48 protein-coding genes (2 of these 48 cut by a window edge) are annotated in these 57,671 nt (G+C 56.2%); 13 read left to right on the top strand and 35 right to left on the bottom strand.

The window, feature by feature from the left end:
• From pnp to CVU69_00445, 9 genes are all read right to left on the bottom strand, one after another.
• On the bottom strand, nt 1-1,060 hold the 5' portion of the coding sequence (gene pnp / locus CVU69_00485; protein PKN13686.1) for a polyribonucleotide nucleotidyltransferase. 1,049 nt of this gene lie to the left of the window's left edge; 1,060 of the gene's 2,109 nt are visible here — the first part of the coding sequence; its start codon is at nt 1,058-1,060; the stop codon falls past the left edge of the window.
• A 219-nt stretch (nt 1,061-1,279) separates the two neighbouring features.
• A complete protein-coding gene (locus CVU69_00480) occupies nt 1,280-1,546 on the bottom strand; it encodes a 30S ribosomal protein S15 (GenBank protein ID PKN13685.1) in 267 nt (88 codons plus the stop codon).
• Nucleotides 1,547-1,649: 103 nt separating this feature from the next.
• The gene (gene truB, locus CVU69_00475) at nt 1,650-2,564 is read right to left on the bottom strand and encodes a tRNA pseudouridine(55) synthase TruB (protein ID PKN13684.1); all 915 of its coding nucleotides are present in this window, start codon (nt 2,562-2,564) and stop codon (nt 1,650-1,652) included.
• Nucleotides 2,555-3,514, bottom strand: a complete 960-nt coding sequence (locus CVU69_00470; protein ID PKN13683.1) for a DHH family phosphoesterase — start codon at nt 3,512-3,514, stop codon at nt 2,555-2,557. Before CVU69_00470 ends, truB begins: the two co-directional genes overlap by 10 nt.
• Nucleotides 3,486-3,863: a ribosome-binding factor A gene (locus CVU69_00465; protein PKN13682.1), complete on the bottom strand. Its 378-nt coding sequence runs from the start codon at nt 3,861-3,863 to the stop codon at nt 3,486-3,488. Before CVU69_00465 ends, CVU69_00470 begins: the two co-directional genes overlap by 29 nt.
• Before the next feature lie 71 nt (nt 3,864-3,934).
• Complete coding sequence (locus tag CVU69_00460; protein PKN13681.1) at nt 3,935-6,940, bottom strand: translation initiation factor IF-2; 3,006 nt, start codon at nt 6,938-6,940, stop codon at nt 3,935-3,937.
• Nucleotides 6,940-7,539: a DUF448 domain-containing protein gene (locus CVU69_00455; protein PKN13680.1), complete on the bottom strand. Its 600-nt coding sequence runs from the start codon at nt 7,537-7,539 to the stop codon at nt 6,940-6,942. The genes CVU69_00460 and CVU69_00455 overlap by 1 nt, the downstream gene beginning before the upstream one ends.
• Nucleotides 7,536-8,732 (bottom strand): transcription termination/antitermination protein NusA, encoded by a 1,197-nt coding sequence (locus CVU69_00450; GenBank protein PKN13679.1) that lies wholly within the window; start codon nt 8,730-8,732, stop codon nt 7,536-7,538. The genes CVU69_00455 and CVU69_00450 overlap by 4 nt, the downstream gene beginning before the upstream one ends.
• A gap of 84 nt (nt 8,733-8,816) precedes the next feature.
• Nucleotides 8,817-9,305, bottom strand: coding sequence for a ribosome maturation factor (locus tag CVU69_00445; protein ID PKN13851.1), 489 nt, complete (start codon nt 9,303-9,305; stop codon nt 8,817-8,819).
• A 248-nt stretch (nt 9,306-9,553) separates the two neighbouring features.
• On the opposite strand from CVU69_00445, the gene CVU69_00440 reads away from it, so the two are divergent.
• Entirely contained in the window at nt 9,554-10,948 is a 1,395-nt protein-coding gene (locus CVU69_00440) for a peptidase (protein PKN13678.1), read from the top strand.
• Between the two features lie 118 nt (nt 10,949-11,066).
• Nucleotides 11,067-11,672 carry a TIGR04211 family SH3 domain-containing protein gene (locus tag CVU69_00435; protein PKN13677.1) on the top strand — a complete coding sequence of 202 codons (606 nt, stop codon included), beginning with the start codon at nt 11,067-11,069 and terminating at the stop codon, nt 11,670-11,672.
• Between the two features lie 25 nt (nt 11,673-11,697).
• On the opposite strand, the gene CVU69_00430 is transcribed toward CVU69_00435, so the two are convergent.
• The 5 genes from CVU69_00430 to CVU69_00410 form a co-directional block, all read right to left on the bottom strand.
• Complete coding sequence (locus tag CVU69_00430; GenBank protein ID PKN13676.1) at nt 11,698-12,279, bottom strand: AMMECR1 domain-containing protein; 582 nt, start codon at nt 12,277-12,279, stop codon at nt 11,698-11,700.
• The gene (gene amrB / locus CVU69_00425; protein PKN13675.1) at nt 12,257-13,045 is read right to left on the bottom strand and encodes an AmmeMemoRadiSam system protein B; all 789 of its coding nucleotides are present in this window, start codon (nt 13,043-13,045) and stop codon (nt 12,257-12,259) included. The genes CVU69_00430 and amrB overlap by 23 nt, the downstream gene beginning before the upstream one ends.
• 118 nt (nt 13,046-13,163) lie before the next feature.
• The gene (locus CVU69_00420) at nt 13,164-16,112 is read right to left on the bottom strand and encodes a peptidase M16 (protein ID PKN13674.1); all 2,949 of its coding nucleotides are present in this window, start codon (nt 16,110-16,112) and stop codon (nt 13,164-13,166) included.
• 121 nt (nt 16,113-16,233) lie between these two features.
• Nucleotides 16,234-17,121 carry a phosphoribosylaminoimidazolesuccinocarboxamide synthase gene (locus tag CVU69_00415; protein ID PKN13673.1) on the bottom strand — a complete coding sequence of 296 codons (888 nt, stop codon included), beginning with the start codon at nt 17,119-17,121 and terminating at the stop codon, nt 16,234-16,236.
• A gap of 6 nt (nt 17,122-17,127) precedes the next feature.
• On the bottom strand, nt 17,128-19,068 hold the full coding sequence (locus tag CVU69_00410) for a hypothetical protein (GenBank protein ID PKN13672.1): 1,941 nt from the start codon (nt 19,066-19,068) through the stop codon (nt 17,128-17,130).
• Nucleotides 19,069-19,263: 195 nt separating this feature from the next.
• On the opposite strand from CVU69_00410, the gene CVU69_00405 reads away from it, so the two are divergent.
• The 11 genes from CVU69_00405 to CVU69_00355 all read left to right on the top strand — a co-directional run bounded on the left by CVU69_00405 (nt 19,264) and on the right by CVU69_00355 (nt 30,388).
• A complete protein-coding gene (locus CVU69_00405) occupies nt 19,264-20,307 on the top strand; it encodes a rod shape-determining protein (GenBank protein PKN13671.1) in 1,044 nt (347 codons plus the stop codon).
• Nucleotides 20,308-20,382: 75 nt separating this feature from the next.
• Nucleotides 20,383-21,222, top strand: coding sequence for a rod shape-determining protein MreC (locus CVU69_00400; protein PKN13670.1), 840 nt, complete (start codon nt 20,383-20,385; stop codon nt 21,220-21,222).
• Entirely contained in the window at nt 21,219-21,755 is a 537-nt protein-coding gene (mreD, locus tag CVU69_00395; GenBank protein PKN13669.1) for a rod shape-determining protein MreD, read from the top strand. Before CVU69_00400 ends, mreD begins: the two co-directional genes overlap by 4 nt.
• Complete coding sequence (gene mrdA, locus CVU69_00390) at nt 21,745-23,712, top strand: penicillin-binding protein 2 (protein PKN13668.1); 1,968 nt, start codon at nt 21,745-21,747, stop codon at nt 23,710-23,712. Before mreD ends, mrdA begins: the two co-directional genes overlap by 11 nt.
• 3 nt (nt 23,713-23,715) lie before the next feature.
• Complete coding sequence (locus tag CVU69_00385) at nt 23,716-24,810, top strand: rod shape-determining protein RodA (GenBank protein ID PKN13667.1); 1,095 nt, start codon at nt 23,716-23,718, stop codon at nt 24,808-24,810.
• Nucleotides 24,811-24,865: 55 nt separating this feature from the next.
• Nucleotides 24,866-26,479 (top strand): hypothetical protein, encoded by a 1,614-nt coding sequence (locus CVU69_00380; GenBank protein PKN13666.1) that lies wholly within the window; start codon nt 24,866-24,868, stop codon nt 26,477-26,479.
• Nucleotides 26,480-26,765: 286 nt separating this feature from the next.
• Complete coding sequence (locus tag CVU69_00375) at nt 26,766-27,242, top strand: nitrous oxide reductase accessory protein NosL (GenBank protein PKN13665.1); 477 nt, start codon at nt 26,766-26,768, stop codon at nt 27,240-27,242.
• 51 nt (nt 27,243-27,293) lie between these two features.
• On the top strand, nt 27,294-27,542 hold the full coding sequence (locus tag CVU69_00370; protein PKN13850.1) for a hypothetical protein: 249 nt from the start codon (nt 27,294-27,296) through the stop codon (nt 27,540-27,542).
• Nucleotides 27,539-28,675, top strand: a complete 1,137-nt coding sequence (locus CVU69_00365; GenBank protein ID PKN13664.1) for an ABC transporter permease — start codon at nt 27,539-27,541, stop codon at nt 28,673-28,675. The genes CVU69_00370 and CVU69_00365 overlap by 4 nt, the downstream gene beginning before the upstream one ends.
• Nucleotide 28,676: 1 nt before the next feature.
• Entirely contained in the window at nt 28,677-29,393 is a 717-nt protein-coding gene (locus CVU69_00360; GenBank protein PKN13663.1) for an ABC transporter ATP-binding protein, read from the top strand.
• Nucleotides 29,390-30,388, top strand: a complete 999-nt coding sequence (locus CVU69_00355) for a hypothetical protein (GenBank protein ID PKN13662.1) — start codon at nt 29,390-29,392, stop codon at nt 30,386-30,388. Before CVU69_00360 ends, CVU69_00355 begins: the two co-directional genes overlap by 4 nt.
• Nucleotides 30,389-30,519: 131 nt before the next feature.
• Here the strand turns inward: CVU69_00355 and CVU69_00350 are convergent, their stop codons facing one another.
• The 21 genes from CVU69_00350 to feoB (CVU69_00250) all read right to left on the bottom strand — a co-directional run.
• Nucleotides 30,520-31,644 (bottom strand): hypothetical protein, encoded by a 1,125-nt coding sequence (locus CVU69_00350; protein ID PKN13661.1) that lies wholly within the window; start codon nt 31,642-31,644, stop codon nt 30,520-30,522.
• 23 nt (nt 31,645-31,667) lie between these two features.
• On the bottom strand, nt 31,668-33,959 hold the full coding sequence (locus CVU69_00345) for a hypothetical protein (GenBank protein ID PKN13660.1): 2,292 nt from the start codon (nt 33,957-33,959) through the stop codon (nt 31,668-31,670).
• A 202-nt stretch (nt 33,960-34,161) separates the two neighbouring features.
• Nucleotides 34,162-35,235 (bottom strand): hypothetical protein, encoded by a 1,074-nt coding sequence (locus tag CVU69_00340; protein ID PKN13659.1) that lies wholly within the window; start codon nt 35,233-35,235, stop codon nt 34,162-34,164.
• A 63-nt stretch (nt 35,236-35,298) separates the two neighbouring features.
• A complete protein-coding gene (locus CVU69_00335) occupies nt 35,299-37,281 on the bottom strand; it encodes a cytochrome C peroxidase (protein PKN13658.1) in 1,983 nt (660 codons plus the stop codon).
• 27 nt (nt 37,282-37,308) lie between these two features.
• Nucleotides 37,309-38,565, bottom strand: coding sequence for a hypothetical protein (locus CVU69_00330; GenBank protein PKN13657.1), 1,257 nt, complete (start codon nt 38,563-38,565; stop codon nt 37,309-37,311).
• A gap of 45 nt (nt 38,566-38,610) precedes the next feature.
• Nucleotides 38,611-40,185, bottom strand: coding sequence for a hypothetical protein (locus CVU69_00325; protein PKN13656.1), 1,575 nt, complete (start codon nt 40,183-40,185; stop codon nt 38,611-38,613).
• 65 nt (nt 40,186-40,250) lie between these two features.
• The gene (locus CVU69_00320; protein ID PKN13655.1) at nt 40,251-42,302 is read right to left on the bottom strand and encodes a hypothetical protein; all 2,052 of its coding nucleotides are present in this window, start codon (nt 42,300-42,302) and stop codon (nt 40,251-40,253) included.
• 310 nt (nt 42,303-42,612) lie between these two features.
• The gene (locus CVU69_00315; protein ID PKN13654.1) at nt 42,613-43,281 is read right to left on the bottom strand and encodes a DNA-binding response regulator; all 669 of its coding nucleotides are present in this window, start codon (nt 43,279-43,281) and stop codon (nt 42,613-42,615) included.
• The gene (locus CVU69_00310) at nt 43,278-44,255 is read right to left on the bottom strand and encodes a hypothetical protein (protein PKN13653.1); all 978 of its coding nucleotides are present in this window, start codon (nt 44,253-44,255) and stop codon (nt 43,278-43,280) included. Before CVU69_00310 ends, CVU69_00315 begins: the two co-directional genes overlap by 4 nt.
• A 109-nt stretch (nt 44,256-44,364) precedes the next feature.
• A complete protein-coding gene (corA, locus tag CVU69_00305) occupies nt 44,365-45,435 on the bottom strand; it encodes a magnesium and cobalt transport protein CorA (GenBank protein PKN13652.1) in 1,071 nt (356 codons plus the stop codon).
• A 50-nt stretch (nt 45,436-45,485) separates the two neighbouring features.
• Nucleotides 45,486-47,996 (bottom strand): ATP-dependent helicase HrpB, encoded by a 2,511-nt coding sequence (hrpB, locus tag CVU69_00300; protein ID PKN13651.1) that lies wholly within the window; start codon nt 47,994-47,996, stop codon nt 45,486-45,488.
• A gap of 250 nt (nt 47,997-48,246) precedes the next feature.
• Nucleotides 48,247-49,185, bottom strand: a complete 939-nt coding sequence (locus CVU69_00295; GenBank protein PKN13650.1) for a hypothetical protein — start codon at nt 49,183-49,185, stop codon at nt 48,247-48,249.
• 34 nt (nt 49,186-49,219) lie between these two features.
• Nucleotides 49,220-49,867 carry a transcriptional regulator gene (locus CVU69_00290; protein ID PKN13649.1) on the bottom strand — a complete coding sequence of 216 codons (648 nt, stop codon included), beginning with the start codon at nt 49,865-49,867 and terminating at the stop codon, nt 49,220-49,222.
• A 114-nt stretch (nt 49,868-49,981) separates the two neighbouring features.
• Nucleotides 49,982-50,155, bottom strand: a complete 174-nt coding sequence (locus CVU69_00285; protein PKN13648.1) for a hypothetical protein — start codon at nt 50,153-50,155, stop codon at nt 49,982-49,984.
• A complete protein-coding gene (gene feoB / locus CVU69_00280) occupies nt 50,152-52,113 on the bottom strand; it encodes a ferrous iron transport protein B (protein ID PKN13647.1) in 1,962 nt (653 codons plus the stop codon). The genes CVU69_00285 and feoB (CVU69_00280) overlap by 4 nt, the downstream gene beginning before the upstream one ends.
• A gap of 280 nt (nt 52,114-52,393) precedes the next feature.
• Nucleotides 52,394-53,593 (bottom strand): porin, encoded by a 1,200-nt coding sequence (locus CVU69_00275; GenBank protein ID PKN13646.1) that lies wholly within the window; start codon nt 53,591-53,593, stop codon nt 52,394-52,396.
• A 110-nt stretch (nt 53,594-53,703) separates the two neighbouring features.
• Nucleotides 53,704-54,807, bottom strand: a complete 1,104-nt coding sequence (locus tag CVU69_00270; GenBank protein ID PKN13645.1) for a hypothetical protein — start codon at nt 54,805-54,807, stop codon at nt 53,704-53,706.
• A gap of 35 nt (nt 54,808-54,842) precedes the next feature.
• A complete protein-coding gene (locus CVU69_00265) occupies nt 54,843-55,517 on the bottom strand; it encodes a DUF3793 domain-containing protein (GenBank protein PKN13644.1) in 675 nt (224 codons plus the stop codon).
• A gap of 95 nt (nt 55,518-55,612) precedes the next feature.
• The gene (locus CVU69_00260; protein PKN13643.1) at nt 55,613-56,062 is read right to left on the bottom strand and encodes a cytochrome C; all 450 of its coding nucleotides are present in this window, start codon (nt 56,060-56,062) and stop codon (nt 55,613-55,615) included.
• A 37-nt stretch (nt 56,063-56,099) separates the two neighbouring features.
• On the bottom strand, nt 56,100-56,240 hold the full coding sequence (locus tag CVU69_00255; GenBank protein PKN13642.1) for a FeoB-associated Cys-rich membrane protein: 141 nt from the start codon (nt 56,238-56,240) through the stop codon (nt 56,100-56,102).
• 1 nt (nt 56,241) lies between these two features.
• Nucleotides 56,242-57,671, bottom strand: partial view of a ferrous iron transport protein B gene (gene feoB / locus CVU69_00250; protein PKN13641.1) — the 3' portion only. Its footprint extends 754 nt past the window's final position; only the last 1,430 of its 2,184 coding nucleotides appear in the window; its start codon lies off the right edge, out of view; the stop codon is at nt 56,242-56,244.

Raw genomic sequence — 57,671 nt, 5'->3', positions numbered from 1 at the left:
CTACCAGAGCCTGGGTCTCGCCGCGGGTAAAGAGAGCGCTGCCGTGGGTGCGGGGGAGATTTCCAACTTCGCTGACGATCGGACGAATCGTCGTCATATCGCGACCGTCGATGCGGACCTTCTCCTTGGTGACCATCTGCCGTAAGGTGCGCTTCGAAATCGAATTGAGGATGGCGGAGACTTCATTACCGCGTCCGGCGTGCTCGACTTCCATCAGCTCTTTAATCTCGGTTTTAATCTGATCGATAGCGGCATAGCGCTCCTGTTTCGAGCGGATTTTGCTCGCGGCCTTGAGACGCTCAGCAGCCAACGGGGTGATCTTGGTTTCGAGTTCAGTATCCGCCTTGGCGACTTCGAAAGCACGTTTGCTGACGCCGACCAGTGCTTGCAATTTGGACTGCAGTTCAATCAGCGGCTGCAGAGCATTGTGACCGTAGAAGATCGCTTCGAGCATATCATCTTCGGAGATGAGATCGGCTTCGCCTTCGACCATCATCACCGCTTCTTTTGAGCCCGAAACGATAATATCGAGATCGCTGGCGGCCATCTGCTCGCGCGTCGGATTGGCGATTAACTCGCCGGCGACCCGGCCGACGCGTACAGCGGCAATCGGGCCAGCAAAGGGGATGTCGGAAATGACGACCGAAGCCGAGGCGGCAACCATCGCCAGGGTATCGGGGTCATTGATCAGATCCGCGGAGATGACCGTCGGCATAATCTGGGTCTCGAACATATAGCCCTTGGGAAAGAGCGGACGCATCGGACGGTCAATCAGGCGGCAGATCAGCGTTTCGCGCTCTGAAGAGCCCCGCTCACGACGGAAGAAAGATCCGGGAATCTTGCCGGCGGCGTAGAATTTTTCCTGATAGTTTACGGTCAGCGGGAAGAAATCTTGCCCTTCACGCATCTTGCTGGCAGAAACGACGGTGCAAAGGACTTTGGTATCGCCATAAGTGACGATAACCGCGCCGTGCGCCTGGCGCGCCATTTTGCCGGTTTCGATCGTCAACGGCTGGCCGTTAAACTGCATTTCAACTTGATGATAGGTTGCTTCAAACATGGTCATACTCCTTGTCTACTGAAAAACTCTCAATCATTCCATAATGATTGAGTTTTTCAACGGTTTAGCACGGTGAAAATAGACTAGGGAGGTTGGCCTGAGACAGTCTTCAATGCGCTAGACCAGCACATTAAAAACTCTCTCGGGACAGCCTCCCGAGTCGCCGACGGTGGAAAGAGATAAGCGCACTCCTCACCGCAAGGAGTGCGCTTATCTGTATTATCTGCGGATTTTAAGGGCCTTGATCACTGTCCGATAGCGCTCGACATCTTTGCTCTTCAAGTAGTCGAGAAGACGCCGACGTTGTCCAACGATCTTAAGCAATCCGCGCCGCGAATGATGATCCTTGGCATGGGAGCGAAAATGCTCGGTCAGATAAAGGATGCGCTCTGAAAGCAGAGCAATCTGGACTTCGGGCGAACCGGTGTCCCCTTCGTGAGTCTTAAACTGTTCGATGATTTCCTGTTTGCGTTCCGTGGCCAGCACTGTGCCACCTCCTTACTAGTATTATTGCCTGTACCGGACTTCAAATGGCCGGTGGTCATGAAGCCTTGATCTTTTATCACAGAAGAAAAAGGCTGTAAAGTTATTATGCGTTGAACGGGAAGACCCGTAGCAGAACAAAATCGCCGCGCGCCTCGTTTTGACGTTCAGGTTCAAAGCGGGCAACTGCGACCAACTGCCGGTCACGACAGAGAGTAACGAGGCTACCGGCCGTCGGAAACGGCTGCATAGTGATGATTTCACTTTGTTGCGGCGGCACCCCGTTCTTCAAACGAACCAGCGCCTCTGTTGACAAATCGAGGACCGGCAGAGCTGCAAGGGCGGCCGAAACCGGCAAAAACTGCACAGTCTCCGGTTCACACCGCAGGCGATCAAGGGGGATCGCCTCTCCTTCGGAGAAGGCGCCGCTCTTCAGGCGGCGCAACGCGGTCAAATGAGCGCCGCAGCCGAGACGGGCACCAAGATCATGAGCGAGAGTGCGAACATAAGTCCCCTTGGAACAGGTGACTTCAAACGTTATAAAGGGAAGCTCGACCAAACAGAGCGCAAAACGATAAATTTCAATCGAGCGCAGAGCCCTTTCGACCTCAATCCCTTTACGCGCCAACTCATACAGAGGTACACCGTCACGCTTGAGCGCCGAATACATCGGCGGCATCTGCTGGATAGGCCCGAGCAGAGTAGCGATTGCGGCCTCTATCTGTGCCCGGTCGATACCATCGATCGCAGTGCAGCGGAGAATGGTCCCATCCGCATCCTGAGTATCGGTTGTCTCGCCCAGCTTCAAGGTGCCACGATAGACCTTCTCGCCATCCATGACGAACTCAACCAAACGCGTCGCTTCACCGATGGCAACCGGCAGAACTCCAGTCGCCATCGGATCGAGAGTGCCGCAATGGCCAACGCGCCGCACCTTGAAGGCACGACGTATCGTCCGCACCACATCAAAGGACGTGACCCCCTGGGGCTTATCGACAACCAGAAAACCGTTCAATGGCAGCTATCGAGGAGCTGATCAACACGCTTAAAAACGATACTGCGCACAGATTCAAGATCCCCCGCGAGTTGAGCTCCGGCGGCATTATGATGGCCACCACCACCAAATTCACGGGAGATTGCGCCAACATCAATGCGGCCCTTGGAGCGGAAACCGACCTTGAATTGCTCCGGACCAATCTGTCGGAAGAAGAGTCCAACCTCGACACCATGGATAGAGCGCGGGTAATTGACAAAACCATCGGTGTGCTCGGCGCGGGCGCCGGTGGCACCGTACATATCGGTTGTCACACTCACTGAACCATAACGGCCGCAAGTGGAGATGGTCAAGGTTTGCAGGGCGAGAGCAAGAAGACGCAGACGCAGTTCCGGTTGGCTTTCATAAAGTCCGGCCGCGGCATCCCAGGGATTGACGCCCAGCGCAATCATTTCACCGGCAACACGAAAAGCCTCTGCATCGGCATTGGAGTAGCGAAACGAACCGGTGTCGGCCAAGATGGCCGCATAAACACAGAAAGCAACCTCGCGGGGCAGAGGGATATTTCCGGCCAGCAGCAGACGATAGATCAGGACGCCGGTGGCGCTGGCCTGTTCATCAACATAATGGAGCGGGGTAAAATGCTCGGAAAATGGGTGATGATCGATGTTGACGAGAAGATCACAGCGTTGTGCCAAATGCGTTCCAGCCCGACGCAACTCCCCGGCATCCAGGATGAAACCGACATCGAAACGTTCGTCGGGTTCCAGGGTGCAGCGAATCGTTGTCGACTCTGGAAGGAAAGCCAGGGCATCAGGAACGCCATCGCAATTATAAGCGACAACCTCCTTGCCAAGAGAACGCAGGGCCAGAGTCAAAGCCAGCGTCGAGGCAATGGCATCACCGTCCGGTCCTTCGTGCGAAGCCACGAGAAAGCGGCGGTTCTCATTAATTGTCTTGAGAATCGCCCGAACCATCCTCTTCTTTCTCCTGAATCCCTTTAAGCAACGATTCAATATGATGCCCGTAATCGATCGATGTATCGTAATGAAAGACAACCTCAGGGACAACCCGCAACCGTAACTGCTTGCCGATTTCACGCCGGATATACGGGATGGCACTTTTGAGCCCGGCCGCAGAGTCCTTCCGGGCCTTGTCATCACCAATCACTGTAAAGAAGACCTTGGCCAAGGAAAGATCCGAGGTGACGTCAACAGCGGTGATGGTGACGAAACCGACCCGGGGATCTTTCAACCCCTTGATGATCAGGGAGGAGATCTCTTTTTGAATCGCTTCAGCGACCTTTTGTGCCCGTTGTATTCCCAAACTTAGCTACCTTTGCTCATAATGACATAGGAGGAAACTACGATTAAACTTTTCGAACGAACACCCCAAGATTACAGGGTCGTCTTGATCGCTTCCATCTCAAAGGCTTCGACAATATCTCCGACCTTGAGATCGTTATAGTTTTCAAGACCGATACCGCATTCATAATTGCTGGCGACTTCCCGCACGTCATCCTTGAAGCGCTTGAGGGAAGAGAGCTTTCCAGTCCAGACAACAATGTTATCACGGACCAGTCGGACCTGGGCATTGCGGACAATCTTGCCATCGGTAACAAAGGAACCGGCAATCGTCCCGATCTTGGTGATCGAGAAGATGTCACGCACGATCGCTTTACCCAAAGGCTTCTCGCGATAGGTCGGTTCGAGGAGTCCTTCCATGGCATTACGGATGTCGGCCACCGCATCGTAAATGATGGTGTAGAGACGGATGTCGACCCCTTCACTCTCGGCCAATGCCGCAGCCTTGGCTTCCGGTCGAATATTGAAGCCGAGTACAATCGCATCCGAAGCGGAGGCAAGAGTAATATCACTTTCGATAATGCCGCCGACCGCAGTATGAATGACAACCAGACGGCAGGCTTCAGTAGAAAGTTTCAGTAAAGAATCCCGTACTGCTTCAACCGAGCCCTGCACGTCACCCTTGATAATAACCTTGAGTTCTTTCGCTTCGCCCTCCTGAATCCGGGCATAGAGTTGTTCAAGCGAAATCTTGCTGTGTTTGGCGAGTTCGACTTCGCGCAGTTTCTGCTCACGATGCTGGGCAACATCACGAGCCATACGCTCATCTTCAACTGCATAGAAGGTATCGCCAGCACCCGGCACGCCGGTCAAACCGGTGACTTCGACCGGAACCGAAGGACCGGCCGCCTCAAGGCGGTTACCGCGATCATCGGTCATGGTGCGCACGCGACCGTAATACAGGCCGGAAACGACGGGATCGCCGATCTTCAACGTTCCTTCCTGCACAAGAACCGTGGCGACTGGACCGCGACCACGATCAATGCGGGCTTCGACGATTGTCCCTTTTGCCCGCTTGTTCGGATTCGCTTTAAGGTCAAGGACTTCAGCCTGAAGCAGGAGCATTTCGAGCAACTGTTCAAGATTTGTCCGCTGCTTGGCGGAAACTTCACAGAAAATTGTCTCGCCGCCCCAGTCCTCGCTGACCAGCCCGAACTCTGTCAATTCCTGCTTGACACGATCGATGTTAATGTTGGGTTTATCAATTTTATTAATGGCAACAACGATAGGGACACCGGCTGCCTTGGCATGGTTGATCGCCTCTCGGGTTTGCGGCATGACTCCATCGTCGGCAGCGACAACAAGGATAACGATATCCGTGACCTTGGCACCACGGGAACGCATCGCCGTAAAGGCTTCGTGACCAGGGGTATCAAGGAAGGTAATCTTGCGGCCATTCAATTCGACGTCATAGGCGCCGATATGCTGAGTGATGCCGCCAGCCTCCCCATCCGTAACATTGGCCGTACGAATAGCATCAAGAAGACTGGTCTTACCATGATCGACGTGACCCATGATCGTTACGACCGGCGGACGGGGCTGCAGGTTTTCAGCTTCCTCCACATCGGTCTGCTTAATCACGGCGGCATCGAGGATGGTATCTTCATCAAAAGCGACGTTTTCAACTTCATACTGGAAGTCGGCGGCCAGAATTGCAGCCGTATCAAAGTCGAGGGGATGATTAATCGTCACCATCGTCCCCTGACGCATCAACTCCTTGATCAAGTCGTTTGCCTTGACGCCCATGCGCTTGGCAAGCTCGCCAACGGTAATCGCATCACTGATACGGATAATCCGCTTAATAGCCTTGGAAACCGTCAACTCGGTCTTCTTGGCAACCGGCTTCTGACTCCGTTTCTGCCGCCGTTGCCGATCGCCGTGATCCGGTTCAAAGACATCACGCCGGCCAACGCGACCTTTAGCACCTGCACCATCAGCAGTCGGCCCGGCGGTATAGTCAGTCTTGCCTTTGGATTTCTTTTTATTGCGCTGTTCCTTCCCCGGGAAGAGCTCCGCAGGGGGGGGAGTCATGCCCGGACGGGAGGGGCCACCGCCAGGACGACCGGCAGCTCCACCAGGTCCACCGGGACGGGGCGGGCCACCTGGACGGCTACCCGGCCCTCCAGTGCCAGTCGGGGCACCGGGACGTGTAAAACCACCCGGACGACCGGCACCGCTCGGGCCGCCAGGACCGGCCGGACGCGACGGCGCTCCGTCAGGGCGGGGAGGACGAGCAGTTCCTCCCTCGGGACGGGGCGAGGGGGGACGTCGATCGGCAGGGCGCGCGCCGGCCTGATCAGCCGGTCGTACAGGCCGTGGGCCATTATTGATAAATTCTTCGCGGCGACGGGGTGCAACCGGAGGAGGAAGTTCGACGCGGCCGAGGATCCGGGCCCGACCGGGAACATGTTTCTCCGCCTGCGTCATATCGTGCAATACCGGCGCATGCTTGCCTGACTTTTCGTCACCAACGGCTTCCGGTGAGATGACTTCAGTCTTGGATACAGAAGAAGCCGCCGCAACAACCGGGGCAGATTCCTTATTGGTATCTTTGGGCGTAGCAGCTTCTGCAGGGGGAACATCCCGGACCGCCGACTCGACCTTAGGCGGCGACGCAACTTGTGCACCAGCGACAACCGGAGCCACCTTTGTCTCCGCAGTCGCCCTGACTGCTTCCACTACAGGAGGAACCGCTTCAGTAACCGGAGCCTTGACTGCTGTTACTTCAGGGGGGGGAGGTGCCACGACTGGAGTTGCAACAGGAGGAATAACCGCTGCTTCCGGAAGGTCAACGGGACTAGCAGCCTCAACTTCAGGCGCCGTATCCTTGCGGCGGCGACGAATAATCCCGCCACTGATCCGCTCTTCATCAACCTTCTTGTCGCTCTGAGCAGCTGCCTCAAACTTCTTGAGATCGCCCTCTTCAAGGACACTTTGGTGGCTCTTGGCGTCGATTCCGGCCTTATGCAAACGCTCAATCATCTCTTTGTTTTCAAGTCCGAGCTTCTTGGCCAGTTCGAAAACTTTTGTCTTTCCCATCAATACTCCCCTGCAATTCGCTGGTAACGTTCCAGTTCAACTCTGATCGCTGCTGCGAGCGACCCTGGCACCAAAGCAAGGACGCTCCGTTGCCCCGTCCCGAGAAGACGGCCGAGAAACTCTTTTTCAAACATTCGGTAATAACGGACGGATCGGTTTGTGGCACGACCAACAACTTTTTCGCCAATGCCATCTGAAACATCGCTGGCAATCACAACAAAGGCCAGAGGGGCACCCGCAGAAAGACGATCAAGGATCAAACTACTCCCGGAGAGGAGTTGATGCGCTTTACGCGCCATGCCAATCAACCCGCTGATCCGTTCTTGAATCTGTCGGGACAGCTCACGGGAGATATAATCATCCGTGACCGGCAGTAGCTCCCGTTTAAACGTTCGGGCAAACTGGCGACGACGGAATGCTTCGGCAATACAGCCAGGATCGACACAGGTATATGCACCGCGCCCCGGCAGTCGCCCTTTGTAATCGACCAGCAACTCGCCCTGCGGCGCCAGAACATAGCGCAATAGATCCTTGCGGGCAAAGGCCTTACGGCACCCAAGACAGGTGCGCTGTGGACCGCGTTCTTCGTCAGAGGTCAATCCTTGGCCTCTTCGTCATCAACGCCAGAGTCAAGCGGCGCTTCGTCGCCAGAGACTTCGTCTGCAACAAGGTCATCGCCCGCAATATTCCCGCCGACAAGCTCTTTATCTTCGGCAAGATCACCTTCTTCGTCGTCGCCGTCGAGCTCAGCCTGCGCTTCAGCCGCACGAGTCTCGCTCTTGATATCGATCTTCCAGCCGGTCAACTTGGCAGCAAGGCGGACATTCTGCCCTTTCTTGCCGATCGCCAAAGAAAGCTGGTCGTCAGGGACGATAATTTCCAGGGACTGCTCATCATTGTCTACATAGACCCGATTGACTTCCGCTGGAGCAAGAGCAAAACAGGAAAAGCGGGCAATATCCGGCGTCCAGGGGATGATATCAATCTTTTCCCCACGGAGTTCCGAGACCACATTCTGCACCCGTGCACCACGCATACCGACACAGGCGCCGACCGGATCAACATCGGGATCGTGAGAAACGACAGCGATCTTCGCCCGGCTTCCCGGCTCACGAGCCACAGCCTTGATCTCGACAATCCCTTCGGCAATCTCTGGAACTTCGGATTTAAAGAGAGCGGCAACAACGCCGGGATGGGTGCGGGAAATAATGATTTGAGGACCCTTGGTCGCCATGCGGACATCGGAGATATACGCGCGGACACGGTCGCCCTGGCGATAATTCTCCCGGGGGACCTGTTCCTTTTGCGGCAAGAGCGCTTCAGCCCGGCCGAGATCAATCACCAGATCACCGCGCTCATAACGGCGAACGATGCCATTGACCATCTCGCCAATCCGATCGCGGAATTCGTTATAGATACCATCGCGCTCGGCTTCACGAACCTTCTGAATGATCACCTGCTTCGCCGTCTGGGCGGCGATTCGACTAAAGTTTCCGGCATCAAGTTTCATGCCGAGCGAGTCGCCGACCTCAACCTCGGGATCAATTTCATGCGCCTCGGCAAGATCAATCTCTTTATAAGAATCGAGAACCTCATCGACAACGGTGACAAATTCGAAGAGCTCCACTTCGCCAAGTTCATCATTATAATGAGCTTCAAGCTCGCGGGTATTGCGATATTTTTTATTAGCAGCTGAAAGGACTGCGGATTCAAGGGCCTCGACAAGGATAACCCGATCAATTCCTTTTTCTTTAACCACTTGATCTATTATATGATTGAGATTTGCCAACATCGGTCTAACTCCTGGTTACAGTCTGGGCGAACAATCTTACAAACATTCACCTTTATGAAGTCCCCGCCAATGAGGCGGTAAACGCTAAAATTCTATTTCAAGGTTGGCCTTGGCAATCGCCACAAACGGAAAACTGACAATCCCACCTTTTTTATCGTTCTGTTCAAGACTGACAACATCGTCCTGAAAGCTGCGCAAGGTACCGACAAAGGTCTTACGTTCATGCCCGCGACCGTCGGGATCAAGCTTTTCATAGGTCTTGATCTTCACCAACCGGCCGATGAAACGCTCATAATCTGCTGCCTTCTTCAGAGGGCGATCAAGCCCCGGCGAAGAGACCTCAAGATGATAGGCTGCCGAAACCGGATCTTCAACCTCCAGGATCGACGACACTTCCCGACTGACCCCGGCGCAATCATCAAGTGTGACTCCGCCTTCTTTATCAATAAAAAGGCGCAGAAACCAGTCCTGACCCTCACGCTTGAACTCAAGGTCGACCAGCTCCATAGACAACTCGTCGAGCACCGGCTTGACAAGGTTTTGAACGCGATTATGTACACTTTCGCTATCCATACTACCCCAAAAAATAAAAAAAGTGAGCATGACTTGCCCACTTTGTGCCAGTGAACTAAACTTTACCCTAAACCTACTACCATAGGGCAGAGTTGCACGCAAGTATTTTTTTCAGATCATCCCCTTGACAGGGAGCGTTTTGCGATTAGTTTATGGCTCTAATATCACACTGAAAAGGAGGTTTTTTAATGGCATGCGGGAGGATAAAAACAAGTAATCTGTCGCTACGCAAAAGCCCTTGGCAAAGGATGATTTCGTACATCTTCGCACTGCTCATCCCTCTGTGCCTCACCCTAGTTACCGGCTGTAAAGAAAGGCCGGTAATTGAGGTAGTAGAATTTCCACAATCCTTTGCAGACCTGGTCGACAGAGTTCAACCGGCAGTGGTCAACATCAGCACAACTACGACGGTCAGGGTTCCGGGGCACCCCTTTCAGCACTTCTTTGAGCAGAACCGGAATGATCCCTTTGGAGACTTTTTTGAGAACTTCTTCGGCGCAGTGCCAGATCGCGAACTAAAACAGCGCAGTCTCGGCACCGGTTTTATCATCGACAAGAACGGTTTGATCATTACCAATAGCCACGTTGTCGAACGTGCCGACGAAATCAAGGTCAAACTCACTGATAGTCGGGAATTCAAGGCGGCAGTGATTGGCCGGGACCCCAAGACCGACCTTGCGCTGATCAAGATCTCTTCGCCCTTCGAGAAACTGCCCGTCCTCCTGCTCGGCGACTCGGACAATATCCGCGTCGGCGACTGGGTCCTCGCCATCGGCAACCCCTTTGGCCTTGAGCACACTGTCACCAAGGGGATTATCAGTGCCACCGGTAGGGTGATCGGCTCCGGACCTTATGATAACTTCCTGCAAATTGATGCGCCGATTAATCCCGGCAACAGTGGCGGTCCGCTCATCAACCTCCACGGCGAAGTCGTCGGCATCAACACGGCCATCGTCCCCGGCGGTCAGGGTCTCGGCTTTGCCATCCCCAGCAACATGGCGAAAGCGATTGCCACACAACTTGCCGACAAAGGGATCGTGACCAGAGGCTGGCTGGGCGTCAGCATCCAGAAAGTGACGCCGGAACTGGCTGAGTCCTTTGGCCACCGAGAGAGCCAGGGTGCCCTGGTGACCGACGTTGTGCCGCAAAGTCCGGCAGAACGGGCCGGGATCAAAACCGGAGACATTATCATCAACTTTGCCGGACGAAAGATAAAGGAAGCCGGCGACCTTTCAAGGTTTGTTGCCGAATCGCCGATCCAGAAAGAGGTCGTCGTCAAGCTTTTCCGCGCCGGACAGGAGGTCAACCTCAATGTCCGCCTGGAGGAGTTTTCCGAAGAAAAAATCAGCCGTCACAGTCATGCGGCAACTGACGAATTAGGGATGGAACTGGCTGTCCTCGATAGCAACTGGCGGAGAAAATTAGGCGTCCGTGATCTTGCCGGCGTGGTCGTTGTAGCTGTGGAAGCAAAGAGTCCTGCCGCCGCTGCGGGGATTGAGCGTGGCGATATTATTAAAGAAGTGAACCGGCGTCCGATCAAAACTCCGGACGATTTTTACGCAGCGCTCGGCGACAGAGCACGGGAACAATCCCTGCTCTTACTGCTCAAGAAGAACGGAGGGGCGGTCTATTTACTTCTCTAAAAAGAGTCCAGGATATAACTTGTTTGCTGAAAAACTACTGTTATTTTTTGGAAAATACGTTATATTTTGCGCCATTAATACTTGGGAGCGGCCTCCGCCGCCCCGCAAGGAGCGCATTATGCAGCGAATCATTGTCCTCTCCTTCCTGATCCTGACTCTCGCCCTGTCGGCGCATGCAGAAAGCCGTTACGTCACCGACCAACTGATCATCGCCCTGCGGCCCGCCCAAGACGACACCTCCCTCCCCCTGGAATATTTAACGACCGGCATGCAGGTTGAGGTGGTCAAAGATTATGGGTCCTTTCTCAAGATCAAATCCCCGACCGGCACGGTCGGTTTTGCCCGCAGCAAATATTTCGTTCCGACACCGCCAGAAAGAACAATAGAAGCGACCAGCGCCGTACAGGAGCAACTGACAGCGGCACAGCAACGCATTTCCGAGTTGAGTGCCGAAGTAGAACAGCTGAAATCGACGCCGGCAGTCCTCGCCACTCCCGAAAAGTCGCAAGAACTGGAAAAGAGTCGCGCTGAAATTACGACCCTCCAGCAAGAACGGGATCAGCTTCTGCAAGAAGTTGCCAAGCTAAAAGAAACTGCCAAGGAGAAAGGTCTCCTGCCGGATCTGACCGATATCAGTCAACTACAATGGTTTCTGGCGGGTGCAGCCATTCTGCTTCTCGGCTGGTTTGCCGGCAAATCCTCCCGCTCGAAACGCCGTTACTGACCGTACCATCCCCTCCCCGGCACTATCATTCAATCATCTCCGTCTCATATCGACAGATATGCACGCCGGGCGACCAGTAATCGGCGGCAAGTCCGGCTTTACGTTTGAGTTGCGTTAAAAAGAGCTGCGGGGTCGTCAATTCAGCCCAGACCGACGGCAGAAAAGTACCGCGGCAGTGACCGTCCGATAAGATTAATCCATCCACCCCGGGTCGGAGTTGGGCAAGAAGATCGTCCTCAGAGCTGAAGGTCATGGCGACCGGCGGGGTCAGCAGGGAGAGATGAATTTCCAGTTCCTCAACTTCGTCGTCTTGCACCGGAGGAAAACGGGGATCACGGAAAGCTGCGGCAAAAGCATTCTCGACGACATCAACGGCGAGGGGGCGCCAAGCTTCGAGGGAACCGATACAACCGCGTAACCGGCCGTTTTTCTCCAGAGTGACGAAGCTGGCGCGCGGCATCACCAATTCGTCAGTCAGCTCTTCCAGGACAACCATGAGAGGGCGCCCCGCCTGCACTCCATGGCGAATCGACGCGCGCGCCAGATCAAGAAGAAGAAGCTGATCCGTCCGAATCAAACGACATTCAGACAAAACCGTAAGCTCCATAACCGACAACCCGATCCCGGTCGCCAGCAGTATCCCCGGAGTTACGCAGATCGTAGGGGGTTACGGTTAATCCCAACTTTTTCGCCACCAGCAGCAGGCCGTTCATCGGCAACCGGCCGCAGGCATCATGATAATCGATGGCTTCAGGATTAAGCTTTTCGATCGCCTGCGACGTCGCGGCATCATGCTGCTTCGCCGTCGCATAATCCTCATAATGACTGAGATCGGAACTGATCACGACCAGAGTCTCAGGCCCGCCCCACAGCGCCTCAATGACCTTGGCAACAGCCTCTGCCGGGGCATTGCCGACCACAATCGGGACAAGGGAAAAATCTGACAACACCTCCTGGAGAAACGGGAGCTGCACCTCCAGACTGTGTTCGAGCGCATGCGCCTTATCGAGAATTTGCACGCCCGGCAGGGACAACAGCGCAATGTTCGACGGGCGATCGAGGGGGACAGAACCGAGGGGAGTGGTAAAGGAATCGGCGCTGCTCAACGCCAGACCATGAAAGGCAAGACGGTGAGCAGGGCCAAGGAGGACAACCCGCCGAATGGTGTCACGCCCGTAAGCAACGCGCGCATAAGCAGTGGCGGCAATCGACCCGGAATAGATATAGCCGGCATGGGGCACGATAATCGCCTTTGGACAAGGGGGAGAAACGGCCGGCACAGCTCCAAGGAAGGAGGCTATGAGGGTGCGCAACTGCCGGGCATCAGCCGGATAGAAGCTGCCATCCACTACCGGGGGACGGGTCGAAGTCATCGTCTCCTCCAACTTTGTAACAATTTGCACCGCTGAACAGCTCTCTCTTTCCGAAAGCTAGCATACTTTCCGGTAAAATCCAGACGTTCTTAGCGATGCAAAGAATAATCCGCCGCTTTTAAATCCGCGCAAGAGTGAATGGGTGCTCTTTCGTCTCGGCATTGGCACGCAGCAAGGTCTCTTCACCGGCGATGACAGAGATCGCACTCTGGCTGCGCTGTTCGAGAAGGTAGAGTTCAGCCACGCGCATCAAATCGTTCCGGGTCACCGCCAGGAGGCGGTCGCGACACTCTTGACGAATTTCCAGCGTCAAACCCTGCTGCCAGTTGGCAAACTCACGGGCACCACAACCGCCGGGCGAAAGAGGGCGATCGAGTTCGGCAAAGACCGCCAGCAGGGCTTCTTCGAGATCAGCAGCACTAAACATCCCCCTCGCGCCCCACTCGGCTGCCGCGACAAAGACCTCCAGAGTTCGCAGCAAGTGGGGATCCCGATAAGAAAGGCAGGAGAAGAGGCCGGACTCCGCATCGTAACTCGCCATCCCCCCGTATGCCCCGCCTTTTTCGCGAATCTCCCGATGCAGATATGCGGCTCGTAACATTTTTGCCAGCAGAGAGAGGGCTGCACCGTCCGGATGCGCCAAGGGAACGCCGGTCCAGACCTGGGCGACAAAATTAACCGGGGTGTTAAAACTCCAACCGAGACGAACGGACTGCGGCGACAAAGGAGGCGGGACACTGTGGCTGGCAGGCAGGAGCGGCAAACGTTGTTGAAAGTGGGCCAGTGGGACATCGATCGCCGCAAATTTTCCCGCTTCAGCCGTCACCCCGAAGTGCAGTGTCGAAGAATCGATCAGGGCAGCGCTGATCGCTGCCAGATCACCGGCAAAGCGGCTCAAAGTCTCTGCGTTGCCGGCGAGGGCACGCACCCGCTGCAGCAAAGAAATCCCCCCCCATTCTTCCCGCTGGCGCGCCGCCACCGTCAGATGTGCTGCCGCTGCCCGGGCAGCATAACTGTGTCCGGCCGTCACGATCGAATTTTCCAGATTTGCCTGGACTTGCCCCAAAAGTGTCGATAAACGTTCGCGATCGCTGAAGTCCGGGGCGGTACAGAAATCGCCGAGCAGTCGGAAAAGCTCTTCCTGCAAAGGGAGAAGAGCCTTACCTCGCATCGCGATGACTGGAGTAAAGCGCTGCATTGAATGGATATCGTCGAGAATCTCACAGGAGAATTGAATCCCGCCGGTCTGGGCTTCGATCCGTTCGGCAATCTGCACATACGAAGATCCAGCGGCGCCGAGTTGTGGCAACAGGGCGCACCACAACGGTAGAAACGGGCGAAGGTTAGGGGGCACGCGCTCGGCGGAAAAGTGTCCTGCGACATAACCGATGCCATTGGTCGGGGCGACAAAATGGGCAACTCCTTGCTCTATCGCGCCATAAAGAGGGGCAAGAGCTTCCTCTTTCCGGGGGATATCTGCCCGCGTCAGGGTTGGCAAGGAAGAGAGATCCTGTTCCCGCTCCTGCTCGGCCTGCAACTGCTGTGCAGCCGTCACTAACGCCTCAACCGCCGCAGCCGGCAACTCTGCCTTCACGCGCTGCAATTCTGCAGTAATCTCCGCCTCTTCACGAGCGCGCAGCCCGGTATCAGGAGCAAGGATCAGGGTCACGCGATGCGGATTTTCAAGAAACCAGTGACGGATGAGATTCTGTAAAAAAGGGCCGGCAGCGATTTCATTGCGCAAGCGCTCAAGATTGGCCCCCAACTGGAGTCCTGACAGGGGATCATCATTATGCAACCACGGGCCGAGCATACGAAAGAGGAGGGTGAGGGCATAGGGATAGGAATTCCCTGTCACTTCACGATGTTCGAATTCGAGGCGCTGGATCGCTCCGGCGATCCGCTCCGGAGTGAAGCCCTGCTCCGCCACGTCGGTCAGAGTCGTCAGGATCAACGGCTCGACCTCTGCCGCACTGGCGCTGCTGCAGCCCTGCAGGCCGACGGTAAAGGCGGTGGTACGATTATCATCGTGGTAGCCGCAACCGGGCGCAAGATTTTCACCGAGGCGCGATTCCAGGAGGGCCCGATATAGGGGCGCCGCCGGATTACCGATAAGCAGGCTCGACAGCAGCGACAAAGCCAGACGTTCAAAACTATCGACGACATCGCAGGTCAGCCAGCCGATCTGGACGAAGGTCTTCTTTTCGGCGTCTTCTTCAGTCTCAACTGGATAAAATTCGACCACCTCCCTTGGCGCCGATAAACGCGTCTCTGGCGGGATAGCGCTCTCCACCTGCCGTGGGCCGAAGTGACAAAGGACTTCGTCCTGGATTTGCTGCAGATGCCCTTCCAGCGGGAGATTACCGTAAGTAAAGAACCAGGCATTTGACGGGTGATAGTAATCGTCATGAAAAGCCCGCAAATCTTCCCAGGTCAACTTGGGGATTTCCGAAGGTTCCCCCCCCGAATTAAAGTGATAAGTAGTGTGCGGATAAAGTGCACGACTCATCCGCCGCGACAGGAGTGAAGACGGAGAAGCCATCGCCCCCTGCATCTCATTGTAAACAATCCCCCGGCGCTGCAGCGGCGTTGAAGGATCACCAGGATCGGTAAATTCGAGACGATGCCCTTCCTGGCGGAAATCCTCTTCCCGCAGCAACGGGAAGAAGGTCGCATCGAGGTAGATGGCCAGAAGATTACGCACATCCTGAGGATTCTGGGAAGCAAAGGGGTAAAAAGTCCAGTCGCTGGCGGTCATGGCATTCATGAAGGTATTGAGACTGCGCTTGATCATGGCGAAGAAGGGATCGCGCACCGGAAAACGCCGGGAACCGCAAAGCGTGGTGTGTTCGAGGATATGGGCAACGCCGCTGGAGTCAGAGGGTGGAGTGCGAAAACCGATGGCACACAGGTTGTTGCGGTCTTGCGTTTGGATGTGGACATGCCGCGCCCCGGTCACCTGGTGTCGCAATTCGATCATGGTAGCATTCAGTTCAGGAAGAGGATGCAGGGCACGGACGATATAACCGGAGAAGGTCGAACCCGGCGGAGAAAAAGAAAGGGGCATCAGAGCACTCCGGAGAAGTCAGAGAAGGGGATCAGGTACGAATCAGAATGAGTACGGCGGTGGCGAAGAGTCGCCACCGCCGCAGAGACAACGTTGCACAGTCAGGAGAAAGACCGCGAGACTAAAGCTTGAGACCGGTCAAACGGAAAAGAGCTTCTTCGTACTTCTCTCCGGTCTTGCGGAGAATCTCTTCGGGGAGCGCCGGCGCCGGCGCGGTCTTCCCCCAATCGAGAGTTTCAAGGTAATCGCGGAGAAACTGTTTGTCGAAACTCGGCTGTGCTCCCCCCGGTTTATATTGATCCTTCGGCCAGAAACGGGAGGAATCCGGGGTGAGAGCTTCGTCGATCCAGAGGAGTTTACCTTCATACATACCGAATTCAAATTTAGTGTCAGCAATGATGATACCCCGCTCTGCGGCAATATCCCGGGCCCGGCTGTAAATCGCCAGAGTCGTATCGCGAATCTGGGTGGCAATCTCTTCCCCACACAATTCGACGGTCGTCGCAAAGGAGATATTTTCGTCGTGCGAGCCGAGATCCGCTTTGGTCGAAGGGGTGAAGAGCGGCTGCGGCAACTGAGCGCTTTCAAGCAGGCCAACCGGCAGGGGAATGCCACAAATCGCTCCGGTTGCCTGATAATCCTTCCAGCCGGATCCGGAGACATAGCCGCGGGCGATACATTCGACCGGCAGCGGTTTAGCCTTCTTCACCAACATCGAGCGACCTTCGAGTTCCTGGCGATATTTGTGTGTTTCCACCGGGAAATCATCGACATCGACGGCAATGATATGGTTGGGAATGAGATCCACCATCTGCTTGAACCACCAGATCGAAATCTGGGTGAGGACCTGCCCTTTTTTCGGTATCCCTTCATTCATAATCACATCAAAGGCCGAAATCCGGTCCGAGGTGACTATGAGAAGATGTTCGCCGAGATCGTAAATATCCCTGACTTTACCGCGCGTGATCAGCTTGAGATCAGGAAAATTGGTCTGCATGATAACGGACATGAATTATTATCCTTTCTGGTCTGAGACCACAGCGGCAGAATATTCGATCTGTGCTTTTTCTCGTAGATCTTTAAGAGTTTTTTCGAGAATCTCCTGCTTTTTGCGCTCGACCACTGCCTGTCGCATTTCGTCACGGACCAGCGTCGTCAGGCCGGCAAGCTCGGCATTCTGTCGTTCTTTCAGCTGCACTACAACAATATCGCCATCAACATCAAAGGTCTTGGCCGGCAACGGTGCAGCTGCGGTCAGAGCAAAAGCGGCATTGCTCAGTTCTTCATTGGCTCCGACCATCGGCACAAAGAAGGTCTGGCTGCGGGGGAAGAGGCCGGTTTCACTCACGGGCAGGGAGCGCTTCGCTGCCGCGGCCACAAGATCACTGCCGGCGCGAAGTTCTGCCAGAATCAGATTCCCTTCGCTGCGGGCGAGATCCTTCGCCTTGCTTTGGCGATAAGCGGCTTCCACCGCCGGACGGACTTCCGTCAGCTCAGGGATATGAGCCGCGCGCTTCTCCTTCAACGCGTAGAACAAAACCCCCTGAGGTACAAGAGTGGGGCGACCAATCTCGCCGGGCTGCAGGGCAAAGATCGCATTAGCCACCTCTTTACTGAGGGGAGTATTCGCCACGGCTGCCTTGTCTGCGGGAAAGAAAGCGGTTTCTTGTACTTTGATGGCAAATTCCTGGGCAATCGCGTCGAGAGAACCGCCTTTACGATTAACATTATAAAGGTCCATGGCCTTTTCCAGCGCCAGTTCCCGGCTTTTCTCTGCCTTTGCCCCGGCCCGGACCTCTTCAATGACTGCGGCCAGAGGCTTGATCTGCGCCTCTTGACGAGCAATCGGACGAATGAGGTGATAACCGAAGTCTGTCGTCACTACCTCGCTGAGTGACCCGACGTTCAGGGAAAAAGCGGCTCTTTCAAAAGCGGGGACCATTATGCCGCGGGCGAAGAAGCCGAGATCGCCGCCTTGTGCACCGCTGCCGGTATCTTCTGAATACGTCCGGGCCAAAGCTGCAAAATCTTCACCCTGCAACGCCCGCTCCCGCAATTTTTCGATAAGAGCTCGCTTCTCGGCCTGCACCGCTGCCGTAGCTGCTTGCGGCACTCGAATCAAAAGATGTGCGGCGCGTACCTGCTCAGGGACTTCAAAGCGGTCAATATGACGTTGATAATATTTTTCGAGGTCGGCATCGTTCAGTTCGACACTGGCAGCAAAGGGCTTGCTGTCGACGATCAGATAAGAAATTCTCGCGGTTTCAGGAAGGCGAAATGCATCTTTTCGTTCAGCAAAGAAATTCTCCAGACCGGCCGGGTCGACCTTGACCTTCCCCTCAAAAAGGACCGGATCGATTCGTAACAGCGCCAGATTCACCTTCTCGTTACGTTCTTTGTACTCCAACTCAACATCGACATCACTCGCCACGGCTCCGCCCCCCAGAGATTGCCGGGCCTTTTCGACGAGGAGCTCTTGTTCCTGCATCATTTCGTACTGGTCAGGCGTTAAACGCTGGGCGCGCAATACCTGAACATATAGATCGCGGTTGAAAGCGCCGTTACTTTGAAAAGCAGGAATCGCGGCGATCGCCGCAACAATCTCCTGCTTGCTGACCTTCAGCTTCAAACGCTCAGCTTCCTGCAGTAACAGCATCTGATCGATCAAAGAATCGAGAGCCACCTTGCGCAGATTGAGAGTACTCTCAATCTGCGGGGTAAAAGCTTCGCCGTAAAGATTTTGATACATGCGATAGATATTTTCATAGGAACGTTGATAGTCGATCATTGCAATGGTGGTGCCGTTGATCTTGGCGGCAAAATCATCACTGGAAGAGGACGCATCATCCCCTTTGCCCCAGACGAGGAAGATCGTCCCGACAAAGGTAGCGATAATTGCCCAAAAGACAATCTGCACAAAGAAAGATTTTTGTTTTTGACGAATAATTCCAAGCATTTGAGGCTCCTCACAAACAAACTGATTATTAAAGGCTTAAAAAACTCCCCGATGTTAGACAAAGAGGGGTCGAAATGCAACTCCCTTTTTAAGTTTTCTCCTTGAAATGCCTTGATGATTTTGTTACGGTGACCTGCATTTTCACTCTTAGTCGAAGATGCCGGCTACGGCCGAGGAAAGGAGCTTCAACTTATAATGTTCAACATATTTGATTATGTCCTCGGCATGTTCTCCAACGACCTCGCCATCGATCTCGGTACCGCCAACACCCTGGTCTACCTCAAAGGCAAAGGGATCGTCGTCAGCGAACCGTCGGTGGTCGCAGTACAAAAAGATTATAACGGCCAGAAAAAAGTGCTAGCAGTCGGGGCGGAAGCCAAGAAGATGCTCGGCCGCACCCCCGGCAGCATCGTTGCCATTCGCCCGATGAAGGACGGCGTCATTGCCGACTTTGACATCACCGAAGAGATGTTGCGTCACTTTATCCTCAAAGTCCACAATCGCAAGACGTTGGTAAGGCCGCGCATCGTCATCTGTGTCCCTTCCGGAATCACCCAGGTCGAAAAGAGGGCGGTAAGAGAATCCGCTGAATCGGCCGGCGCCCGCGAAGTCTACCTGATCGAAGAACCGATGGCGGCGGCAATCGGTGCCGGCCTGCCGATCACCGAAGCCTCCGGCAACATGATAGTCGATATCGGCGGCGGCACAACCGAGGTCGCGGTTATCTCCCTTGCCGGGATTGTTTACGCCAAGAGCGTCCGGGTCGGTGGCGACAAACTCGACGAAGCGATCGTGCAGTACATCAAACGAAAATACAACATGCTCATCGGCGAACGCACTGCCGAAGAGATCAAAATGCGCATCGGCAACGCCTATCCTGATCCGGCAATTCTAACCATGGATATCAAAGGGCGGGACTTGGTCAGCGGTATCCCCAAGACGCTGAGTATCGATTCGGTCGAAATCCGCGAAGCAATTTCTGAACCGATCAATGCCATTGTCGATGCGGTCCGTGTCGCCCTGGAACAAACCCCTCCGGAATTGGCCGCTGACATCGTTGATCACGGCATTACCCTGGCCGGCGGCGGCGCCCTTTTACAGGGGCTCGACAAACTGATTCACGAAGAGACCGGGCTGCCGGTCTTTATCGCCGACGATCCTCTCTCCTGTGTCGTCCTGGGCTCGGGAAAGGTTCTCGACGAACTCGATCTGCTGCGACAGGTCACCACCCGCAACTAGTCACAGACTGTCGCTGACGGAACTCTTCTTTACGGCGGCACCGACTTTCCTGGTGCCGCCGTACGACGTTAATACATGCGCGAACTGTTTAAAAAATACTGGAGACTCGTTTCCCTCGGATTCCTTCTGATCGCATCTTTGAGCTATTACAGCTCGCACCTGCGCCACAAAGATACCCCCTCGTCGCTCGAGCGCAAACTCCTCACCGTTGTTTACCCCCTGCAAAAGAGTGTCATGCTCGTCGGCGACGGTGTCATGGCGGTCCGCACCAACCTTTTCGGTTCCCCGGAGGCAACAACGGCCCGTCTGCGTAACGAAAACGCGCTGCTCAAGGAACAACTCGTCGGTCATGAAGAACGACTGAAGGAGAATGAGCGCCTGAAAAAACTCCTTTCTTTCAGTGCGCAGCGGGAAGAAAGGATGGTGACTGCCCGGGTGATCGGCGTCGATGCCACCAGCTGGTTTCGCAGCATCACCATCGACCGCGGCAGCTCGGACCAGATCAGCTCAGGGATGGCCGTTGTCTCCGCTTACGGGGTCGTCGGCCGGGTCGTCACCTCTACTCCCCATTCTTCGCGGGTTCTTCTGGTTGTCGATGCCGCATCGAAACTCTCGACTATTACCGAGCGGACGCGTGCCCGTGCCATCTGCCGCGGCGACGGCGACGGCATGAGCCTCGACTATCTCCCCCTCACCGACGATGTGCAGGTCGGCGATCTCCTCCTCACTTCCGGTCTCGGCGGCGGCTTCCCCAAAGGACTGATCGTCGGAGCCGTGACCCGCGTCGACAAGCGGGGCTTTGATATGTTCCAAACCGTCGAAGTCGAACCGGCTGTCGACTTCGAGCATCTGGAAGAGGTCCTTGTCATCTTCTCTACCGAGGTGCCATCCTCTCTCCCCGTCGGCAAACCATGACCCGCCTCCTGGTTCTCCTGACCTGTGCTCTCTTGTTTCTGCTTGGTCAAACGACGTTGCTGCCGACACTCCTCCCCCACTACTTCAAGCCCGAGCTCCTGCTCCTTTTAGTCGTCTATCTGTGTCTGACTGAAAATGTCATGCGTGGCGCTTTCCTGTCCTGGGGAATCGGCCTTCTTCTCGACAGCTGCGGCGGCACACATTTCGGGTTGCATGCCACCATCTATCTGAGCATCTTCATCGTCGGCCGTTCTTCCATACAAGCAGTGAACACTGAGAGCCCCCTCCTTTTGCTCTTTATGGTCTTTTGCGCTTCCCTGCTGCAGAGTGGACTAATGATCCTCTTCGGCAGCTTTGCTGATCTGCAACGGATGACCCCCCTCCTTCTCCAGCGCGCCACCTTTCAGGGGAGTATTAATGTCCTCACCGCCCTTCTTCTCATCTCCTTGATTACGGGTCTGCGAAGACGATTCGCACCACGACTGTCGATCCCCGGCTTTGACCACCTGCGGGAGGGTGTTCATGGGGCTTAATTCTCCTGGATCATCTGCATCCGCTCTGCGCCGCCGCTTCTATGTTCTCTCCCTGGTCGCCGCCAGTTTTTTTCTCCTCCTCCTCGGCCGACTGTGGTATCTGCAGGTTATCCAGAGCGATGAATATGTCTCCCTTTCCGATCGCAACCGCACCCGCCTCATCCCCATCGAACCGCCGCGCGGCACAATCTTCGACCGCAACGGCGAGCTCCTCGTCGAGAACCGTCCCTCCTTCAGCGTCGCCCTCATCCGTCAGGAGATCGAGGACCCTGATCTCCTGCTACTGCGCCTCAGCACGCTCCTCGGTGTTCCCTACAACGATCTGCAGCGGAAATACACCTTACTTAAACGCTATCCCCCCTACCTGCCGGCCCCACTTGTCAACGACATCAGTCGCGACACCATGGAGATCCTCCAGGAGAACGATCTGCATCTCCCCGGCGTCATGATCAAGGTTATACCGGTACGCACCTATACTCAGAAGGAAAGAGGCGCACACCTCTTCGGTTATACCGGCGAGATCAGCGAAAAGGACCTGCAAGATCCCAATTTCACTGGATACCGCCCCGGCGACATGGTCGGCAAGACCGGCTTGGAGAAGCATCTCGAAAAGGAACTGCGCGGCATCAGCGGCGAACGCCGCGTCGAAGTCGATGCCCATGGCCGCGAACTGCGCCAGCTACAGGGATTTGCACCGGTCCCTGGCAAGAAGATTTATCTCTCCCTCGACAGTCAACTTCAAAAAGTTGCCGAAGAAGCCTTTGGCGAAGAGAGCGGCGCCGCCGTCGCCATTGACGTCGAGACCGGCGAAGTCTTAGCCATGGCGAGCCGGCCGACCTTCGACCCGGCCCTCTTCTCCGGCGGGATTTCACTCAAAGAATGGAATGCCCTACGCGACGACCCGCTCAAACCGCTGCAGAACCGCGCCATCTCCGGTCAGTACCCCCCCGGTTCGACCTTTAAACTCGTTACCGCCATTGCCGCGCTGCGTAACGGCGCCGCCACCGCCGGGACCACCGTTCACTGCGGCGGCAGCATCACCATCGGCAAACACAATCAAGTCATCCGTTGCTGGAAGCGCGACGGACATGGCAGCGTCGATTTACGCCGGGCAATCAAAGAAAGTTGTGACGTCTGGTTCTATGAAGTCGGTCTCAAACTCGGCATTGACAAGCTTGCCGCCACCGCTCTGGAGATGGGGATGGGGCAAAACTACGACTTCCCCCTCGACAGCGTCAAGAAGGGACTGATCCCGACCAAAGAGTGGAAGAAGAAACGTTTTAACCAGAGCTGGTTCAACGGTGAAACGGCGATTGCCTCCATCGGCCAGGGGTATGTCTTAACCACCCCTCTGCAGCTGGCAGTGATGACTGCCGCGGTTGCCAATGGCGGGAAAGTTCTGCGCCCGCAGGTGGTCAAGCGCATCGAAGACCTCAACGGCCGGGTCATTTTTAACACTGCCCCCGACACTTTCAACATTCTTGATGTACCACCAGGCATGTTTGCCAGCGTTCGCGCCGGGATGGAGGCGGTGGTCCATGAAGCCGGCGGAACCGGCGCCGCCAGTCGGATCCCCGGCCTGCGGATAGCCGGCAAGACCGGGACGGCCCAGGTCATTCAAAGCAAGACCGCTGTCGCCAATGGCGATCGAAAAATACTGCGCGATCACGCCCTCTTTGTGGCTTATGCCCCGGTCGACAAACCGAAGATCGCCGTGGCGGTGATTGTCGAACATGGTGGTCACGGCGGCAGTGCTGCCGCCCCGGTGGCCCGCGCCATCTTTGCCGAATATTTCGGACTCAAGGATGTGGTCACGCCGGCGCTCAAAGCCGAACCCATAGCACCCGCCCCGGAAACCCTCGACCCGGAAGTCTCCCCTTCTGAACTCCCGGAAGAGGTTGAGGCGATCCCTCCCCTCCCTGATGAGCCGGCGGCCGTGTCGCCCTTTGGAGACTAATTGATGTTCGACCGTCGCCTCGTCACCCACTTCGACTGGATGCTTTTGGGATTAATCGTCGCGGTTGCCGGCCTCGGCATCCTCAACCTCTGCAGTGTAACCGCAGACTGGTCCGGGGCCACCCCTGTCTACCTCAAACAGCTTACCTGGTTCGCACTCGGCCTCGGCATCGCCTTCTCACTCTGTCTCTTTGATTATCGTCACCTTGAATATTCCGCTTTTTTCGCTTACGGCTTCACTCTCTTCCTGTTACTGGCAGTCATGCTCGTTGGCAAGACCGCGATGGGAGCGACCCGCTGGCTCAGCCTTGGACCGATCAATCTGCAGCCGAGTGAAATTGCCAAGGTGGTGATTATCATCACCCTGGCCCGCTACTTTGCCCTGCATGGCCGGCTTGGCGGCCTCAATCTCAAAGAGTTACTGATTCCTCTTGGCTTGGTCCTGCTGCCGGTCGCCTTCATCCTCAAACAACCCGACCTCGGCACAGCCATGATGCTCCTCTTTATCGGCTCCACCATGATTCTCTTTGCCGGTGTCAAGCTCCGCACCTTTGTCACCCTGGCCGGTGCCGCCGTCGTCGCGGCCTGGATCGGCTGGTCCTTCCTGCACGATTATCAACGTCAACGCATCTTTACCTTCTTAAACCCCGAAGCTGACCCCCGCGGCAGCGGCTACCACATTATCCAGTCAAAGATCGCTATCGGCTCCGGCAGCTTCACCGGCAAAGGCTTCATGGAGGGGACACAGTCACAACTCGCCTTCCTCCCCGAACGCCATACCGACTTTGCCTTTTCCGTCTTCGCCGAAGAATGGGGGTTTATCGGCACTGCAGTCCTTTTGACCCTGTATCTCCTGATCATCATCTGGGGAATCTATATCGCCCGCCGTGCCTCAGACCGTTTCGGCATGTATCTCGCCGTCGGCGTCACCGCCATGCTCTTTTGGCACATCATTATCAATCTCGGCATGGTCACCGGTCTGCTGCCCGTTGTCGGCATCCCCCTCCCCCTCTTTTCCTACGGCGGCACCAGCATGTTGACAACGATGATCGGCACAGGATTACTTCTCAATGTCAGCATGCGGCGCTTTATGTTTTAAACAGTGGTATAAAATATATGCATGACACATCATCGCAACTGACTGGAGGCCGAAGATGTTCCGAAAATCCCTGCCCTGCCTACTGCTGTTATTTCAGTTCCTGTTCATGCCGGACCTTTCTTGGAGCGCGGTTCCAGTTTACCCGAACTCGGCGGCGAGCACGGAAGGGGTCGTTATCTATCCCGACCGGGCCATGCTCAAAAAAACGCTGCCGGTAGCGGTGATCAAAGGGGAAAACATTCTCGAACTCACCGCTCTGTCGCCAGGAATCATCGATGATTCCGTCCAGGCCGGCATTCGCAGCGCCGGAAAAGTCCGGATCATCGATATCGAGGTACGGCGTACCGCCCTGTTCAAGGCCGATCAAGAACGGACCAAAGAGGTGCAGGCCCGGATCGACAAAATCGACCAAGAACTCATCCGCCAGGGGAACCTCCTGACGGTACAGAAAAACTCCCTGGCTTTCTTGCAAAAAGTCATCCCTTTCTCGCAGGATCAGAACACCTCCTTCCCCACCGTCCGTGACTACCTGCTCGCCATGGAACAGACCATGACCGAGCGTCTGGGGAGGATTGCAGAGCTCGAAGAGAGTATGACCGACCTCAGCAAGAAGAAAGCTGATCTCGAAAAAGAGAAGCGTAATCTCGGGGCCGGCCGGGAGGAGTCGAAAAGCATCCTGGTCACCGTCTTTGCCGAGACCGCAACATCTTTTAATCTCGACTACTCCTACTTTTTGAGCGGTGTCGAATGGACGCCGAAATATGAGGTACGGGCCGATTCCCTGAGCCAACGCCTCGAACTTAACTTCTTCGCCATCGTCAAACAGGCCAGCGGGGAGGATTTCAGCGGCAGCAATATCGAGATTTCCACAGCCCGACCGGCGCTCTCCGGTGAACTTCCCGAGCTGGCTCCCTGGCGTCTCGACATCTACCAGCCGCCGGTTTACCAGAGCTACGGACGAGCCAAGATGATGGAAATGTCCGAAGCGCCACAAGCCACCATGCTCGCCGCGCCCTTTGACGACATGGCACTCCCCGAAAGCAGAAGTGAAGCAACATCGACGAGCTATGTCCTGACGCAGAAGATCGTCCTCCCCTCCGACAATCAACCCCACAAGATCCTCGTCTCCTCCTCCGGCGCCGAAGGAAAATTCGAATATCTCGCGATCCCGAAGCTGGCGAAATACGCATCACTGACTGCTGAACTCAAAAATCCCTTTGTCTTCCCGCTGCCGCAAGGTGAACTGAACATCTTTCTCGATGGCCGCTTTGTCAGTACCCAAAGGGTAGAGAAACCGATCCTTGCCGGCGACGAGATGCGTCTGACCCTCGGCCGGGATGAAACGATCTTTGCCAGCAGCAAGCTGCAGAAACAGTTTACCGAGCGCATCGGGGCTTTTAACAAAAAGGTCCGGAAACATTACGAATATGAAGCCGAGATCGTCAACGGCAAGTCGCGGCCGATCACCTTGCTGGTGCGCGAGCAGGTACCGGTCTCCGCCCATGAAGAGATCACGGTGGAAATCACTTCCCCCACCCCAAAAGAAGCAGAGATAGGTAGCGACGGTATCCTGACCTGGACTTTAACCCTGGCTCCAGGCGAAAGACGTCATTTAATGACCGTATTCGATGTGACCTATCCGGAGGATCAGGAGATCAGCGGACTCTGAAAAAGAGCCGGATGAAGATGGCCAAAGAAGGGGGATTGAGTGACAATTTCCACAAGTGGCGATCTGTCCTTGTCATGACTCATTTATAGACGAACGCCAGCATCCTGTGATAGAAAAATCTGTATTTGCTAATATGTCGTTGGCCATACAAATGTAATTGCCAACCACGAAGGGATTCTCCGCTTGCGTATCTTAGGTGAAATCAATCAACCAGAATTGCGCAAATTGTTGAGTGTGGTACTGCCTCGCAAATAACCCATCTTCATTACGAAAGAAAAAACACTCCATGAGCCGACTGCGCTTCTTCCTGTTCCTGACCCTGCTACTGGGCTGTGTGACACCTCTTCTTGCCGCCGTGTCCCTCCTTGAGCCGGGAGCAAAGAGCAAATGTGCCGTATGCGGCATGTTCGTTACTCGTCATCCTGACTGGTCTGCGGCGCTCGAAGTTGAAGGAGCCAGTCCCGAGTTCTTTTGCTCCCCCAAGGATCTCTTAAAATTTATCCACTTCCCCAAGCGCTATCTGCCGGAAATCTCAAGGCAACATATTAAAAATATTCAAGTCAAGGATTACTACACTCTCAACGCTATCGATGGTCGCCGGGCCTGGTATGTCACGGGGAGCGACGTCCTTGGCCCCATGGGGCACGATCTCGTTCCCTTCCTTCGCCGGGAAGACGCCGAGGGCTTTTTGCAAGATCATATCGGCCGTCAGATCGTCACATTTGAGCAAATCACCCCGCCTCTGTTAAAAGAGTTGGATTAGCGCATGCGCCGCTCTGATCTCTTTGCTGTCACGATATTCGGCTGCCTCAGCCTGGCTCTGCTCGGGGGACTCTGGGGAGAATTTCAACAGCACCGGCATCAAGCGATCAGGGAGCGTAACCGTCAACTTGCCCGCAGCCTCAGTTTAACCGACCTGGCCCTGTTTACCGAAGCTCGCTATACCCGGCATCTAAGTCAGGCCGATAACCATGCGGCTTTTCAGGACCATCCCCTGGCCCTTGAACACTTTCCCAGCGGCTCGTTGATCTTTCCGCCCCGTCCCTTTCGAGGCCGGCAATGAACCGTAATCTCGAACGCCAACGTAACATCCTCGATTTCACTCTTGCCTCCCTTGAACGACGGAGAGGAAAGAATCTCTCGCTCCTGCTGATCTACAGTCTTGTCATTTTTTTACTGGCCTCGGTGATGTTTTTCACCGCAGCGATAAAGAATGAAGCTGCCAGCTTACTGGCCGATGCCCCCGACATGGTGGTGCAGCGGCTCTCTGCCGGCCGCCACGCCCTCATCCCCCTTGATTATATAAGCACCATTTCTGAAATTCGCGGGGTGCGAGCAGTAGCCCCCCGACTTTGGGGATACTATTTCGATCCGGTCACCGGCGCTAACTACACAGTGCAGGTGCCAGACAATCGCGATGTTGCCGAGGGGGAGATAGTCATCGGTGCCGGCATTGCCCGCAGTCGCGGAATAGAAGTGAATGATTTTCTATCCTTCCGCTCCTCCCGTGGTGAAATCCTACTCTTTCCTGTTTCCCGACTATTGTCGAGCGAGTCAGAATTAGTGACCAGCGATCTGGTCCTGATCTCTGAAAATGATTTCAGGGCCTTGTTCAATCTGCCGACGGAACTTGCCGTCGATCTGGCGGTCAGCGTCGCCAACCAGCGGGAACTGATCACGATCGCCGAGAAAATTATTGAACATTTTCCTGATAGCCGCCCCATTCTGAAAAACGAAATACTCCGCACCTACGATGCTATCTTTGACTGGCGGAGCGGCATGATGGTTGTGCTTCTGCTGACCTCGGTCTGTGCCTTCCTGATTTTTGCCTGGGATAAAGCCTCCGGTCTGAGCGCCGAAGAGAAACGGGAGATCGGTATCCTCAAATCAGTCGGATGGGAAACCAGCGATGTCCTGTTGCTCAAATTCTGGGAAGGAGCCAGCGTCTCTCTTTGTGCTTTCCTTATTGGCGTTATCGCCGCTTATGGTCATGTTTATTTCTTTTCAGCCGGAATCTTTGAACCAGCCCTCAAGGGCTGGGCCGTTATCTATCCAGAGTTTCGCCTTATCCCGAGAGTGGAATTTGATAAACTGGCGACCCTCTTTTTCCTGACGACAGTCCCCTACACCCTGGCGACCATCATACCGTCATGGCGGGCGGCGACCATCGACCCCGATGCCGCTCTGAGGCAATAAGATGATTGAGTTGATCGACGTCTGCAAAACCTACAACCAGGGGCAAGCCAACGAGTTCACGGCCCTGCGCCAGATCTCAGTGTCCATCGCCCAACAGAAAATTACAGTGCTCAAGGGACCGAGCGGCTCAGGAAAAACCACCCTGCTCAGCTTGCTCGGATGCATGAGCCGGCCGAGTTCTGGCCGTATTCGTCTGCGGGGGGTGCGAGCGAGTTGGCTGCCGCCGGAAGAGGAGCCGTCAGAACTCGATGTCAGCGCTCTTCCTGAGCGGTTCCTCACAGATATTCGTAGGCACACCTTCGGCTTCATCTTTCAACAATTCAACCTGGTACGCGGCATCAACGTGCTGGAAAACGTCCTGCTGCCGGCACTGCCGACTGGTGAACCACGGCGCGAAAGCAGCGAACGCGCCCTGAGGCTGCTGGAACGTTTCGGCCTGGCCGCCAAACGCCACCAACGCAGCGAACTCCTGTCCGGCGGCGAGGCCCAGCGCGTCGCCATAGCACGGGCCCTGATCAACAATCCCCGGGTACTGATCGCTGATGAACCGACTGCCCATCTTGATCGCCAGCTCTCCCTCAGTTTTTTAGCCTTGGTCGAGGAATTACGCGACGAAGGCAAGACCCTGGTGATTGCCAGTCATGACCCCCTGATCTATTCTGCGTCGCAGGTCGATTCCCTCATCGAACTGCACGACGGCACCTTGGAAAACCGGTGACCCTGCATCCGGCCATCATTGCCCTGCTGGCAGGGGCTCTGGCGGTCAACGCCCTTGTCCTTTACGCCGCCTGGCATGCCCTTGCCATCTTACGCCACTGGGACCCGAACAGCGGCTCCGAGCGGCAATTGCAACTGGAGCGCCGGACCTATCTCGTCTCAACCCTGCTCGGCAACGCCTTCCTCTTCGAGATCCTCTCCCTGGCACTCCTGGTCTTCGTTGCCGACCGACTCCACCTGCAAATCAACGGCGCGATGTGTGCTGTCGGCACCTTTAACGCCAATGCCTGGGGATATCCGGCCCTGCTCCTCAAGGTTTTCAACGTACTTGGCGCCGGCCTCTGGCTGACTCTGAACTTTGCCGACAGCCGAGCCTACGATTATCCGCTGGTGCGCGTGAAGAACCGGCTTTTACTGCTCCTCGCCTTGCCTGTGAGCCTCGAGACCCTCGCTCTTTGGTATTTTTTTCGCAACCTGAAAGGGGATGTGATCACCTCCTGCTGTGGCAGTCTGTTCAGCGCCGGCGGCAACCAGGTGGCCGCCGATCTGGCCGGTTTGCCGCCACTGCCGACCGCCCTGCTCTTCTACCTGTTGTTGCTACTGACGATCGCCTTTGGCGTCCTGTTCCTGCGTGGTCACGGCAAGGGTCAGATCTTCACCATCTTTGCCACCCTGACCTTCAGCGTAGGCATTGCCGCCCTGATCTCGGTCTTTGGCCCGATCTTTTATGAATTGCCGCATCATCACTGCCCCTTTTGCATCTTACAGAGTGAGTATCTCCACGTCGGCTATCTCCTTTACACCGCCCTCTTTACCGGAGTGCTTGCCGGACTCGGTTGCGGTGTCCTCTCCCCCTTCCGCAACCGTCCCAGTCTGCACAATTTCATACCGAGGTTGCAGCGATACCTGACCATTATATGCCTCTTGTCTTATGCGCTCTTTGCCCTGGCTGTCACCCTGCGTTTCTTGATCAGCGACTTTCAGTTGTTTTCTTGATCTTTTCTTCCACCGCCGATCCGGATCGCGGTAATCAACAGCTGTACAAAGCAAAGCGGCTGCCCTCTTTCAAGGACAGCCGCTTTGCTTTATACGTTGGAGGGGAAAATAACTCCCCTGAGGTTACATCATCAATTTGCCAGCTTGACAAAACCCTGGCTAGCGCTGCGGCCGACGACCAGATTATTGTTGTTGATGTCGAAAGCCTGACTGTCTGTAGCGATCAAGGTCGCTTTCCCGGTGGGATTATTCCAGCTTGTCGCCAGACTGACCGCGGAGGCATTGTTTTCCCAACCAGCAGCACGACCGGCATTGTTCACTGCGGAAGCGCTGCTGCTGCGATCAGTCGTGCCGAGATCGGTTACGGTTATATTATTGCCGGCATCAATGCTCCAGCGCACAGCATGAGTTAATCCACTGAGGCCATCATCGGACACTTCGCCAACAACGAGCAGAGGTTGATCAGGTGCGGGGCTATTGAGGTCAAGAGCCACAGCGTGGTCAAAACCGACTGGAACGGTCAGATTGAGAGCAGTATAGGAAACTCCATCCCATTTCCACACAACTGCATGGGAAATACCGGCAGCGTCAACCAACTCCCCGGCAACATGATTGTCAGCATTGACAGCGTTTGCTTCAGCCTCCCAACCTGCGGGGACTCCGGGAAGGAGAGAAGGTCCGGTGAGCGTCCCGTCAACAGCCCGCTGCCAGCGGACCGCCTGAAGCAAACCGTCAATATTTTCTGAGGTGCCGACAATCCGCCCGGTGTCGTTGATGCCATAAGCCGCCGCAAAAAAACCGCCAGCGAGGTTATTCAGAAGAGCCGGGGCGGCATCTTTATCGCCCCAGACAACGGCACGGAGACTGGTATCGATATTCGCGGCATTACCGACGATGACCCCGGCAGCATTGATGTCATGAGCAGCGGCGAAGCCATCCACAACAACAGTAACCATCGCCGTCGGGGAGACCGTGGCCGCCCCTTCGTCATCGACGAGCCAGAAAGTCGGTTTCAGTACACCCCCGGCTTCGGCTTCAGCGCTACCGACGATTTGATTGCTATCATTGATCGCCGCCGGCACAGCAAAGACAGCCGGAGGGGTCGCAGAATTGTTGTCATCAATCGGCGCTACGGTTATTCCCACCGGATTAGTGACTCCCGGCGCAGCAGGTGAATTATTACTGCTACCACAGCCGGAAAGGAACAGCGTTGCAGCAGCAATGAGAATCAATAATTTTTTATAATGATTACACATGGTCATATCTCCTTGTCTCATGCCTAGCGAACCTGAACGTTAAACGGACCGGATGCCGGCGCGCCGACACGACTGGGAATAACGTAAATACGAACCGTCCCAGCCGGCGGTGCCGTGGTCGAGGTGGCGCTCAATCTCCAGAGACCGCCAGTGACGGTCGTCGTGCCGATGACGGTGCCGGTGGGGCTATTAAGACGGACGATCAAGGTCTGCCCCTCGGTGGTTGTATTTCCGGTGCCACGGATATCCCAACGCAATTTGCGGCGATCGAGCTGGGCACGATTCACGCCGAAGTTCTCGACAGGCTGCACGGTGACGGTGACTGTAGTAGGGGGATCGGAGACTTCCCCGGCGGCGGCGACGTAGGTGAAGGTATCGGTCCCGGTAAAGCCCGAAGTGGCCGTGTAAGTAAAGGTTTTATCTCCATTGAGGACCGCATTACCGTTCGCCCCATTAGTCATACGCGTAACTGTCACATCCCCCGGCACGACTGGTGCGCCGGCGAGGGTATCATTCGCCAACACGTTGATATTGACCGGAGTCGTGGTGATAGTCGTCGCGACATCAGCATTCGCCACAGGGGTGGTCGCTAAGGCAAAGGTACGGAAGGTCGCGGGGGTGTAAACGCGACCCGAGATGTTGAAATCATTTGTACGGACATCAATGCCATTAGGGCCGATGACGCGGAAGTAATTGACCACCTCATTAGCAGCAGCAACAAAGTTACCGCCGGTCACGGTGTGCGCAATCGCCGGATCACCGACATAATGCACGGTGTTGTAGATCGGTTGACCAGCGACGAGAATAGGTGAACCATCCGGGTTGACTGCCTGCTCCTGCTTGATCAGGAGAGGATCGTTGTTCTGCAGGGTCGGATCAAAGGTAGGCCAGGTCAGGAAGTTCGGGCCAATTTCACTAAAGAGAGCGCCGATAAAAGCGTAATCTGGGTCGGCCGGATCAGAAATACCGATATCTCCGGTGTAGTTGATGGCGCCCCGACCGGCCGGGACATTATTGAATTGCTTCATGCCGTAAGGGTAAATGACCGTGTAATTGCCGGCCACCGGAGTATCGATACGAATACGGGTGCGGCCGAAGGCGATTTGAGCGCCATCCACCAAGGCACCGCTGCCACCGAAGGTTCCTTCGGTACCGAGCACCAGCAGAGCATCGACGCCGTTTTGATCAATGCCGGCATCGGCCGACCACCAGAAACTTTCGCCCCCGGTGTTGAGTGCCTGCTGTGCCGGGTCACTGGCGTTGACCGGGTCAGAGATACACATGGGATTGCCGCCCTGACAGATAGTGAGCTGCAGTCCGCTACCATCCTCATAGTAGGTGGGGTAGCCAAGGGAGTAGCCGGCGGTGGTGCCGTCGGTGACAAAAGCGCCGGCGGGAAAGAGCGTAGCCGCAATGGTAGCAACGCTTCCATCCGATCCGAAATCGGTCAGACGGTTGATCGGGCCAACGGCTGCCAGATTCAGGGCAGGCGGCTCCGGATACCCGGCAAAAGCGGCCGGAGGGTTGCCATTCCAAACCTTGCCCATCACACCGAAGAGATCAGTTTCGGCGATCACGCCGGTCGGACCGATCACCCGAAAAAAGTTGTTCCCGCTGGGGCTGCCGGTGACGACATGAGGTGTATTGAGATCACCGACGTACTGAGCAAGTAAGGGGCCGGGCGCACCTGTGTCAGGATCAACGGGCCCACGCACCTGCAGGGTGGGATCGTTCTGATAATCGGGCCAGGTCAGAAATGGTCCGATTTTACTGCCCAGGGTGCCGGCGAAGCCTGCCTCCACATCAAAAAAGTTGGCAGCGCCGAAGTCGGCGGTGTAGTTGATGCCGTCGGCGACCGTGACGTTTTCAAAAACCAACGTGCCGAAGGGGTGAAGAACCGTATAAGTACCGTCGACCGGAACATCGACCCGGACCCGGACCCGGCCAAAGGAAATTTGCTGGCCGTTGACTACCGCTCCAGGACCGCCAAAGGTCCCCTCGATTCCCAGTACCAGAACCGCGCGCCCAGTCGGCACGCCGGTTACCGGGGCGACCGCATCACCCATCCACCAGAAGACTTCGCCACCGATACCGAGGTTAACCTGAACCGGATCGGCCGGATCGACAGGATCAAAGAAGCACCAGCCTTCATCCAGACAGAGTTCAAGGCTCAAGTTGTTGCTGTCCGTGTAGTAAAGGGGGAAACCATGCGGACCCGAAACCGGCCCGACCGCCTGTAAGGCGGCCCAGGTCGGCGATGCCAGCCCGACGATTAACAACACGCCGGCCAGAATTTGAAATATTCTCTTCATCATGATCTGTTCTCCTGTTTTTGAGGTAAAAATCCTCTGCCGCACTCAACAGGACAAAACATTCGATTGAGTAGGCGCCATTTGTATCGACTAAACTTTAGTAGCAAAATATAACCTAAACGGTTTTATTTAATTTAAATCTTTTGGACTGAAACTGTTAAGAAGAAACAGCGAAATGCCCCTCGACGAAAGGCGGGAGATCGTGTTACTGCGGTAGGGCCGCGAACGCCTGAGTGCCGCTGACCCCGACGACCTGATTGCCGGCATTAATCCCATAGGCCTGGCTGAATGCAACGGCAAGACTCTTTTTGTCGAGAATATTGGCAACGCTCCAGATTGATGAGATATCGCTGCCACTGCGGGCCTCGCTATAGCCGACCATCCGACTGGAATCATTGATCGCCTGCAGCGAAGTGTTGGCACCCAATGACTTGGCCACACTGCCATTGGCGTTCCAGACCACTCCCTCGATTACGCCACTCGCCAGTTCGACCTCACCGACGATACGCCCAAACTTGTCAACACCAAGGGCCACACTGCTGCTCTGGTTATCAACCGGATCCAGGACAATCGGATCGTCATAGCCGGCAGTCAACAACATCGGCATCCAGACCACAGCCTTTGTCTTACTATTGTCCCCTTCAGCTTCACCAACAATCCGCCCATCGACACCGATGAAATAGGCTGAGCTAAAATCCCCACCAGTCAGGTTGTCGAGAATAAGCGGGGCAGCAGTGTTACTTTCCCAGTAGATCGCTACAGTGTTACCGGCGTCATTCACTGCCTCGCCGACAATTTCTCCATCAATGTTGATAGAAAAGGCGGCGCTCGGTCCGGCGACGTTGATCCCGGAGGTATCCAATCTTAATGCAACAGGAGTACTGTCAGCCCAGTAGACCGCTACGGTATTCGTATCGGTATTCACACCTGATTCGCCGACAGAGACACCAGCGGCGTTGACTCCATAAGCAGCGCTGTAGCTATTTCCGTCCAAAGGAGGAAGGACCGTGGCAGCGGCGGGGGAAGCATCCGTCACCATCCACTTGGCCCCCCGGATACTTGTCCCGTTATCGGAAAAACCGACCGCCAAACCATTGTCATTGATAGCGATACCTGCGCTGAACTCGCTACCATCAAAGCCGGCGAGCTCAATCATGTTAAAAGTAGTTGCTGCCACTGTCGGCTCACCGCCTCCGCCGCCACCCCCGCCACCGCAACCGGCCAGAGTCAAAACCCCTGCCGTCATTAATCCTGCCAGAAGAAATCCAAATTTTTTCATGACGTCGTCTCCTTTGCCTGTTTTACAAGTTTATTGATCTCAAAAATGCGTCTTATTTTTCGGTCATGGTTGATAATGAAAGTCGGTACTGCTCATGCCGGCCGGCGCCAGGAAGGGTCGCAAAGGAGGCAAACCCTGCGCCGGGCGACCATTGGCACCGACCGCCGGAATCTCGACCATCCGGTCAACGAGCACCCGCGACCGTTTGGGGTTGCCGGCGATGCGCTCTTCATGGCCATCCGGGATAATGAGTTGCGGGTGATCAAAGGGCGCCCGCTCCTGGCGTACCCGCTCATCCGTCAGAGCCAAAAGAAAATCGACCAACTCCTCCTGCCGCTCTTCATCACCTTGTAACTGACCGATGGTGTTGATGAAGGGATCAAGATCGGCAAGATTCTCGGCGTGAAAGTTCCCCCCGCGGGTATAAAAATCGACGACCTGCATCAAGGTCACCATGCTGCCGTCGTGCATATAAGGACCGGTCAACTCGATATTACGCAGCCCCGGCGTCTTAAAGGCACCCTTCACCGCTTGACGGGTGATAGTGTCGGCGGTCGGGGGACAGATGGTCGGCGGATTCGCGAGAAAATTATTAATGCAGCCCGGTTGCGCCACTGGATTAAAGGGCAGAGTGGCGCGCTCGAACCATTGGCCGGTAAAGGAGAGGGGCAGACTCAGTCCATTCAGAGTCACCCGGCCGCCGCGACCCAGATCATCATTCGTCCGGGTGGCGCCGATATTGTAATAACCGATGTCGTAGTTAGCTAAAGCGCCGTTCCCCATGGTCATCAACTCGATAAGACCGGCCTCACCGGGAGCGCGCGCCAGGCTGACCGAGGCGCCGGTCAACTCCGGGCCGATGTGGCAAGCGAAACAGGCGGCGCCACCGGACTGAAAGATACTCCAGCCCTTTTGGGCGCGCTCACTCATCGCTCCATTATCCCCCTGCAAAAAGCGGTCAAAAGGGGTCTGGTCAGCGACCAGGGTCGCCTGATAAAGCTGCAAAGCCAGGCCGAAGAAGAGGGAGAAGTTACTCTCCATCTGACTGTAACCGCCAACGAGTGCCGGGCTATTGAAAAATTCCGGCCGGAAGGCCGCCTGAATCATCGCGCTATAGGTGGTGTTCAGCCCCAGGCCGTTGGCGACGCGCCAGGGCGCTAAGCGGCTGTCGTTAGCATGGACCTGTTGGTTGGCCAGAGGCTTGAGGGTCAACATCTTCCGCCCGACCTCGGGCCAGCTCCGGCCGATCCACGACATCTCGATATCTGACAGCACCGGTCCGACAGCCTGCGAAGCGAGGCTGGCGTTATCCAGTGCATACGGATTAGTTAACAGCTGACGGGTAAGGTCGAGCTGCGCCAGCCCGTTGCCGGTATTGATATGCACCCGCGCGGCGGTATCCATGCCCCCAAAGGGGGTGACACCGTTAAAATAGTGGTTGGCACGGCCATCCCAGAAGTTGGCAAAGTTAAAGACCGCATTGATCACGCTCGGCGCATTGCGGCCGGTACTCTGGCGGACGTTCCGGCCGTTCCGGTGGAATTCGTTGTCGCGGACGATGCGCCCCAGTTCTACTTTGTCGCCGGTGTTGATGCCGAGGGAGCGGGATTTATTCACCCCTTGCGAGCCGACCCGGTCGTCACGAACAGTGCGGGCCGAAGTGCGATCATCGGCAACCGCAAAGGTGACAAAGGGAAAGTCATCTCCCCTCAGGTCGGCATTAGACCGGCTGTGACCGTTGTCAAACTTGCCATCTACTCCGGGGTGGAGAGTATTGCGGCTGCGGCTGTCGGCCCCGGCATGGAAATGACAGGTGGCACAAGCGGTCTGACCGTCGCTGCCGACCTGCATATCCCAGAACAGGGCCTTGCCGAGACGGATAGCGGCATTCTTGTCCTGAACAAAGAGCCCGAGATTGGCCGGTTCCGGAACCGGCACCTGGCTGAGAGCTACCGGAGCAGCGGCGCCCGCCGGGGCGGCGAGGGCAAAGACGGTTAACAGCAGCAAAACCGGCAGTGATAACTTGACTGTTCCTTGTCGGGGCATCAAACCTCCAACCGGGTGTTAACCCGGCTATGCAGAAGCAACCGTAATCGGCAGACGCACGGTGCGCAGTACAAGACCCGTGATCCAGTGGCGGAATTCGATCTCCACCATATGGGTGCCAAAGGAGCTACCGGCGGTATCGATGAGTATGTCCCAGCGCCGGGCGGTGGTCAGCATGAATTCATGGTTGATGCTCGCCAGAGAAAAAGGCTCGGAGTAGGAGCCGAAACCCGTGCTACTGCGCCCCAGGGTCCGGGCGTCGACGGCGGTGACGGTCCCCGACAGCGTTTCAGGGAATTTCCAGACCGTGGTGCAGTAACTGGCATTGAGGGCGCGCACCAGCAATTTTTGTCCGCCGACGACCGTCTTGCCTCTGGCCACAATCGTATTGTTTTGTGCCGGGTCGGCGGCAACACCACTGACGACGAAACCATCCGGGCGAAAATCGTTGAGTCTCGGATTAGCAGGGTCGTTCCAAGCCATGAAGACCGGCTGACCATTCACCAAACCGGGGGCAGCAATACCGGCACTCTTGTCGAGAGCCCGCCAACGGCTATCGATGTCGTCGGCCACCCAGATCGCCTCGCTCTGATAATTGGCAATATCGTCGCCGAGAAAGGTGGCACCGGCTCCGCCATCGGCAAAAGGTGCTCCGGGGACGGCGGGATCGACAATCAGCATGCCGTACATTCCCAATTCAAAATGGAGGACGGTATTGCGGTGACAGTGATAAAAATAGGTGCCGGCTTCGGCGGCCTGCCACTGATAGATATAATTACCACCCGCCACCTCGAAGGTAAGATGACCGACGCCGTCATTCATTGCCGTCGGCTCGATACCGTGATGGTGAATGGTGTGAGGACCATGATTGTTATTCATTTCCGAATGAACCAGCTGCCCCTCTCTCAGGCGGATGGTCGGTGCCGGCCAGGTTGCAATATTATTGATGGTGTCACGAAAACTCCAGGTATCGACCGGGCCGACACCGGGGATATTAATTACTACGAGCTCTCTGCCGCTACGGCCGAAGGTGCGACCGGGGGAAGCGATAAAGTCCGGAGTCGGAAAGACGGGAGCGGTGGGGTCCAACCCGGCGACCAGCGACGGTTTGAACATCCGCGCCGCACGCACGCTGTTGGCGTTGGGAAGCGCTGGCGGCGTGTTAACCGCTGTAATCATGCCTTGCGTGCTCGGCACGTCGGTGCCGAACCCGTCAAATTCTGCCAGTTGTAACGGTATGGTCGGGTCGAAAGGGACACCCAGGTCGCGAGGAATTAATGCCATATCTATCGTCTCCTGTAGAGAAGTTCAGTTTTATCCGGTTGACGGTCAGCGCACTTTCAGCGGCACACTGGCGAGTACGTGTTCCATACCCGTTATCTCATCATGATGCATGATGGTCAGAGTCCGGGTTGCCAATGCCTTGAGGGCACGACCGCGGAAATGGAAGCGGAAGCGGCCATCACTACCGGCTTCATTTCCAACGTGGATCATTTGATTAAGCATGGGGCCACTATGCCCGCCGCCATGCATCGCCAACATCAAACCCGGGACCGTACAACGCCCCTCGATCAGGAGCTGGCCGGTCTTGAGTCGCACTTCGGCCTTGTCGATTCTCACCACCGCCGTGTCCGGATTGCTGGAATCATAGGGACCGTCAATCTGCCAGTGGGTCGCTGCGCCGAAGGGATAATTCCCCCCTGCCGCCGTATTGGAGAGCTCGTTATGATCATGCATCGGATAAACCAGCGGAAAAAGTTCATCGCTAGTGTCGTTGGCAAGCCGAGACCAGGTGGCGGCGGGGATATCTGGCGGCTGAATAAAGGGGAGGAGCACATCCTTGATATCGCCGGGAGCGATGCTCCAGGTATCGAGCATCGTCAAATTGTTAGAGATCTGGCGACTGCCGCTGAGTGCGTTAGCGTGACTGAGGGGGTAAACGTGGTTGCCGTGAATATGCGGCGATTGCCACATGAGGCCGACATTCAAGGTACGAATCAGCATTGGCTGTCCCACCGAGCCACGGGCAGAGATATTTCTCTGCAGGTCGAACAACCCCTCGGCAAAGGAGGTTCTCGTCTCTTCTTCGTGCTCCGTTATGTCCCCGGTCATGCCATGAGCGTGCTGGGCGGAGAAGTAACCGCTCTTGCCATTGATGGTAAAATACTGCGGCAAAAATCCGGTGAGAAAGACGGTCGGATTAATAGCCGCGGCGACAGCGGCGGCGGCGCACTTGACCGGGTCAATAACGTTGAACATCCAAACGACATTGCGCATCGGATCCCAGGGGTTACCGGGGAAATGGGCGGTGCTGCCGAGGTCGTCGAAGAGTCGCTGCACGCGGTTGGTCGGGTTGCCGTAAGGGGTATTATTCCCAATGGGATTAGGCAGCACGATAAATGACCCGTGCAGACCCATAACCCGGTTGACCGGAGCATTAAGCGGGTCGAGATACATATAGGTCCCGGCCGCAGGGGCGGTAAATTCGATATCGACATGATCCCCGCCTGACGGAATGGTCACCTGATTGACAATAGTGCCAGCGACTGTCAGAGGAACCCCGGGAATGGCGAAACCGTGCGCACCGCCCTGGCCGACAGAGTTCGTGATGCGCAGACGAATGCGATCACCCTCCAAGGCAATCAACCCTGTCCCGGGGATGCGGGCGCCACCGACCATAGCTGCATGTCCCGTCTCTGCAAGCGTGAATGCCCACATGGGAACCAAGACTCCGTCGACCATTTCGGCATCGACCGCCACCATGTCGAGCTCCAATCGACCGCGGGCAAGGTGTGAAGCATAAGCCGGTGAACCGGAGAGAAGCAGAGGCCAATCCGCCATAGTTCCGACCGCCACCATCGTCAATCCGCTGGCACCCATTTTCAGGAAATCACGTCTATTCATTGCTTCCCTTCCTTTTTTGAACGTTGTATTTGTTTTATTGAAATCCTGCAAAATCTCTTTACGGGTCAGCGTAATCGCAGCGGTGTGCCAAGGAGTCGAACACCGTTGGACGACTCGACATTGACACTCTGCAGCGTACCAGGACTGGCGAAAGAACGACCCTTGAACTCCCAGGCGCCGGCGACGACAGGGGCGCTGCCGATGACCGACTGCTGAATCTGGCCGCGTATCTCCCCGGCGGGGAAGGCCGTGGTACGCACATTGACGTAGGCCTGACCGGAGAGGATGGCATTGATCGCATCGTTGAAACTGCTGATGCCGCTGGCCGGCTGCGGTTGCAGATTGAATGCGGTCAGGGCACCACTTAGCACACCGGTAAAGGGGACGCCAAAACCACTGAAGTACAACGTGAAGATGATCGGCCCGTTGCTCCCGGCGGCGCCGACATGAATATGTGCCGCCGTCACAGTGCTGACCGGGAGGGGGTCGATATTAAGCCGATATTCGACGGCATTATCGCTCACCAGCAGCGCGACATTGCCGCGGGCAGAGCTGGATACCGCCGGAATCTGCACTTCCTGCTCCGGGGTCAGCCGCGCCCGCGGTCCGGCATAAAGGGTGACTGCGTTATCACTACTGTCACTGCTCGAACCACGCAGATGCCAATTGCCGAAACGGGGCCGGTAGTCGGCGCGGTCAACCTGCAGGCTTTCCACGGTGATATTAACCGTAGCCGGGGCAGAGATCAGACCACCGCTATCCTGCACAACGTACTGGAAGCTATCAATGCCGGCAAAATCGACAGCAGGCGGCGTATAAAAGAAAGTAGTCTTTCCCGTCGGAATGCTGGTGACGCGGCGCACGCTGCCGCCTGCGGTCGTCGGCTGGGTTTCTGTCAACTGCGGCATCCCGGACGCTGCAAAAGCATAGACCGAACCTGTCAGATCATTAACCAGCGCCAGCGCCTGAGGGTTGATACTGTGTGCATTGCCGGCACCAACAACATCGGTGTCGTTGCCCACCACGTCGATGTTGACACTGCGACCCACACTCGTTGCGGCCACATCGTCGAATGCGACAGGAACTACGTTAGCAGCGTCATTGAAGACCTTGCCGACCATCAGGAAGTCGTCAAACTGGACGAGTTGGGAAGATGCATTTTGGTTGAGAAAAAACTCAGCGGGAGGATCTAAGAGTTCTATCCGGAAATAGTTTGTGCCAAAGGGACTGCCGGTCACCGGCTGAAAGATATCAATCGGCACCGTCGGAGCAGCGGGATTGGCCGGGGCAAAGGGGAGCGCTATGTAGGTCGCACCAGCCACGGTGATCGGACCGCCGGCGAATGTGGCAGGATTATTAGCATTAAAGGCGCCGCCATGAGGGTTCGCTGGCACCAGCAATAAGGGGCCGATGGTGGCACCGTCGGCGTTGACAATCGGCGTCGCCCCGTTATTCATGGCAGCCAGGAAATTCTGTGCGACATCGAGACCCAAATCCTGCGTTGTGTCGATAAAGAGTCCACCAAGAGTGGTTACGTTGTAATCAAAGGTTCCATAGGGATGAGTCACCCGATAGGTACCGGCTACAGGCACATCGACACGGATGCGAATACGGCTGAAAGTCGCTTGATTGCCATCGTTCAGAGCTGCCTCGTTCGCGCCGGTCGCTTCGAGGGCGAGAACGAGCAGAGCGGAATTATTGGAACTGTCACTACTGACATAGTTGCCAAGAACGGCAGCGGTCCAGTAGATCGCTTCAGCGCCAAAATTTCCGGGGAAGGACGGCGGTGCCGCGGTGGGAGGTTCGTATTCGCAAGGATTGACAACCACGCCCGGAGCAACCTCAAGGGTAGTGTCGAGGCAGAGTTGCAGCTTCAGACCCGCCTCATCCTGATACCAAAGAGGAAAACCGTTGACGAGACTGACGGCAACAGTGCCTGAGTCACCATTACCCGAAAGCTCACTCAACTCAGCCGGATCGCCAACCTGAAGGCCGGAGACCGAAGTCAGCGCCGCCTGGGCAGGGAGGACGAGGCCGACAAAGAATACGATTTGCAACAAAACAATCTTTAAATGAAGCGACATATCAACACCAGCTTCCCATGAAAGGCTCATCATCTCTCATCGTGAGAGGTGTGAAACTTTTCACAAATTTGCTAAATCGTCTTACCTGAAAAGAGACACCGCACTGGTCAAAAAAGTAAAAAACTGTTCCCACAACATCAAAAAATTCGAGATATGAATTTCACGATGTTTTATCACCGTTATAGTAATAAATTAACTCAGATATCAAACGCAGGTCTATGGGGCCCCTCCCCCAAAAGGCAGGGGGGGAACTACCCGTTTATTGAATTTTTGAACCAAGGGGATTACGACGGGAGGAGAATGCAGTGAACCAGGTTTTTACGGGGTGGGGGAAAAGGGCTCTTCAATTTTTCCAGAAGTCGGGATCGACGAGTCCCCAACGGATGGCGTATTTAATCATCTCTACCGGGCTGCCGATACCGAGTTTTTTACTGATGCTCGCGCGATGCTTTTCCACAGTCTTTGGGCTTAGACAAAGAATTTTACCCATCTGCGGCGAGGAATTCCCTTCGATGAGAAGAAAGAAAACTTGTTTTTCCCGATCGGTCAAGGTTTCAAAGCCGGTCGTGACGGGCTCCCGGTTGTGACCTTTCAAATAACTTTGAATGACCTCTTCATGGACATTTTTACTGAAATAATAACGGCCGGAATTGGCGGAACGTATCGCCTCCAGCATATCGGCACTTGACTCCCCTTTGAGGACATAACCGAAAGCACCAGCCTGCAGTACATGGTGAGCGTAAGCCTCCTTTTCATACATAGAGAGGACAACAATGCGACACTCAGGGACAGCGTCGCGAATCAGGCTCACCGCCTCAAGACCACTCATGCGCGGCATGGCAATATCGAGAAGCACCACATCCGGCTTAAGTTTACGGGCTAACTCCAGAGCCTCGACCCCATCGCAAGCTTCACCGACAACGGTTATATCACTTTGGGTTTCGAGCAACTGTCTTAATCCTTCGCGGACCACCGCATGGTCGTCAGCGACCAATACACGAATCGGTTTCATTCTTTCTCCTCTTTGGCAAGTGAGAGTTGCACCCGCACGGTCGTTCCTTCAACTGGACTAGAGACGACAGAAAAATCTCCTCCCAGTTCAGCAATCCGTTCACGCATCCCGAGAAGGCCGTATCTTTGATAATCATTCGCAGGGGAATAACAGGGGTCAGCCTCAAAACCATTACCGTCATCCTCGATCGCCAGAGTCAACAGCGTCTTTGTCCGAATCATTGTGATCCGAACCACACGGGCCTTAGCGTGCTTGGCGACATTATTTAAACTTTCCTGACACACCCGGTAGAGAGCAATTTCGATCTCCGGAGCTAAACGCTCAGATTCATCCACGACCTGCATATCAAGACGTATCCCGGGATATCTTTCACTAAACTGTTGCGAGAACCAACGCAAAGTCGGCACAAACCCAAGGCTGTCGAGCATCGAGGGGCGGAGTTCGGTGGTCATGCTGCGCACATGGTTTCCGAGTTGTGCGATCATTACACTCAAGCGGCGACAAAGAGCGAGTTCTTTCTCTTGACCAAGGGGGAGGGAGTTTCTCAGGGTTTCGATGCCTAATTGCAAAGCGGTCAGACCTTGGCCGAACTCGTCGTGCAGGTCTCTCGCCAAACGGGTGCGGGTCATCTCCTCGGAGTGAATCAGCTGTCGCGACAAACGTCGGATTTCATCCTCCCGCCGCTGCCGTTCCAGCCAAAAAGGGCGGTAAAGACAGAAATAGACAGGCGAAAGGAGGGTTAAAAGTATAGTGGAATCGAGCAAGGCTTCCCGGTATGGGGACAGTGGCGGCAACAGATTCAGCAGAAACATGGCGAACACTTCAGAAAAAAAGATCAATACGGCAAGGAGGATCAGCATCCACTTCGGTGTCATTTTAAACAAGAAACGTCCAAACCGACCCGGTTCTACACATTCGCGGCGGGACGATCTCGTCCTTACTGAAGACTTTCCGTTATGCGCTTCCTGCGTCATTATTCATGATCTTTCAGGTATGGGTTCAATTTTTCTATAAATTAATCCTAGGGAGCCAAGATAACACTGATGCAAATAACTGCGCAAGACTGAGAGCCCCTCATACAGTCTAGACCCACCCCTTGCGACGGAAGAAGACGAACATGCCGCCGACACAGCCGAGCATCACCCCCCACAGGGCAAAATAACCCCATCGCCAGTGCAACTCGGGGATGTTATCGAAATTCATCCCGTAGACACCGACGAGAAAGGTCAGGGGGATAAAGAGGGTCGACATGATCGTCAAAACCTTCATGATCTCGTTCATCCGGTTGCTGATTGACGACAGATAAAGGTCGAGGAGGCCGGTAATGACATCGCGGTAGGTCTCAACAGTATCGATAATCTGGATGGTGTGATCATAAAGGTCGCGCAAAAAAGGCTGCACCGCCGGCGAGATATTGCCAGAGTCGGCGCGTTGCAGACCGCTGATCACTTCGCGCAGAGGCCAGACCGCACGGCGCAGCAGGATCATCTCCCGCTTGGCAAGATGAATACGGTGCAGAAGCGGGCGGTCGGGCCGGGCAAGGAGTTCTTCTTCGAGTTTCTCAATGTGATCGCCCATCTGCTCGAGGATGACGAAATAGTGATCGACAATGGTGTCGAGGAGACGATAAGCGAGATAATCCGCCCCCATCTTGCGCACCCGTCCCTGATCGGTCTTTATGCGCTGGCGTAACGAGTCAAAGAGGTCGCCGGGTTTTTCCTGAAAGGAGAGAACATAACCGGGAGCGATGACCAAACTGATCTGCTCGGAAAGAATTTCATCCCGCTCGGGATGGAGAGTCAGCATCTTGGCGACAATAAAGAGACAGTTATCGCCGACTTCGAGTTTGGGGCGATGGTCGGTGTTGAGAATGTCCTCGAGTATGAGGGGATGCAGGCTAAAAGAACTCCCCAGCGATTCGATGAGTTTAACGTCATGCAGGCCATCGACATTGACCCAGGTCACACTCTGCGGCGACACAGTCGCAGCGATCTGCATCACATCGAGACGGGAAAGATCTTCGACACCGCCGGGATGATAGCGCAGCACCGAAAGTTGCGGTACCGCGTCACTGACTTCACCGATATGGATCAGCGACCCCGGCGAAACACCAATCTTGCCCGTCCGCTTCTTCATGATTCTGCGACTGCCCATGACCACCTCACCCCTTGATTTAACCAAAAATTGAAGATCTTTTACCAAATTTACTGCCCGCTGCGCTTTTTTGTATGTCGGGTGGCGACGGCGCTCCAGGGATCGTCGGGCCAGGGATGTTTCGGGTAGCGGCCGCGCATCTCCTTCTTCACCTCGGGGTAGACCTGATCCCAGAAGCTGCGCAGGTCCTGCGTCACCGCCAGAGGACGGCGCGCCGGGGAGAGGAGATGGAGGACGACCGCAATCCGCTGACCGCCGATGCGGGGATTCTCGCCGAGACCGAAGAGTTCCTGTAGCTTAACCTCAAGATGCGGCGCGGCGTCAAGGGGATAGTCAAGCGGCAGGATCGAGCCGCTCGGCACACTCAATTTCTCCGGGGCCAATTCATCGAGGCGGCGCTGTTGTTGCCAATCGAGCAGAGCCGAAAGCGCCGGCTGCGGATCGCAGCGTTCGAGATCAGCGCGGCTGCGACAATTACAAAGAAATGGACCGAGCCAGGCTTCGAGGGTGGCCAGCAGCGTCGCATCACTCAGATCCGGCCAGCCGCTTTCACCGGGGAGAGAAGCGACAAAACGCACCCGGCCGCGTAGCTGCTGTGCTGCCCGGCTCCAGCTCAGACGCTCTAAACCGAGTCGCCGCACGCCGCTGCACAGGGCCGCCACAACTTCTTCCGGCCGCGGTGTCACCAGCTTTTCGCTGAGGAGAATCGCCCCGAAACGTCGCACCTCCCGAGCAACCACCCGCTCGGCCCGCTCATCCCAGCCGACTTCCCGCCCTGCCGTTGCTTGAGGAGCGATGATCTCCTCCAAAGTCACCGGATCAAGGGGGGTGGCGAGATCGATCTCCCCTTCCCCACTGCGACCGGCGCGGAGTTGTAGGGCAAGGAGCCAAGGGGTCGGTTTGAGGCGGGAGCGCGACGAAAGCTGCGCGCCGACGCCGCTGGCAAGGAGATAATGCCCTTGCTGCCCGTCCCTTTCCCGACCGATGCGGTCAGGAAAAGCCGGCGCCAAAAGCCGGGCCAAAGATTCCGGCGGCGTAACTGCAAGAGTCCGTTCCTCCCGGACTCCAAGGAGCTGGCGAAATTGCCGGGCCGCGCGCCCGATCGCAGCACAAGCGGCCGCATCTCCGTTCTCGCTCCGGCCGGCGCAGAGTTCGAGACGATCACTGACATCGCTGCCGCTGCCGTGCGGCAGTGAAGCTCCGGCGCGCAGCGGATCGCGTTCCGACAGCAGGGCGGCGAGGGTAGCGCCAAGCGCGCCATCTCCGGCGTCTTGCGCCGCAAGGAGGAGACGGGACAGGCGGGGATGGGCCGGAAGTTCAGCCATGCGTTCGCCAAGGGGGGTAATACGCCCGGCAGAATCGAGAGCCCCGAGCTGCACCAGTAAAGCGCGGGCGGCGGCGAGATGTCCGGCGGGAGGAGGATCGAGCCAGCACAGGGTCGCAGCATCCATAATCCCCCAGCGCGCCAGCTCCAGCGCCAGGGGGGCAAGATCGGCGCTGCGGATCTCCGGCGGCGTGTGCGGCAGCAGCGTCCCCTCTTCGCCGGCACTCCACAGGCGGTAACAGCGACCGGGGGCGAGCCGCCCGGCGCGGCCGGCGCGCTGCACGGCACTCGACAGCGAAATACGGACGGTGTCGAGCGCGCTCATCCCCCGCGCCGCGTCAAAACGGGGACGTCTTTCCAATCCGCTATCGATGACGATCTTCACTCCCTCGATGGTCAGGCTGGTCTCGGCAATATTCGTCGCCAGAACAATCTTGCGCCGGCCGGGATCCGGCAGTATCGCCTTTTCCTGTGCGGCAAAGGGGAGGTCGGCATACAGAGGGCAGACCAGCAGCTCATCACTCAAATCAGCAAGGAGCCGTTCGCTGCGCTTGATTTCGGCGACACCGGGGAGGAAGACAAGCAGATCCCCTTCCCCCTCCTTGAGGGCGCGACGGATGGCGACGTTGATGGCTGCGGCTAAAGGAGTCCGGGGTGACGGGGAACCGAGATGGATAATCTCCACCGGGTAGGCGCGGCCGCTGCTGCTGAGGAGGGGGGCATCGCCGAGGAGTTTGGCGAGCGGCGCGGCATCGAGAGTGGCGGACATGGCGAGAAGGCGGAGCTCAGGACGGAGGCCGAGCTGGGCATCGCGGCACAGCGCCAAGGCAAGATCGCTGTTGAGGTTCCGTTCGTGAATTTCGTCGAAGATCACCAGCCCGACTCCGGACAATTCGGGATCGCTCTGCAAGCGGCGAGTGAGAATGCCCTCGGTGACAACCTCGATACGCGTCAGACTGGAAACCCTGCGCTCAAAACGGATGGTGTAGCCGACCCGGGCGCCGACCTGTTCACCGAGTTGGGCGGCGAGATAGTGGGCGGCGTTGGTCGCCGCCAAACGGCGCGGTTCCAAAAGGATGATCGACTGGCCGGCGAGCCATGGGGCGTTGAGGAGTTCGAGGGGGACACGCGTTGTCTTGCCGGCGCCAGGCGGGGCTTGCAGCACGCAGGCCGGTGTGCCCGTGAGAATGGTTTGAAGTTGGGGGAGGATGGCGTCGATCGGCAGAACCGGGCGCATCAAGGGGCGAAGGAAAAATCGAGGTTGCAACGACCGAATACCACCGTTGACTGAAAGATCTGCGGCAGAAACCGACGAATTTCTTCCTGGCTGATCGGGCCTTGGCTCGGGAAAAAAGGGGACGAAGAGAAAGTCATGCCGCGATCCTTAATTGTACTGAAGGTGAATATTGTATACTGATTCACTTTGTCACATTCGGATGGGGCTCCGCACAGAAGCCCCACCCGGAAACAAAAAAAACAGAAGATACTTACCACTTATAAGTCAACGGATCGATCTTTCCTTGCATCATTAGCCCCAGAGAAAAATTCAGATTAGAAGCTGAGAAGGGTTTTATCACCGCCTTAGGACCGAAATTTGCCGAACTCTTGATGGCCGCCACTCTAAATTTTTCCGCCAAACTTGCCGGCACCTCATTTGAAGCGGTCAGCACATTGTCAGGATTTTTCTTCGCAGAAAATTTGGGGATCGCATAAGCCTTGAACCCGGGATATTTAGCTTGATTGTTTTGCCACCAGACGTCCTTGACCACGGCCGCCTGAGCCTTGCCGGCAAGGACTGCATCCATGGCGGCAGCATGGCTATTGACGCCGATAGCAGCTTTACCGGCGGTTGCGGCTTTGGCGGTCGATTCTCCGGAAGAGGCGCCGATGGCGTAGGCGATCGCGGCCGGGGAACCGGCAAGAATCGTCTGCGGGTCCTGACCAATTTTATGGATCATAATCCCGGCATACAGTTCATTGCCATCAATATTCTGCACCAACGGCGTCCCGAGTTTGCGCGCCATAATAATCGCTTGAGCGAAGGACCCGGCATAAACCAGGTTCATCTCTTTGGATTCGAAAGCATCCAATATTTCGGGATAATTGTTGGCAACGCGCGGCTTGACCTCGACATCGCTCCCCTTGCTCAGGGCGAAGGTGATCGCCTTGGCCTGATCCAGACTCATGCCCGGCGCGAACCAGCAAGTGACTGTATCAACGGCCAGCGCCGTACCGATCGACAAACTCCAAAACAGCAAAACCAATACAACAGTCGAACGTTTCATCTTTTTATCTCCTTGTTGTGTATTAAGAGGATTATGACGAGAGCCTGGCCCCGCCGAAAGATCCTTCAAGTTTGTGGAACAGCAGCAAGGACGCTTCGTCATCAACGAGGAGTACAGACGCCCGGGGATACAACACTTCACTCACCGCCGTGACTCCTCTAGAGGGTCAGAGCCCTTAGCCTTTACGAATAAAAATCTCCCGGGCCAACTCTTCGTCGACGGCAAACTCGGAGTTGCCGACGCGAAAGATATAGGTCGGATAGCTGCGACTGAGTTCGAGGTGATTACCGGGGAGAACTCCCATATTCATCAGCTTCTGCATCTTTTTCGGATCGGAGGTCGAGAGGTAGGCGATCTCGCCGGCTTCGCCGGCTTTAAGTTCGGTGAGGGCAACGACACCGATGACGCCGGTCGCCTTCGCCACTTCGCAGCATTCACCGGGAGGGATCGGCCGGCCATGCGGACAGGTGGTGGGATGATTAAGGAGGGTACAGATCTTGGTGTCGACGCCGTGATGGAGGAGATGCTCGAATTCACAGGCGCGCTCATCCCCCGGTACCCCTTTCATATCGAGGATATCCATCATCAAGCGCTCGGCCAGACGATGGCGGCGCACCGTCATCATCGCTTCGTGCCGCCCTTCCGGACGCAAGCGAATAAGCTCACCGACTACTTCGACGTAAGCAAGGCTCAGCAGTTCATGCAAGCCGCTCCCTTCAATGGCATCACTCTCGAGATTACAGGGCAGCCCCGGTTTCCCCTTCTCCTCACTGGCAATCCACAATGATTCCAATATCTCTTCCGCGGCTTCTGAAACGCGCATGTTGTGACTCCTTATAGTTCAAACAAAAAATATTCCATTAAACCTTGCTGCAGGGGCGGCATTTATCGCGCCCTCCTGGGCGTCATAAATGCCGCCCCTACCTTTTATCTATTCTTACTCGCCCTTTTCCTTTTTGATCCAGCGCTTCAAATAACCCGGCACAACCGGGTTGGCATAGCCGCAGTGCGGACAGTGTACTTTGCGACACCCGCCAGGACATTGTCCACAACGCTCGCTCTGACCGACTTGTTGTTCATCGATCTCCTTGCCACAGAATGCGCACTTCATGCCAGCCAACCCGTACTGAGAAGGAAACCATTCAACAGCCAGCCGACGCCGAAGGCGGTGGCGGTCACCGCGGCAAAGATGATCAGGGCTACCGGCCAGCCCCGCTCTTTCTTCATCATCAGAAACTGCGCGACGCAGGGGACAAAGAGGGTCAGGGTCACGGCGGCGACGGTGAGCTGTACCGGCGACAGGAGCCCCTGTTCGTTCATATCGAAGAGTCCGGCGGCGCCGAAATCCCGGCGGAAGAAGCCGAAGACAAAGACCGCCGCGACATCCTTGGGCAGTCCGAGCATCGTCATCCCCGGCGCCAGAAAACGCACCAGCGACTCCAGGGCACCGGTCATCTTCCCTGCCCAAAGGACGACAGAAGCAAAGATAAAGAGGGGAAAGATTTCAAAAAAGTACCACTGCATGCGGGTCAAGGTCTTGACGACGACATTGCGCAGCTGCGGCAGACGCAGCGGCGGAATCTCCATATAAAACATCGGCCGCTCGCCGGGCAGGAGCCGGGCGGTGAGAAAGCCGACGAAGAGAAATATTGCGGACATAACGACGGTCCAGATCAACAGCGCGCCGGGGACGCCGGCCAGGAGGGCAAGGATCACCCCGAGCTGGGCACTGCAGGGGATCGCCAGGGCGAGAAGAACCGTGGCGATAACCCGTTCACGCGTCGTCTCCAGAGTGCGGGTGACCATCGTCGCCATGGTATCGCAACCGAAGCCGAGGACCATGGGGATAACAGCGCGGCCGTTGAGGCCGATCGCCTTGAAGACCCGGTCAACAAGCATCGCCAAACGGGGGAAGTAGCCGGAATCTTCGAGGATGGAGAAGGCGACAAAAAAGGTGCCGACGATCGGCATAACCAGGGCAACGGCATAACGAACCGCCAAGGTAAGAATGCCGTATTCGCCGACCAGCAGTTCATGCAGCCACAGCCAGGGGATGTAATTATTGGCGGTACGGATGAACCAGGGATTGATGATATCGGTAAAGAGATCACCTTCAAGGAGACCAACGATAGTTCCGGCCCCGAAGATGCCGACAAATTGATACAGTCCAAAATAAAGGACGGCAAGGAGGATCGGCACTCCGGTCCAGGGATTCATCGTCCAGGCGGAAAGACGCTCCCCCCAGGTGCGCCCCTGGCGCGGCGCGGCACTGACTACGTTGGTAAGGAGTTCAGTGCAGATCCGCTTCCGCTCCATACTCAGTCGTAGATGGAGGTCACTGCGATGCGAATAGATAATCTCTTTAGCGGTGGCGACAATAGCCGCAGCGCGGTCACCTTCGACACGGTGGATCAATGCGGTCGTCTCTTCGTCCCGCAACAGAAAGAGGAGAGCGAGAGCACGGCGGTCGACCCGGTAATCGCCGTGCAGTTGCACGGCCAGACGGAGAATATCCCGCTCCAGATCTGGCGCATAAGCATAGGCCGGGTGACGGGCTCCGGAAAATTCGGCAATCGCCGTACGAATTTCATCGAGGCCGCGTTTGTGGGTGGTAGCGGCGGCAATCACCGGGATGTCGAGGCGCTGCCGCAGCAGCTCGATATCGATCGCAATCCCCATCCGTTCGGCTTCATCAATGATATTGACCACCAGAATCAGCGGCAGCCCGGCCTCGATCAGTTGCACGGTCATCGGCAGCATCCGTTCGAGGTTGCGGGCATCGATAACGTGAATGACGGCAAAAGCTTCTTCCTGCAACAGGATCCGCTGCGAAACCCGTTCCTCTTCGGTCATTGGCTGCAGGCCGTACATCCCCGGCGTATCAAGGACTTCGTAAGGGACACCGGCGATGATTACTTCACCACGGGCGATCTCCACCGAGGTCCCCGGATAGTTGGAGACCGTCGTATAAGCCCCGGTCAGAGCATTAAAAAGGACACTCTTGCCGACATTGGGATTGCCGACCAGAAAGATTTTGCGACGGGAAACGGTTGCAAGGGGTTGGGACATGGGAACCTTCTCGGGGAGTTGAATTTCTTTACCAGCTGCGCGGGGCCTGGAGTATTCGCAAACAGCGGTCAAGTATAGTGTTCCGCATCCGATACATCAAGCGATTTACGCTGCAAGAGGAAGACCACTACTGCTTCTCCATGCTCTTTCCTCTATTAGTCCTCGTTGCGTCAGTTTTATGGCTCTGGTCAAGGGACTTTTGCCTGCCCTGCCGGGCACCACCTAAAAAAAAAGGCCCGCTGCCGTATGCAGCGGGCCTTTTCCTCTTCGATTTTTAAGCCTAGAAAACAAAACCGATGGTGACTTGGAACTTGTCGTTGTCCAGTGCTAATTCGCCAGGATTGCAATGGTCGTCGTAAATCTGGTAATCGGCTTTGATGGCTACAGTCGTGGCCGGCTTAAAGACAACGCCCACCGTGGTGTAGTTGCGATCGTATCTACCACTGGCTTTGGTCGGATCGGCAAGTCTCCCCTGCTGGGTGTCGAAAGCCGAGTAGCGGGCAAAGGCCACCACATCCGCATCGACCAGTTTCCCTTTTTTCAAACTTTCCGGCAGTACATGGTAGGCGCCTTCAACCCAATAACCTGACATGCGATCGCCGATCTCGGTGCTGATCCGCTCCGGATGTGCCTGGTCGATGTAGACATACTCGCCAGAAATATCAGCTCTTCCCAGACTGTATTTGCCGTCGACAGCAGCAATGGTAGTCACGGCTCCCGGTTTGCCGGCCGCGGCTGAATCGCCGCGATAGGCGGAGAAATTGGTGTATAGGTTGGTGACCGGGCGGACTTCCAGGCGGGCCACGATCGCCTTGCTGTCGTTGTTGTCGATTTCCACTTTCTGCCGGCCACTTCTCAGGCCGTTTGAGGCCGAAAACTTGCTACCGTCGAGTCCGTTCATGACCAGCAGCTGATAATCGACCTTGTTGCCGAGGGCGCCGTGGATTCCGGCTCCCATCTCCCGCCAGGTGCTGGGAATGAGGAATCGATCAAGTTCCGGCCGCTCCGTCGAGTTGAAATTGGTCGGTTCGTGATTAATGTTGACTCCCCCGAGCGGGACAAGCATCAGACCGGCTTTGAAGTTGAGCGGGCGCTGGTGACGAAAGTCGAGAAAGAACTGCTCGACGGCGATCTCGCTCCCGGCACCGCTGTCACCGCCATGCTCCCATTCGAGTTCGGTATTGAGCGTGATCGACTCAGAAAGATCGGCATTGACATACAGGACAAAACGGTGTGGGTCAAAGGTGTTCCCCTCCTTGCCGTTGCCATTGGATTCCTTGAAGATATAGTCGAGCTCACCGTAACCACCAATGCGGATCAAAGGGTCTTTTTTCTCGGTTTTTTTGCTGCTTTCCAGTTCGCTGAATTGGCGCTGGAGGTCATTGATCTGTTGCTGCAATGCTGCCGTGCTGTTGTCGACGGCAAAGGCCGGAACGGCCAACAGGGTCGAGAAGAGGAGGGATGCGGCCAATTTCTTCATGGGTGGTTTTTCTCCTTTTTGTGGGTTTGTGGGTTAGTCCATACAGAGGACGGGGCGACATTGGTCGTGCTACTTGATATTGAAATTCAAAATATGCCGAGAAAGACGCCTTAAAAGGCGAGCGCTACCTGCATCGTCAATTGTTCACTGTGGTCCACCGCCGCCAGAGAGGAAGCAAACTTGCCGTGCAGATATTCGACGGAAATGGTGGTTGCAGCCAGGGGCATCCAGGAAAGATCGACTCCGTATTCACGCCGGGGCGCATCGGCCAACTCCCGACCGCCGCCAAAGCGGGCCGCCAGCTCGACTGCAGGTGTCAACTCCCAGGCTGCCTCCAGATTCCAGGTCTGCGGCTTGTCGCCACGACCGTCGCTATTGGCATCCAGATCGCTGGCAGCAAAGGCTTTGGCCGCAGCGAGATATTCCGCCTCCAGGCCAAGGCGACCCTGCTTCAGATGAGCATAGGCGCTCCAGCCGGCAACACGGCGGCTATAGCCGTTGCCGCCGAGGAATTCGGCGCCACTCTCAGAAATGTCGGAGAGAACGCTGGCACCAAATTCCAGCCCTTCGGAGGGTGCCACGGTCAAGCTCAAACCGCCGTCGTTGACTTGGTCCTCGCTGCTGGCTTTGTCCTCGTTGCCGTTAAAGGCAAAAGCGCTGAGGGAGAAAAATTCACGCTGATAAGTCAGGACAAGGGCTGTTTGCCGGGTCTCACCGAGAGCCAGGGGGAGCGGATCACTGATGAAATGGCTGTGAAAAGCGCCAAAAGGGAGATATATGCGACCCGCGCTCAGGTTCCAGCTGCCCTGCTCAAAATGCATAAAGGCTTGATCGACTTCCAGCTCACCATCCTCTTCATAAAGCAGGGTAAAATTGACGCCGACAGCTTCGTTCACTTTGGCGTCAAGACCGAGCTGAGCGGTAGCCAACGTCAAATCGCTGGCACTAACCGTGCTGTGGTCGGGCAAACGCTGCCGAAGGGCACTCCCTTCTACCTCGATCAAGCCGGAAAGGGTCATATTTTCGCTGATCGCTTCACTCAGACCGGCGCTCTTCTTCTCGGCCAAGGTGTGGTAAAGCTCTGCCTGGCTGGTCTCCAGTCGCTGCAAACGCTCTTCGAGACTCAAAGGAGAAGAGAAGGCTTCGTCCGCCAGCAGCGGGGTCAAGCAAAGAAGACACAGGACAAGAGCAGAGAAATTCCGACGCAGAAACATGAAAAACACTCCTTTTGAGAAATTGATTATCGATTTCAATTAATGGCGAAATGTTTACGGGAGAACGACAAGCACTCCTCCGGCCGGCAGCAGCGTGCCAGTTTGCGGACCATGCGTTCGCGGCAGCGTTGGTGGGTGGCGGCTAGGTCCAGACTCTTTTCCGGGGCGCCGTAGATTTTCCACGGCCCCTGAACTGCAAAGGGGATCGTTACCCAGCCGAGGAAACCGGCAACATCCTTGAGGGGGTAGCCGAGAAAGATGCCGATCTCGTGGGGGAACCCCTCCCCTTGCTGACAACGTTCCTGTAATTGATCCAGGATCGACTCCATCTCTTCGAGATGATCGTAACCGGCCCTCCGGAGCATAGCCCGTGTCGAAGGTTTCTCCAGCAACTCTTCCAGGAGCTGCGGAGTATAGATGAGCAGCAGCAGAGATGCACCGCGATCGACCAGCACCCGACCGACCAATCCGCTCTGGGCAAGGACCTCAGCTCCGCACTCCTGCCAAAGCCGGTAGAAATTCCGGCCGCAATGGTGCGGGCGATTGACGAGGTTGATCAGGCTGCCAGGCTTGACACCGGCCAGAATCTCAGCGCTTTCGTAAGCGAGAAACGAAGTCAGACAATCGCGGTCCGCAGGGAAGCGGTGGGCAACGCTGTGCCAATGGGGCTGAGGACGACTTGCCGGCTTTAGCACGGTATCTGAACGCATGAGATCTCCTGACGCAGGGGTCCGAACTGGGTGACGATAGGAAATTCCGGCGCGTGACGGCGAATACGACCGTCACGCGCCCCGTGACTTTACGATCAATATTTGGCCTTGATTCCGTTCAGCTCTTCCTTGGATGTGTCGGCCCAACGCTTCAGGGACCAGTTGCCGATCCAGCCCTTGAAGGCCGCAAGATTCTTCTGGCGCTCTTCCTCGTTGGCGCCGAGGTACTGGTACATGTTACCCGGCTTGCCCTCTTTACTGTTCTGCCCGTCGTCGAGCCGACGCATCATCGCCCCGGTATTAGGCCACCCGACAAAGGCGACGAGATGGCTGTAGGTGTCCATGCGCATCCCCTGCCCCTTGGCGAGCCACGCCTCTTTCTCTTCTTTAAACTGGGGATATTCCGGTGCCGAATCGGCGCCATGGCAATCGAGGCAGTGCTCCGCCACGATCCCCTTGATGCTGCTTCTCCAGGTGACCTCACTGGCGCCAACCGATGCGGCGGTCAATACGATCAGACCAATCATTGCAAAAATTTTTTTCATGGTGATTTCTCCTCGTCTCTTTGAAGTTCGCTGTGAGTCACTGCTGACGTTTGTTTTTGGTTGTGTCACTGTGATCACAACCGTGACAGGATCCCTGTTTCTTCCATAAAAAGTGGTAAAGAAGCCAGCCACAGCCGACCAGAATTACCACCATCCAGAGAATATCGACGATCCCCATTCTAACCTCCCAGCCCCAGAAGTTTCCCCCCTTGGTAAACGAGCAGGGCCGCGGTCCAGGCGAGGACCGACTGGTAGGCGAAGGCGACTCCGAACCACTTCCAGCCGCCAAACTCCTGACGCATGGCGATGGCAACGACCACGCACGGCATGTAGAGGAGGACAAAGACCATAAAGGCGTAGGAGGAGAGCGGCGTAAAAGCACCCCGGACCGCGCCCTTTAAGGGGGTCTCCCCCTCTTCATCCTCCGCCGCGAGACTGGAGACGCCGAAGGTCGAGACGACATTGTGTCCGGCCTCCTTGAAGGCGCCGCCGAGGGACGTGACCATCTCCTCGAAGTCTTCGCCAAGGGTCGGGGCCGGACCGGCTTCTTCCTCAGCTGTGGCCGACGGTGCGTAGATCTCACCCATGGTGCCGACGACAATCTCCTTGGCGATGATCCCGGTAATCAGCGAAGCCGAGGCCTCCCAGGTGCCGAAACCCAGGGGAGCGAAGATCGGAGCGACAGCAGCGCCGGTCTGTCCGAGATAAGAGTCGCGCTTACTCTCCACGCCCCAGGGGAGGTTGAGGAGGAACCAGACCAGGACCGAGACGGCAAGGATGTAGGTGCCTGCCTTGATCAGGAAATGCTTCCCTTTCTCCCAGGTGTGAATCGCCAGACTCTTTAGAGTCGGCATCCGGTAAGGGGGGAGCTCCATGATGAACATCGGCGCTTCACCGCGAAAGAGGGTCTTCTTGAAGATCAGCCCCATGAGGATGGCAAGGGCGATACCGAGGACGTAGAGGGACCAGATCGCTGTCCCCGGGTTGGTGAAGAAGATGCCGGCAAAGAGGACATAGACCGGCAGACGCGCGCCGCAGGACATCAAGGGGAGGAGCAGGGCAGTAAGCACCTTGTCACGCGGGTTCTCCAGGGTGCGGGTGGCGTAGATGCCGGGGACGTTACAGCCGAAGCCGAGGAGCATCGGGATGAAGGACTTGCCGTGCAGGCCGATGGAGTGCATGGCCCGGTCCATGACAAAGGCGGCCCTCGCCATATAGCCGCTCCCCTCCAGAAAGGTGATAAAGAACATCATCGCGAAGATGACCGGCACAAAGACCAAAACAAAACCGACGCCGGCAACGACGCCGTCGAGGGCGAGAGAGACGGTCCAGTCCGGAGCGCCGATCACCCCCATTCCTGCCTTGACCCAGCGCCCGAAGGGGCCGGCGATCATCCCTTCAAGCCAGCCGCCAAAGGGGGAGGAGAGGTCGAAAGTCAGCTTGAAGACCAACCACATGGCAGCGAGGAAGATGGGGATACCGAAGATGCGATGGAGAACGATCCGGTCGATCTTCTCGGTCAACTCCTGACGCGGCACTGCCGGCTTGTGCAACACCTCTTTGGTCAACCCGGAAGCGAGAGCGTAACGGGCTTCGGCGAGCAAAGCCT

The organism is Deltaproteobacteria bacterium HGW-Deltaproteobacteria-4 (assembly GCA_002841765.1).
Classification (GTDB): domain Bacteria; phylum Desulfobacterota; class Desulfuromonadia; order Desulfuromonadales; family UBA2197; genus UBA2197.
This window is presented reverse-complemented; position numbering and strand designations above follow the sequence as displayed.

Bases quoted from the DNA above. Each gene is read 5' to 3' on its own strand.
- CVU69_00435 (PKN13677.1), top strand. From the start codon at position 11,067: ATGCAGCGAATCATTGTCCTCTCCTTCCTGATCCTGACTCTCGCCCTG.
- CVU69_00415 (PKN13673.1), bottom strand. From the start codon at position 17,121: ATGTCCGTTATCATGCAGACCAATTTTCCTGATCTCAAGCTGATCACG.
- CVU69_00265 (PKN13644.1), bottom strand. From the start codon at position 55,517: ATGCGTTCAGATACCGTGCTAAAGCCGGCAAGTCGTCCTCAGCCCCAT.
- CVU69_00345 (PKN13660.1), bottom strand. From the start codon at position 33,959: ATGATGAAGAGAATATTTCAAATTCTGGCCGGCGTGTTGTTAATCGTC.
- CVU69_00340 (PKN13659.1), bottom strand. From the start codon at position 35,235: ATGAAAAAATTTGGATTTCTTCTGGCAGGATTAATGACGGCAGGGGTT.
- hrpB (PKN13651.1), bottom strand. From the start codon at position 47,996: ATGCGCCCGGTTCTGCCGATCGACGCCATCCTCCCCCAACTTCAAACC.
- CVU69_00445 (PKN13851.1), bottom strand. From the start codon at position 9,305: ATGGATAGCGAAAGTGTACATAATCGCGTTCAAAACCTTGTCAAGCCG.
- CVU69_00275 (PKN13646.1), bottom strand. From the start codon at position 53,593: ATGAAGAAATTGGCCGCATCCCTCCTCTTCTCGACCCTGTTGGCCGTT.
- CVU69_00270 (PKN13645.1), bottom strand. From the start codon at position 54,807: ATGTTTCTGCGTCGGAATTTCTCTGCTCTTGTCCTGTGTCTTCTTTGC.
- CVU69_00320 (PKN13655.1), bottom strand. From the start codon at position 42,302: ATGATGAGCCTTTCATGGGAAGCTGGTGTTGATATGTCGCTTCATTTA.
- mrdA (PKN13668.1), top strand. From the start codon at position 21,745: ATGGGGCTTAATTCTCCTGGATCATCTGCATCCGCTCTGCGCCGCCGC.
- CVU69_00375 (PKN13665.1), top strand. From the start codon at position 26,766: ATGAGCCGACTGCGCTTCTTCCTGTTCCTGACCCTGCTACTGGGCTGT.
- mreD (PKN13669.1), top strand. From the start codon at position 21,219: ATGACCCGCCTCCTGGTTCTCCTGACCTGTGCTCTCTTGTTTCTGCTT.
- CVU69_00460 (PKN13681.1), bottom strand. From the start codon at position 6,940: ATGGGAAAGACAAAAGTTTTCGAACTGGCCAAGAAGCTCGGACTTGAA.
- CVU69_00450 (PKN13679.1), bottom strand. From the start codon at position 8,732: ATGTTGGCAAATCTCAATCATATAATAGATCAAGTGGTTAAAGAAAAA.
- CVU69_00285 (PKN13648.1), bottom strand. From the start codon at position 50,155: ATGAAGTGCGCATTCTGTGGCAAGGAGATCGATGAACAACAAGTCGGT.
- CVU69_00410 (PKN13672.1), bottom strand. From the start codon at position 19,068: ATGCTTGGAATTATTCGTCAAAAACAAAAATCTTTCTTTGTGCAGATT.
- corA (PKN13652.1), bottom strand. From the start codon at position 45,435: ATGGGCAGTCGCAGAATCATGAAGAAGCGGACGGGCAAGATTGGTGTT.
- amrB (PKN13675.1), bottom strand. From the start codon at position 13,045: ATGACTTCGACCCGTCCCCCGGTAGTGGATGGCAGCTTCTATCCGGCT.
- CVU69_00420 (PKN13674.1), bottom strand. From the start codon at position 16,112: ATGCCCCTTTCTTTTTCTCCGCCGGGTTCGACCTTCTCCGGTTATATC.
- CVU69_00365 (PKN13664.1), top strand. From the start codon at position 27,539: ATGAACCGTAATCTCGAACGCCAACGTAACATCCTCGATTTCACTCTT.
- CVU69_00325 (PKN13656.1), bottom strand. From the start codon at position 40,185: ATGAATAGACGTGATTTCCTGAAAATGGGTGCCAGCGGATTGACGATG.
- CVU69_00310 (PKN13653.1), bottom strand. From the start codon at position 44,255: ATGACGCAGGAAGCGCATAACGGAAAGTCTTCAGTAAGGACGAGATCG.
- CVU69_00330 (PKN13657.1), bottom strand. From the start codon at position 38,565: ATGGCATTAATTCCTCGCGACCTGGGTGTCCCTTTCGACCCGACCATA.
- CVU69_00385 (PKN13667.1), top strand. From the start codon at position 23,716: ATGTTCGACCGTCGCCTCGTCACCCACTTCGACTGGATGCTTTTGGGA.
- CVU69_00255 (PKN13642.1), bottom strand. From the start codon at position 56,240: ATGGGGATCGTCGATATTCTCTGGATGGTGGTAATTCTGGTCGGCTGT.
- CVU69_00405 (PKN13671.1), top strand. From the start codon at position 19,264: ATGTTCAACATATTTGATTATGTCCTCGGCATGTTCTCCAACGACCTC.
- CVU69_00470 (PKN13683.1), bottom strand. From the start codon at position 3,514: ATGGTTCGGGCGATTCTCAAGACAATTAATGAGAACCGCCGCTTTCTC.
- CVU69_00315 (PKN13654.1), bottom strand. From the start codon at position 43,281: ATGAAACCGATTCGTGTATTGGTCGCTGACGACCATGCGGTGGTCCGC.
- feoB (PKN13647.1), bottom strand. From the start codon at position 52,113: ATGTCCCAACCCCTTGCAACCGTTTCCCGTCGCAAAATCTTTCTGGTC.
- CVU69_00380 (PKN13666.1), top strand. From the start codon at position 24,866: ATGTTCCGAAAATCCCTGCCCTGCCTACTGCTGTTATTTCAGTTCCTG.
- CVU69_00260 (PKN13643.1), bottom strand. From the start codon at position 56,062: ATGAAAAAAATTTTTGCAATGATTGGTCTGATCGTATTGACCGCCGCA.
- CVU69_00360 (PKN13663.1), top strand. From the start codon at position 28,677: ATGATTGAGTTGATCGACGTCTGCAAAACCTACAACCAGGGGCAAGCC.
- CVU69_00290 (PKN13649.1), bottom strand. From the start codon at position 49,867: ATGCGCGTTTCAGAAGCCGCGGAAGAGATATTGGAATCATTGTGGATT.
- CVU69_00350 (PKN13661.1), bottom strand. From the start codon at position 31,644: ATGTGTAATCATTATAAAAAATTATTGATTCTCATTGCTGCTGCAACG.
- CVU69_00430 (PKN13676.1), bottom strand. From the start codon at position 12,279: ATGGAGCTTACGGTTTTGTCTGAATGTCGTTTGATTCGGACGGATCAG.
- CVU69_00440 (PKN13678.1), top strand. From the start codon at position 9,554: ATGATTTCGTACATCTTCGCACTGCTCATCCCTCTGTGCCTCACCCTA.
- CVU69_00335 (PKN13658.1), bottom strand. From the start codon at position 37,281: ATGCCCCGACAAGGAACAGTCAAGTTATCACTGCCGGTTTTGCTGCTG.
- CVU69_00400 (PKN13670.1), top strand. From the start codon at position 20,383: ATGCGCGAACTGTTTAAAAAATACTGGAGACTCGTTTCCCTCGGATTC.